The sequence below is a fragment of the Bifidobacterium commune genome, from assembly GCF_900094885.1.
Lineage (GTDB): Bacteria > Actinomycetota > Actinomycetes > Actinomycetales > Bifidobacteriaceae > Bifidobacterium > Bifidobacterium commune.
The window spans coordinates 132,697-190,367 of sequence record NZ_FMBL01000002.1 but is presented as its reverse complement, the minus strand read 5'-3'; the positions used below and the strand labels follow the sequence as shown (position 1 = coordinate 190,367).

45 protein-coding genes, 1 tRNA gene and 4 pseudogenes are annotated in these 57,671 nt (G+C 54.8%); 39 read left to right on the top strand and 11 right to left on the bottom strand.

Going from position 1 to position 57,671, the window contains the following annotated elements; translation table 11 throughout:
- Nucleotides 1-111 precede the first annotated feature (111 nt).
- Together rplU and rpmA are read left to right on the top strand one after the other, a co-directional pair.
- The gene (gene rplU / locus GA0061077_RS04675; protein ID WP_091847789.1) at nt 112-420 is read left to right on the top strand and encodes a 50S ribosomal protein L21; all 309 of its coding nucleotides are present in this window, start codon (nt 112-114) and stop codon (nt 418-420) included.
- A gap of 37 nt (nt 421-457) precedes the next feature.
- A complete protein-coding gene (rpmA, locus tag GA0061077_RS04670) occupies nt 458-709 on the top strand; it encodes a 50S ribosomal protein L27 (protein WP_091847788.1) in 252 nt (83 codons plus the stop codon).
- Between the two features lie 875 nt (nt 710-1,584).
- On the opposite strand, the gene GA0061077_RS04665 is transcribed toward rpmA, so the two are convergent.
- Both GA0061077_RS04665 and GA0061077_RS07245 read right to left on the bottom strand, forming a co-directional pair.
- On the bottom strand, nt 1,585-1,914 hold the full coding sequence (locus GA0061077_RS04665; protein WP_091847787.1) for a hypothetical protein: 330 nt from the start codon (nt 1,912-1,914) through the stop codon (nt 1,585-1,587).
- Nucleotides 1,915-1,925: 11 nt separating this feature from the next.
- A pseudogene (locus tag GA0061077_RS07245) lies at nt 1,926-2,063 on the bottom strand (BspA family leucine-rich repeat surface protein); the annotation flags it as partial.
- Between the two features lie 242 nt (nt 2,064-2,305).
- Here GA0061077_RS07245 and obgE point away from each other — a divergent pair.
- The 9 genes from obgE to GA0061077_RS04615 all read left to right on the top strand — a co-directional run bounded on the left by obgE (nt 2,306) and on the right by GA0061077_RS04615 (nt 10,757).
- Entirely contained in the window at nt 2,306-4,000 is a 1,695-nt protein-coding gene (gene obgE, locus GA0061077_RS04655) for a GTPase ObgE (protein WP_091847785.1), read from the top strand.
- Between the two features lie 118 nt (nt 4,001-4,118).
- Nucleotides 4,119-5,261 carry a glutamate 5-kinase gene (gene proB, locus GA0061077_RS04650; RefSeq protein ID WP_234696530.1) on the top strand — a complete coding sequence of 381 codons (1,143 nt, stop codon included), beginning with the start codon at nt 4,119-4,121 and terminating at the stop codon, nt 5,259-5,261.
- Nucleotides 5,262-5,360: 99 nt separating this feature from the next.
- Entirely contained in the window at nt 5,361-6,566 is a 1,206-nt protein-coding gene (locus tag GA0061077_RS04645; protein ID WP_091847930.1) for a pyridoxal phosphate-dependent aminotransferase, read from the top strand.
- 283 nt (nt 6,567-6,849) lie between these two features.
- Nucleotides 6,850-6,925, top strand: a tRNA-Trp gene (locus GA0061077_RS04640).
- 29 nt (nt 6,926-6,954) lie between these two features.
- The gene (secE, locus tag GA0061077_RS04635; protein WP_091847784.1) at nt 6,955-7,182 is read left to right on the top strand and encodes a preprotein translocase subunit SecE; all 228 of its coding nucleotides are present in this window, start codon (nt 6,955-6,957) and stop codon (nt 7,180-7,182) included.
- A 31-nt stretch (nt 7,183-7,213) separates the two neighbouring features.
- On the top strand, nt 7,214-8,098 hold the full coding sequence (nusG, locus tag GA0061077_RS04630) for a transcription termination/antitermination protein NusG (protein ID WP_091847783.1): 885 nt from the start codon (nt 7,214-7,216) through the stop codon (nt 8,096-8,098).
- A gap of 359 nt (nt 8,099-8,457) precedes the next feature.
- Nucleotides 8,458-8,886: a 50S ribosomal protein L11 gene (gene rplK, locus GA0061077_RS04625; RefSeq protein WP_091847782.1), complete on the top strand. Its 429-nt coding sequence runs from the start codon at nt 8,458-8,460 to the stop codon at nt 8,884-8,886.
- Between the two features lie 13 nt (nt 8,887-8,899).
- Nucleotides 8,900-9,595 carry a 50S ribosomal protein L1 gene (gene rplA, locus GA0061077_RS04620; protein WP_091847781.1) on the top strand — a complete coding sequence of 232 codons (696 nt, stop codon included), beginning with the start codon at nt 8,900-8,902 and terminating at the stop codon, nt 9,593-9,595.
- A gap of 343 nt (nt 9,596-9,938) precedes the next feature.
- Nucleotides 9,939-10,757: an HNH endonuclease family protein gene (locus GA0061077_RS04615; protein WP_375773991.1), complete on the top strand. Its 819-nt coding sequence runs from the start codon at nt 9,939-9,941 to the stop codon at nt 10,755-10,757.
- A gap of 179 nt (nt 10,758-10,936) precedes the next feature.
- Here GA0061077_RS04615 and GA0061077_RS04610 read toward each other — a convergent pair whose 3' ends face one another.
- A complete protein-coding gene (locus tag GA0061077_RS04610) occupies nt 10,937-12,700 on the bottom strand; it encodes an MDR family MFS transporter (protein WP_091847780.1) in 1,764 nt (587 codons plus the stop codon).
- Nucleotides 12,701-12,890: 190 nt separating this feature from the next.
- On the opposite strand from GA0061077_RS04610, the gene GA0061077_RS07065 reads away from it, so the two are divergent.
- A complete protein-coding gene (locus GA0061077_RS07065; RefSeq protein ID WP_234696511.1) occupies nt 12,891-13,055 on the top strand; it encodes a hypothetical protein in 165 nt (54 codons plus the stop codon).
- Between the two features lie 30 nt (nt 13,056-13,085).
- Here GA0061077_RS07065 and GA0061077_RS07060 read toward each other — a convergent pair.
- Both GA0061077_RS07060 and GA0061077_RS04595 read right to left on the bottom strand, forming a co-directional pair.
- Nucleotides 13,086-13,381 (bottom strand): annotated as a pseudogene (locus GA0061077_RS07060) (sugar transferase).
- Nucleotides 13,382-13,765: 384 nt separating this feature from the next.
- Nucleotides 13,766-14,131: a hypothetical protein gene (locus GA0061077_RS04595; protein WP_091847778.1), complete on the bottom strand. Its 366-nt coding sequence runs from the start codon at nt 14,129-14,131 to the stop codon at nt 13,766-13,768.
- A 1,030-nt stretch (nt 14,132-15,161) separates the two neighbouring features.
- Here GA0061077_RS04595 and rfbB point away from each other — a divergent pair.
- From rfbB to galE, 5 genes and pseudogenes are all read left to right on the top strand, one after another.
- Entirely contained in the window at nt 15,162-16,184 is a 1,023-nt protein-coding gene (gene rfbB / locus GA0061077_RS04590; protein WP_091847777.1) for a dTDP-glucose 4,6-dehydratase, read from the top strand.
- 87 nt (nt 16,185-16,271) lie between these two features.
- Nucleotides 16,272-17,733 (top strand): annotated as a pseudogene (locus GA0061077_RS04585) (sugar nucleotide-binding protein).
- 131 nt (nt 17,734-17,864) lie between these two features.
- A pseudogene (rfbA, locus tag GA0061077_RS04580) lies at nt 17,865-18,727 on the top strand (glucose-1-phosphate thymidylyltransferase RfbA).
- 190 nt (nt 18,728-18,917) lie between these two features.
- The gene (locus GA0061077_RS04575) at nt 18,918-20,294 is read left to right on the top strand and encodes a polysaccharide deacetylase family protein (RefSeq protein ID WP_234696510.1); all 1,377 of its coding nucleotides are present in this window, start codon (nt 18,918-18,920) and stop codon (nt 20,292-20,294) included.
- 165 nt (nt 20,295-20,459) lie between these two features.
- Entirely contained in the window at nt 20,460-21,479 is a 1,020-nt protein-coding gene (gene galE / locus GA0061077_RS04570; protein WP_091847776.1) for a UDP-glucose 4-epimerase GalE, read from the top strand.
- A 331-nt stretch (nt 21,480-21,810) separates the two neighbouring features.
- On the opposite strand, the gene GA0061077_RS04565 is transcribed toward galE, so the two are convergent.
- Both GA0061077_RS04565 and trxA read right to left on the bottom strand, forming a co-directional pair.
- Complete coding sequence (locus GA0061077_RS04565) at nt 21,811-22,815, bottom strand: aggregation-promoting factor C-terminal-like domain-containing protein (RefSeq protein WP_091847775.1); 1,005 nt, start codon at nt 22,813-22,815, stop codon at nt 21,811-21,813.
- Nucleotides 22,816-23,258: 443 nt separating this feature from the next.
- Nucleotides 23,259-23,600 carry a thioredoxin gene (gene trxA, locus GA0061077_RS04560; protein WP_091847774.1) on the bottom strand — a complete coding sequence of 114 codons (342 nt, stop codon included), beginning with the start codon at nt 23,598-23,600 and terminating at the stop codon, nt 23,259-23,261.
- Nucleotides 23,601-23,762: 162 nt separating this feature from the next.
- Here trxA and GA0061077_RS04555 point away from each other — a divergent pair, with 162 nt between their 5' ends.
- The 17 genes from GA0061077_RS04555 to GA0061077_RS04475 all read left to right on the top strand — a co-directional run bounded on the left by GA0061077_RS04555 (nt 23,763) and on the right by GA0061077_RS04475 (nt 45,508).
- Nucleotides 23,763-24,395, top strand: coding sequence for a DUF4916 domain-containing protein (locus GA0061077_RS04555; protein WP_091847773.1), 633 nt, complete (start codon nt 23,763-23,765; stop codon nt 24,393-24,395).
- Between the two features lie 75 nt (nt 24,396-24,470).
- Entirely contained in the window at nt 24,471-25,328 is an 858-nt protein-coding gene (locus GA0061077_RS04550) for an alpha/beta fold hydrolase (protein WP_091847772.1), read from the top strand.
- Nucleotides 25,329-25,455: 127 nt separating this feature from the next.
- Nucleotides 25,456-26,544 carry an NAD(+) diphosphatase gene (nudC, locus tag GA0061077_RS04545; RefSeq protein ID WP_091847771.1) on the top strand — a complete coding sequence of 363 codons (1,089 nt, stop codon included), beginning with the start codon at nt 25,456-25,458 and terminating at the stop codon, nt 26,542-26,544.
- A 109-nt stretch (nt 26,545-26,653) separates the two neighbouring features.
- Nucleotides 26,654-28,198 (top strand): L,D-transpeptidase, encoded by a 1,545-nt coding sequence (locus tag GA0061077_RS04540; protein ID WP_091847770.1) that lies wholly within the window; start codon nt 26,654-26,656, stop codon nt 28,196-28,198.
- A gap of 136 nt (nt 28,199-28,334) precedes the next feature.
- Nucleotides 28,335-28,769 carry a glycine cleavage system protein GcvH gene (gene gcvH / locus GA0061077_RS04535; RefSeq protein WP_091847927.1) on the top strand — a complete coding sequence of 145 codons (435 nt, stop codon included), beginning with the start codon at nt 28,335-28,337 and terminating at the stop codon, nt 28,767-28,769.
- A gap of 128 nt (nt 28,770-28,897) precedes the next feature.
- On the top strand, nt 28,898-31,420 hold the full coding sequence (locus GA0061077_RS04530; protein WP_091847926.1) for a S9 family peptidase: 2,523 nt from the start codon (nt 28,898-28,900) through the stop codon (nt 31,418-31,420).
- A gap of 182 nt (nt 31,421-31,602) precedes the next feature.
- Nucleotides 31,603-32,640, top strand: a complete 1,038-nt coding sequence (locus GA0061077_RS04525) for a 3-isopropylmalate dehydrogenase (protein WP_091847769.1) — start codon at nt 31,603-31,605, stop codon at nt 32,638-32,640.
- 165 nt (nt 32,641-32,805) lie between these two features.
- A complete protein-coding gene (locus GA0061077_RS04520) occupies nt 32,806-33,369 on the top strand; it encodes an NINE protein (RefSeq protein WP_324609213.1) in 564 nt (187 codons plus the stop codon).
- Nucleotides 33,370-33,509: 140 nt separating this feature from the next.
- Nucleotides 33,510-34,547 (top strand): lipoyl protein ligase domain-containing protein, encoded by a 1,038-nt coding sequence (locus tag GA0061077_RS04515; RefSeq protein ID WP_143249605.1) that lies wholly within the window; start codon nt 33,510-33,512, stop codon nt 34,545-34,547.
- A gap of 82 nt (nt 34,548-34,629) precedes the next feature.
- Nucleotides 34,630-35,349, top strand: a complete 720-nt coding sequence (locus tag GA0061077_RS04510; RefSeq protein ID WP_091847767.1) for a Crp/Fnr family transcriptional regulator — start codon at nt 34,630-34,632, stop codon at nt 35,347-35,349.
- Between the two features lie 160 nt (nt 35,350-35,509).
- Entirely contained in the window at nt 35,510-37,786 is a 2,277-nt protein-coding gene (locus GA0061077_RS04505; RefSeq protein WP_091847766.1) for a transglycosylase domain-containing protein, read from the top strand.
- Between the two features lie 161 nt (nt 37,787-37,947).
- Complete coding sequence (locus GA0061077_RS04500; protein ID WP_234696508.1) at nt 37,948-38,763, top strand: DeoR/GlpR family DNA-binding transcription regulator; 816 nt, start codon at nt 37,948-37,950, stop codon at nt 38,761-38,763.
- 111 nt (nt 38,764-38,874) lie between these two features.
- Nucleotides 38,875-40,128: a galactose-1-phosphate uridylyltransferase gene (galT, locus tag GA0061077_RS04495; RefSeq protein WP_091847764.1), complete on the top strand. Its 1,254-nt coding sequence runs from the start codon at nt 38,875-38,877 to the stop codon at nt 40,126-40,128.
- Nucleotides 40,129-40,293: 165 nt separating this feature from the next.
- The gene (galK, locus tag GA0061077_RS04490) at nt 40,294-41,556 is read left to right on the top strand and encodes a galactokinase (RefSeq protein WP_091847763.1); all 1,263 of its coding nucleotides are present in this window, start codon (nt 40,294-40,296) and stop codon (nt 41,554-41,556) included.
- 276 nt (nt 41,557-41,832) lie between these two features.
- Nucleotides 41,833-43,011, top strand: a complete 1,179-nt coding sequence (locus GA0061077_RS04485; RefSeq protein WP_091847762.1) for a thiolase family protein — start codon at nt 41,833-41,835, stop codon at nt 43,009-43,011.
- Nucleotides 43,008-44,282, top strand: a complete 1,275-nt coding sequence (locus tag GA0061077_RS04480; RefSeq protein WP_091847761.1) for a hydroxymethylglutaryl-CoA reductase, degradative — start codon at nt 43,008-43,010, stop codon at nt 44,280-44,282. Before GA0061077_RS04485 ends, GA0061077_RS04480 begins: the two co-directional genes overlap by 4 nt.
- A gap of 29 nt (nt 44,283-44,311) precedes the next feature.
- The gene (locus GA0061077_RS04475) at nt 44,312-45,508 is read left to right on the top strand and encodes a hydroxymethylglutaryl-CoA synthase (protein ID WP_091847925.1); all 1,197 of its coding nucleotides are present in this window, start codon (nt 44,312-44,314) and stop codon (nt 45,506-45,508) included.
- Between the two features lie 48 nt (nt 45,509-45,556).
- On the opposite strand, the gene GA0061077_RS04470 is transcribed toward GA0061077_RS04475, so the two are convergent.
- Nucleotides 45,557-47,014, bottom strand: coding sequence for a glycoside-pentoside-hexuronide (GPH):cation symporter (locus GA0061077_RS04470; protein WP_091847760.1), 1,458 nt, complete (start codon nt 47,012-47,014; stop codon nt 45,557-45,559).
- A gap of 516 nt (nt 47,015-47,530) precedes the next feature.
- Here GA0061077_RS04470 and GA0061077_RS04465 point away from each other — a divergent pair.
- A complete protein-coding gene (locus GA0061077_RS04465) occupies nt 47,531-49,828 on the top strand; it encodes an alpha-galactosidase (RefSeq protein WP_091847759.1) in 2,298 nt (765 codons plus the stop codon).
- Between the two features lie 134 nt (nt 49,829-49,962).
- Here GA0061077_RS04465 and GA0061077_RS04460 read toward each other — a convergent pair whose 3' ends face one another.
- Nucleotides 49,963-50,874, bottom strand: coding sequence for an AraC family transcriptional regulator (locus GA0061077_RS04460; RefSeq protein ID WP_091847758.1), 912 nt, complete (start codon nt 50,872-50,874; stop codon nt 49,963-49,965).
- A 231-nt stretch (nt 50,875-51,105) separates the two neighbouring features.
- On the opposite strand from GA0061077_RS04460, the gene GA0061077_RS04455 reads away from it, so the two are divergent.
- Together GA0061077_RS04455 and GA0061077_RS04450 are read left to right on the top strand one after the other, a co-directional pair.
- The gene (locus GA0061077_RS04455; RefSeq protein ID WP_091847757.1) at nt 51,106-51,378 is read left to right on the top strand and encodes an ACT domain-containing protein; all 273 of its coding nucleotides are present in this window, start codon (nt 51,106-51,108) and stop codon (nt 51,376-51,378) included.
- Between the two features lie 15 nt (nt 51,379-51,393).
- Entirely contained in the window at nt 51,394-52,758 is a 1,365-nt protein-coding gene (locus tag GA0061077_RS04450) for a PFL family protein (RefSeq protein WP_091847756.1), read from the top strand.
- Nucleotides 52,759-52,830: 72 nt separating this feature from the next.
- Here GA0061077_RS04450 and GA0061077_RS04445 read toward each other — a convergent pair whose 3' ends face one another.
- On the bottom strand, nt 52,831-53,490 hold the full coding sequence (locus GA0061077_RS04445; RefSeq protein WP_091847755.1) for a tRNA (cytidine(34)-2'-O)-methyltransferase: 660 nt from the start codon (nt 53,488-53,490) through the stop codon (nt 52,831-52,833).
- 258 nt (nt 53,491-53,748) lie between these two features.
- On the opposite strand from GA0061077_RS04445, the gene GA0061077_RS04440 reads away from it, so the two are divergent.
- Nucleotides 53,749-54,624, top strand: a complete 876-nt coding sequence (locus GA0061077_RS04440) for an HhH-GPD family protein (protein WP_234696528.1) — start codon at nt 53,749-53,751, stop codon at nt 54,622-54,624.
- A gap of 75 nt (nt 54,625-54,699) precedes the next feature.
- A complete protein-coding gene (locus tag GA0061077_RS04435; protein ID WP_091847754.1) occupies nt 54,700-55,488 on the top strand; it encodes a hypothetical protein in 789 nt (262 codons plus the stop codon).
- 254 nt (nt 55,489-55,742) lie between these two features.
- Here GA0061077_RS04435 and GA0061077_RS06865 read toward each other — a convergent pair.
- Nucleotides 55,743-57,671 (bottom strand): BspA family leucine-rich repeat surface protein (locus GA0061077_RS06865; protein ID WP_159426913.1); only part of this gene is annotated, 1,929 nt, incomplete at its 5' end.

The window sequence follows — 57,671 nt, the reverse complement described above, 5'->3', positions numbered from 1 at the left end:
ATAGTTGACGCTAGTACGTGGGTAGGTGTAGGCTAAAAGACCGGTGTCTGGCCGTGGAAGTAAGTAGGACGCGTCGGGCAGTTTAGCTTTCGAGATAGCAAGGAACGAGATATGTACGCGATTGTGAAGGCCGGTGGCCATCAGGAAAAGGTCGAGGTCGGTGACGTCATCCTGGTCAACCGTCTCAATGCGAAGAAGGGCGAAACCGTGGAATTCCCGGTCGCGCTCGTCGTTGACGGCGCCAAAGTAATGCTCGCCGCCAAGGACCTTGCCAAGGTATCCGTCAAGGCTGAGGTCGTTGACGATGAGGCCAAGGGTCCCAAGATTAATATTCAGAAGTTCAAGAACAAGACTGGTGTCGCCCGTCGCAAGGGTCATCGTCAGCCGCTTTCCGTCGTCAAGATCACGGCCATCGCCTGATTTTGCTGCGGTAATCAAGGACTGAAAGGAACAGACAATGGCACATAAGAAGGGCGCATCCGCTTCCCGCAACGGTCGCGATTCAAACGCGCAATACCTCGGTGTGAAGAAGTTCGGTGGCGAGGCTGTCGTCGCCGGCAACATTCTCGTTCGTCAGCGTGGCACCAAGTTTCACGCCGGCCAGAACGTCGGCACTGGCAAGGATCACACCTTGTTCGCGCTTACCGATGGCAACGTGAAGTTCGACGTTCGCCGCGACCGCAAGGTTGTCGACGTCGTCTCCGAGTGAGCAATCGAGCCTGATATCTTCTAAGCAAGAGGCCACACCCACCAGGGTGCGGTCTCTTCTTGTATGTGGATGTTTCCTGAGGTCGTCAGAGTGAAGATGATGCTGCGAGTGGTGCGTTAAAAGCTGCAGGGGCTTCATCTCGCAGGCGGGGAACCTGTCTGTGCAATGTCCTCCGGCTCTGCCCAGGGCTCAGATTGGGGGAGGAACGTATTTCCCAAACCGGACTTAACAAGATCCGTATCGACTCAGATAATGGAAGTGGGGATTGTTCTACAATGTGTAATTTAAAGGAACTGTATGGGGTACAATCTGCAAGAACCCCTTGTTGCTGGTGACAAGCACCGTTTACCGCGATTGATTGCTAGCTGTGGCGTCGTTGCCCCACGCTGTTGATCTGGGAGTGTAGTGCCGAGCGTCCGCACATGGGTGCTTTGGGTGTTTGTTATGTGCGACCGTCCGGCTGTGTGATCCCGTCCGGTTCGGGGTTTGGGGCATATGAATCGGGCGGGAAGTTTAGTTGATTCAGCTGGCCACACTAATACGCCAACTCCTTCATTTAGTTATAAAGTTCTACGCTACTAGTTCGGCAATTGTTGGACGAATAAATTAATTTCGACGAAAGCTGTCTGCCGACTGCCGAACAGTCGGCAGACAGCTCTTTTGTGCTCCCGGTAATGTCTCATCGGACGTCTAACTGTTTTTCATCGTGGGTTCATCTCAGACTATTCAGATTGGCGCCCGCCGCTCAAATCACCGTCCAGAGATATGCGCCGAGCAACCTGTTTGCCCGGTGGCATGCCTTGTATTGCCGTTCGCGCAAGTGGGTGGCGACGGTGAGCGATGATGGTGGCTTTGTGGTTTTCGTTTCTTGCGGCTCAGCTGACGGTGTCGCCGTTGTTGTAGTCGACGGCACTGAGAGAAACGGAACAATATAGAGGCCTTGGGATTGAGTCAGGAGCTGAGTGAGGTTCGCGCCCGCAAATCGGGTATTCGTATGTGTGATCCGGCGGCGGCACCTCCACCCACCAGTCATAGTGTGCGCTTCTGTCGAAGGGGTTGCCGACATTCCACTGTTTGGTGAAGCCCAGGCTGTCGGTGTCGGTTCGGGCCAGGTAGATGTTGCGGCCGAGTTGCAGCTCCTTAGCATGGGTTCCGACCAGCATTCTGAACATATCGTCGTTGGCGGATGCAGCTCGGGTGTTCATTTCCAACGAGTTCAATGAAGTGCTCGGCAATCCTCAAACATTTCTCGCATGTCGCCGATGTTAAAACTATTCCAGATGTTGAGATCGGCGTTGTTCAGGCGGAAGCAATATTTGAACATTCGGCGCATGCTGGTGAGTTTGCTGGTTTCGAACCCGGTAAGCCCCGCCCAGTGAAATCGGTAAGAGCTCGATCAAAGTAGAACATGTTTTTTCCTGCTAATCCGGCGAGATGGACGATTCCATTCACCCGGACCTCTCGTAGCGCAGGCCTGTGCGATCGGCTGGTCGGTGTGGGTTCTGCCGCGTAGTCGGGTTTCGCCAAGCGACGATAATGCGGGTTTGAATTACAGAGTGTATGGGAAGATTGAGGACCATAGTAAAGTAAGGAATTATGACAGACTTTGTAGATAGAGTGACCGTCCACGTTCAGGGTGGGGACGGCGGCAACGGCTCCGCTGGCGTCAAGCGCGAGAAATATAAGCCGTTGGCCGGGCCCAATGGCGGCAATGGTGGAGATGGTGGATCGGTCATCTTTGTGGCCGATACCAGGGCCAACAATCTGCTGGATTATCGCTTCGTTCCGCATCGCAAGGCCGAAAGTGGCACGATGGGCCTTGGTGACACGAAGGATGGTTCCAAGGGTGGCGATGTGATCCTGCCCGTTCCGCCGGGAACCATGATTTTTGAGGCGAAGGGACCGCAGGGCCAGAGCAAGCATCCCGGTCGTGAGCTGGCCGACTTGCGCCATGCGGGCGATAGATATGTCGCGGCGGCCGGAGGCATGGGTGGTCTTGGCAACGCGGCTTTGGCCAACAAGACCCGCCGTGCACCGGGATTCGCTCTGCTTGGTGAGCCGGGCGAAGAGCACGATGTCATTCTTGAACTCAAGTCCATTGCGGATGTGGCGTTGGTGGGCTTCCCGTCCGCGGGCAAGTCCAGCCTGATTGCGGCCATGAGTTCAGCCAAACCCAAAATCGCCGATTACCCGTTTACCACGTTGGTGCCGAACCTCGGCGTGGTCAGCCTTGAGGAATATCGCTACACCGTCGCCGATGTGCCCGGTCTGATCCCCGGTGCTTCCGACGGCAAGGGTCTCGGGCTCGAGTTTCTGCGCCATATCGAACGCACTGAGATCATCGCCCATGTCATCGATTGCGCGACGTTGGAGCCGGGCCGCGATCCGATTTCCGACTATCACGCACTGGAAGACGAACTGGCGAAATATGCCGCACAGCTCAAGCTGCCGATTGGCGTCATTCCGATTCCCGAGCGTCCGCGCATCATCATTCTTAACAAGGCCGACGTGCCCGAGGCCAAGGAGTTGGCGGAATTCGTGCGTCCGGAGTTCCAAAAGATGGGTTTGAAAACCTTTATCATCTCCACCGCTTCGCACGAGGGACTTAAGGAACTAGGGTTCGCCCTGGGCAGGATGGTTACGGAGCTGCGCGCCAAGCTGGCCGAAGAGGAAGCTGAGCGAGAAGAGGCCCGCGTGGTCATCAAGCCGCTCGAGCAGCCGGCACGCAAGCGCCGCCGTTCGGACGATGAGCGTGGTTCGGCCGGCGATTTCCAGGTCGAGCGCGGAACCGGCGAGGGCGATGACGTGTGGTTCACCGTCACCGGCGTCAAGCCTGAACGTTGGGTGCGCCAGACCAACTTCGACAACGACGAGGCCGTGGGCTATCTTGCCGACCGTCTGGCCGCTCTTGGCGTCGAGGACGAGCTGCGCCGCAAGGGTGCCAAGCCGGGCGACGAGGTTCGCATTGGAGTTGGGCAGAACGAGGTCGCTTTCGATTGGGACCCGACCATTGCGGCAGGGGCCGAGATGCTTGACGGTGCTCAGTTGGGTACTCGAGGCGAGGATTTGCGTCTGACCGAGGGCAACGAAAAGCGTTCCCGTCGTCGAACCAATGCCGAACGTCGTCGTCAGTACCACGAGATGATGGACGCCAAGACCGCCGTGCGTGAGGCGATGCGCCAGGAACGTTCAGTTGGTCACTGGGCCGATCCGACCATCGACGACGATCGTCACGACGAGCAGGCGATTCTGGGCGGACACGAGCCGGACGAGCGCGACGGCGATCGCTAGTCCCGGCTTAAGTGTGACGTGAGCGGTCCAACACGGTTCGGTCACGCCCGGCCCATGGGCCCGGCTCGCCCGCTTAAAATCGATTTTCATCCCAAAAATATGACAAGGCATGGCTGAAATGACAGAACGACAGATGCAGACGGAGCATGAGGTGCGCAGTTGCGTGGCGAGCGCGCATACCGTCGTAGTCAAGGTTGGCTCAAGTTCGTTGACCACGCCTTCTGGCCATCTGGATGTCGACAAGGTCGGTGCGCTGGTCGAGGTGCTGGCGGAGGCTGCCAAGCGCGGGGTCCGTATGGTTCTGGTCTCTTCCGGTGCCATAGCAGCAGGTTTTGGCCCGCTCGGTTTTGACGCGCGGCCCACAGATGTGTCGACTCAGCAGGCCACCGCCTCCGTGGGCCAAGGCGTTCTCATGCAGCATTACGAGACTGGTTTTGCCAGGCATGGTGTGCGTGTGGGGCAGATTCTGCTCACCGCCGACGACACGATGCACGCCTCTCGTTACCGCAACGCGCAACGTACCTTGCAACGTCTGCTTGATCTGGGCGTGGTTCCGATCGTCAACGAAAACGACGCACTGGCCACCAACGAGATTCGTTTCGGTGACAACGACCGGCTTTCCACGTTGGTCGCGAATCTGGTGCGCGCCGATGCACTTGTTCTGCTCACGGACATCGATGGTCTGTACACCGCGCCTCCTTTCAAATCGGGAGCTAAACGTGTCGGTTTCGTCTCGGATATTGATTGGGTAATCGACCATATTTCGGTCGGCGGCACCGTCTCCGGTGTGGGTAGCGGCGGTATGGTCACCAAACTTGAGGCCGCGCGTATCGCCGTGAGTTCCGGCATTCCAGTTGTGCTGACGAGTGCCGACAACATTGCCGTCGTTTTCGAAGGGGCTTCCACAGGCACCGCTTTCGCCCCAGCTCCCCGCCGCGATTCCGCTCGCCGCCTGTGGATCGGTTTCGCTGCAGGCCCCCGCGGCACGCTGATTGCCGACAAGGGTGCGGCCGAAGCGGTTCTTGGTGGCAAAGCAAGCTTGCTGGCTGCGGGAGTAGTCGAAGTGCGTGGTGACTTTTCCGCCGGCGACCCCGTCTGGATCGACGACGAGGAAGGCAACCACATCGCCAAAGGTCTCTCGAGTTTCGACTCCGAAGAGATGCCGAACACTCTTGGCCACGACACTACTCAACTTAAGCGTTTGCTGGGTGAGGAATACGCTCATCCACTGGTTCACCGCGACAATCTCGTACTGCTCTGACCCGCCCGATTTCGCTACATGCGCGCCAACTGCGTCAGTTCGTTACCGCGGTCTAGTCTTGATAGTGGTAATGCACGCCGAGAAATGCGGGAGATTGAAATGGCGGAGTGGCAGACGTTGAGTGATCGTGTGGCTTCCGTGGCACCAAGCGCCACACTGGCCGTGGACTCGAAAGCAAAGGCGATGAAGTCTTCAGGCATCGACATCATCGGTTTCGGTGCCGGTGAACCTGATTTTCCTACTCCCGATTACATTGTTGACGCTGCAGCCGCAGCTTGCCACGACCCGAAGAACCACCGCTACACGCCCACTGCCGGCCTGCCCGCGCTTCGTGAGGCCATCGCGGAAAAGACGCTACGTGATTCAGGATATGAGATTTCGCCGGATCAAGTCGTTGTCACCAACGGCGGCAAGCAGGCTGTTTATGAGGCTTTGCAGGTTCTGATCAATCCCGGTGATGAAGTCATCATCCCCGCCCCGTACTGGACGACCTACCCGGAGGCCGTCAAGCTTGCCGGCGGCAGCCCCATCAAGGTTTTCGGCGATGCGGACCAAGGTTTCGAACCCAGCGTCGAGGCTCTTGAAGCCGTCCGCACCCCGCGCACGAAAGCCATCATGATTAACACACCTTCCAACCCCACCGGGGCTGTCTGGGGGGAAGGGACAGTACGTGCCATCGGCCAGTGGGCCTTGGAACACCAGATCTGGGTCCTTAGCGACGAAATCTACGAGCACCTAACTTACGACGGCGAAAAAACCGCATATGTCGGCGCTCTGGTTCCAGAGATTCGTGACCAGCTCATCGCTCTCAACGGTGTGGCCAAGACATACGCTATGACCGGTTGGCGAGTCGGCTGGCTTGTCGGAACTATTCCGGTGGCCAAGGCCGCCGCCAAACTCCAAGGTCACATGACTTCCAACGTGGCCGATGTCTCCCAACAGGCGGCACTCGCCGCAGTGGCGGGTTCTCTCGATGCTGTTGCGGCGATGCGCGAGGCGTTCGATAAGCGCCGCAAGGCCATCGTCGCCGGATTGAACGCCATCGACGGTGTTACCTGCCGCACCCCGAAAGGCGCGTTCTACGCTTTTGCCGACGTGAGCGGTTTGCTCAATCACCCGATTTCGGTCAGCGGCGCTGTGGCCAAGAGCTCCTCGGAACTGGCCGCACTGCTGCTTGACCAAGCTCATGTCGCCGCCGTTCCCGGCGAAGCGTTCGATGCTCCCGGATTCCTCCGGTTCTCCTACGCGCTTGCTGATGAGGATCTTGCTGAGGGTATGCGTCGATTCAAGCAGTGGGTTGGCTGAGTACGCTCGATTCCGCGGGTTCCGTTCCTTGAGTTTTACCAGATGTCTATCGAATCATCGTGATTTCCGCTCGACTTTGAGGAACTTCATCGGTGATATGTGACCGATTTACTGTCTGTTGGCGACTCGATGACCGTGCGGATTTGTGATGCAACCGCTTTACGCTGTCTGTCAACCGCGCGACACGAGGAGTGGACGTGAATAGATTTTGATATTACACTGTTTTTTTGGCGATTTATGTCAGATGGTCCCGTGCTTCGAGTACTGTTGACAGAGTTCACCTAGGGAAGTGGCGCAATTGGTAGCGCAACGGTCTCCAAAACCGTAGGTTGTGGGTTCGAGTCCCGCCTTCCCTGCCAAGTAATGACAAGCCAAACGGAGGACGGATATGGCGAAGGCAAACAAGCCTGAAAAGAATGAGAAGCCGAACATCTTCATGCGCATCGGCTTGTTCATCAAGCAGGTCATCGACGAGTTGCGCAAGGTTGTCACCCCGACTGCCAAAGGACTGCTCGGTTGGTCTGTGGCTGTGCTTGTTTTCGTATTGCTGTTGATGGTTATCGTTACGTCCATGGATTTCGGCCTCGGCAAACTGACTCTGTGGATCTTCGGCTGAGTATAGACAATTTTTAAAGGTGACTGACAGCATGGATAATGAAGTAAATCTTGAAGGTTTGGATTCGTTGCCGGACACACCGGAAAATGAACAGAATACAAGCGTTGATTTGAACGTGGATCTTGTAGCAGAAAATGTTGCCTCCGGTGTGGAATCCGAGGCGGAAGCCAGCGAAGTGACCGGCGATTCCGAGAGTGCCCTTTCCGATGATGAATCCCAGATGGATGCATCATCGGGCGTCGACGACACTGCCGATGCCGCTGCTGATGCTTCCGACAATGCCGAGGCTGAGGCCGATGATGCGGGTGCGAAGGCCGTCAAGGAATTCTCCAAGAGCCTACGCGGGCTCGATGGCAAGTGGTATGTGCTGCACACATACTCCGGCTACGAAAAGCGCGTGAAGACGAACGTTGAATCTCGTGTTCAGAGCTATGGACTTGAAGATCAGATCTTCCAGATCGAAGTTCCGATGGAAGAGGTTGAGAAGCATACCGACAAGGGCAAGAAGGTTGTCACCCGCGTACGCGTGCCTGGATATGTACTCATTCGTATGTGGCCGGACGAGAACGCGCGTCGTATCGTGCGTGAGACCGAAGGTGTCACAGGTTTCGTTGGCCCCAGCAAGGATCCTGCACCGCTGACCCGCAAAGAAGTCGTCGAGATGATGGCTCCGATGATTGCTGCGCAGGCGTTGAAGGATGCCGGAGATAAGCCGGCGGCTGCCAAGAAGCGCACCATCGAGGTTTCCTATAAGGTCGGCGATCAGGTTTCCGTTATCGACGGACCATTCGCTACGATGGCCGGTTCGGTTTCAGACGTCGAGCCGACAACCCAGAAACTTACCGTGCTGGTCTCCATCTTCGGACGAGATACACCGGTTGAGTTGGGCTTTGATCAGGTCGAGAAAATCGTCTGATTCCAGCTTATCGATTGCTTACATGTTGCCGCGGGTCGTAAGACTTGCGGCAACATTCGTGTTAAACATAGCTGTCTGCGAAGTGTGCTTGTTTGTCGTGCTTGCTTGGGATAATAAGAAGGCTTGTGTCTGGAGGGGAGACCCGCTAGCACAGCACAGCAATATCGGTTGCGGGAGGAGACCTGCAATTCCTGATATGCCGGAGTTTCGTTGATATGCCCAAGGTAGATCGACGTGCTGTTGGGGCTCTTGTTCCTTGCGTGTTGCAAGACTGCAATGGATTGAATGGCCTGCGGTGTATCGCAAGGAGTTGAAGGCGACCGTCTGTACCGCACGGACAATGAAAAGGAGCCATATTCATGGCTGGAAAAAAGGTCACTTCGCTGATCAAGCTGCAGATTGAGGCCGGCAAGGCCAACCCTGCGCCGCCGCTCGGTCCTGCACTCGGTTCGCACGGCGTCAATATCATGGACTTCTGCAAGGCCTACAACGATGCCACCAAGGACAAGATGGGACAGGTCATTCCTGTTGAGATCTCCGTCTACGAAGATCGTTCCTTCGATTTCATCCTTAAGACCCCACCGGCAGCAGCACTTTTGCTGAAGGCCGCTGGCATCAAGAAGGGCACCGACAATCCGCTGACCCACAAGGTCGGTTCCGTCACCTCGGCTCAGGTTCGCGAGATCGCTGAGACCAAGATGGCCGATCTTTCCGCTCGCGATGTCGAAGCCGGAATGAAGATTATTGCGGGCACCGCTCGCTCAATGGGCATTACGGTCGAAGGCTGAGGGGGAAAGACAGATGGCTAACAAGCATTCCAAGAAATATCGTGAAGCCGCTGAGAAAGTCGACGGCAGCAATCTGTACACCGCTTCAGAGGGCATCGCTCTGCTCAAGAGCATGCCGGAGCGTGGTTTCGATGAGACCATCGAGGCCACGTATTGCCTGAATGTTGATCCCCGTAAGGCAGATCAGCTGGTTCGTGGTGTGGTCAACCTGCCTAACGGTACCGGCAAGACCGCCAAGGTCCTCGTGTTCGCACGCGGCCCCAAGGCCACCGAAGCTACCGAAGCCGGCGCTGACTTTGTCGGCGACGACGAGCTGGTGACCAAGGTCGCTGGTGGTTTCCTTGACTTTGACGCAGTGGTGGCGACACCCGACATGATGGGCAAGGTCGGCCGTCTTGGCCGCGTGCTCGGTCCTCGTGGCCTCATGCCGAACCCCAAGACGGGAACCGTGACCATGGATGTGGCCAAGGCTGTATCGGATATCAAGGGTGGCAAAATCGAGTTCCGCGTCGACAAGAACGGCAATCTGTCGTTCATCATCGGTAAGAAGTCTTTCGATCAGAAGGCTCTGGAAGAGAACTTCCAGGCTGTCGCTGAAGAGATCAAGCGTCTGCGTCCTTCCACTGTGAAGGGCCGCTACGTCTCCAAGGCGACGCTCACTTCGACGATGGGTCCCGGCGTTCCGCTGGATCTCGCTCCGCTTGTCTGAGTGTAGTTGATTGAGCAGGTTGCCCGACACGTCACGCGACGTGCCGGGCAACTTTCATTTTTAAACTGTTTTTAGGGAACAACGGCTGTTCCCGGTATCTTTAGAGGCCGACGAACAACTTGTCGGTGTTCGGCTGATCGACTTGATGATCGGCGTTACTGAAGTTTCCATGCTTAGTAGATACTTAGGTAGGTCAAGATCAAGAAATCTTGATTTTTGACAAAAACGTCGATTTATTGTTGATTGTGCTCTTCCTTTCCTGTATTTCTTATCCGATACGGCAGCATCTGAGTCGTTGAACGTGCATAATGCCAAAGGATGAAGAGGAAGGAAGGCGGAAATTATGAAGATGCGGAATGCCATAAAGTCGGTTGCAAGCAAGGATTGTTTTGACTCGGTATTGTTCCGCGGTTTGTTTCGGAGGAGAAACGCGGCTCATTTTCGGCGCAGGCGGGTCAATCCTGACAGTCTGCTGACCAGATTTCTGATCCTGCTGGTTGCAGCGGTGTGCATTGGTATTGGCACAGGTCTTCTGCTGCCGAAGATCAGTACGCCTCTGGCACAAGTGACTGGCCAATATATCGCCACAGGACCTGTGGCGCAAGTATTGGCGGCGCTACCAGTCGATGACCATCCCAGCAAGCAGGGGTATGACAGGAAGTCATTCAGTTACAACACCATCGACGAAGACGGAAACGGGTGCACCGTACGCGACGACATTCTCAAACGTGATTTGACAGAGGTGGCATACAAAAGCCCAAGTCGATGCCAGATTAAGTCTGGGATGCTGCAGGACCCATATACAGGTAAGACCATTCGTTTTATCCGCGGTCGTCAGACAAGTTCGGCAGTGCAAATCGACCATGTGGTGGCTCTTGAAAATGCTTGGCAGTCTGGTGCCAAACAGTGGGATGTGCAGACCAAGCAACGTTACGGTAACGATACCTATAACCTGCTGGCCGTCGATGGGCCGTCCAATCAGGAAAAAGGGTCAGCCTCAGCTGCGTACTGGCTGCCGCCGAGTCGTCAATATCGTTGCGCTTATGTCGCCCGCCAAGTCGGAGTCAAGCAAAAATACGCACTGACTGTAACCACCACGGAAAAGCAGGCCATTTCAACGGTGTTGCGCACCTGTCCAACTCAGCAAATTCCTGATCATTGATGCAAACCATTGAACGGTTACTGCTGTTTTATCTTGTGGACACCCCTTGCGGAACGATTTGACATCTTGACGTTGGATGCCCACCGCGGTTTCAACCGAATGGACACCTTGGTGGGGAATATGGGGCATCTCTCGCTGATATATTACCGGCGGTTATAGTGGCAAACTCGAATGACGGTTCATTGATGCGAATGGGTATGGAAATAAGGAACACGGACATGTCGCAATGTGCGGTTCGCCAGGTCACGGGCAGAGCCTGCACCTTGGCCGCGCACGCCGAAAGTCACGATGAGAACCATGCCCAATGCGATAAACGAACTGAAAATGAGTGACATCCTGATGCCGAAGACATTTGCAAGTATTGCCGTGTTATGACCGCTTCCCATCGAGTGCTCTCGAATCTTGGCAAATTCCTCCATCAGAATGACCAAAACTGGCGCTCCTATGGCGCCCGATATCTGACGGATGGTATTGGTAACTGCGGAGCCTGCCGAAACATCTTCGGACCGCAGGCAGTTTAGAGACCAGGTGGTGATGGGCATAAGCACGAAACCCATACCGATTTGTCGAATGAACTGGCAGATGGATATCCAGTAGATTGGAACGTCCATGCTGATGAAACTCATGAGTAAAGTGCCTGTCAACAAGGTGACAGAGCCGATTAGTGCGACCGGTCGCGATCCGAACTTGTCAAGCAATCTGCCACCGCCGAATTGCGAGATACATTGCCCAAGTGCGCCCGGAAGCATTACCAGTCCAGAGATTGTCGCTGAGTATCCTCGATCGTTCTGGATGAACAAGGGGATGATAACCGTAATCGAACTGAATGCGAAGAAACTCATTGCGGCTATGATGGTGCCGATTCTGAAATTCTTGTTTTTCAGTACGGTGAGATCCAGCAGTGGCGGTTGCAGTTTGCCGATTTTCTTGATCTGCTCCCGCACTTCGGAAGTCTTAAAGTGCTCCTCGAGTTTTGCTGCCGATTTCGGTTCTGAATGCAACCGCCTGATAGCTGCACGCAGTTCTGTGGCATTCTTGGGCTTTCCGATTTTTTCCCGCAGTGCCTCATCGTCATTCAACCAGCTGGTGAGAGCATCGAGTTCGGCTTTGTATCGTTTGGCGCCCTTGATCTGACGAACGACAAACCAGATGATGCCGATGATGCCCACTACCATTGGAAGCAGAACGACTGGGCTCAGGAACGTGTATGTCTCGATATTCGTGAATCCGAAAAGCAGCCCGCCAAAGCCGATAACTGAAAGGCAAACCGAGAAGAAGTCCGATTCTGCGCCTTTGTCTTTTTGGCTGAAGTTGTACATAAAGAATATCGCGAGCATCAGCGCAAGGGCTCCGACGATGGTCAAGGAAACGAAGATCGAGCGCCAGCCGTTGGCATCGGTCTGCCATCCGCCGAACGTTGGTCCAATAGCCGGGGCGACACTCATTGCCACTCCGACAGTACCCATGGCCACTCCACGCTTTGACATCGGATAGACGGAGAAAACGATGATTTGCAGAACCGGCCACATCACCCCTGAACCAATCGCCTCAAGCGTACGTCCTGCTAGTACAAGAATGAAATTGGGAGCCAACCATGCCAGCACGGAGCCTAGCGTAAAAATTGTCATGGAAGTGATAACGATCTGTCTGGTGGAGAAACGACGGGTGAGATAGGCGGTGAGTGGCACCATTACGCCTTGCACCAACTGGATAATCGAGGTAAGCCATTGACCGGTCGTTACGTTGATTCCAAATTCGTGAACAATGGTCGGCAACGCTGCACTGAGCTGAAGCTGGGTGAAGTTGCCAATGAATGTAATAAATGTGAGTATGGCGATTGAGACGAAAGCCGCATGGCTCAAATGACCGTCGACATATGATTCCTCTTTGGTGAGTACTTTGGATAAGTCAGATCTAGACGACGATTTAGCCTGTGACCGCAATCCTACCGCTGCTCCTTTTTGTTATATATTAAATGTTTCCGAACTGACATCATATGGTCGCGCTATCTTTAGCGTTCACCGATGGTTTCCAGAAGAGAAAAGCGCTTATCAATTAACGCCTCGCTACTATGTCTCAGACTACACCGTAAGCAGGAACGCTATACCGATAGCAAAGTCACACCTCAGTACTATGGAAAACAGCGAGGACGGTCTCGAACAGAATAGCGATATCGCCGGTAAACGGCCAGTTTTGGATGTAAGAAACGTCGCCAAACTCGGATCATTCCTGGCTCATTTCACTGCGACCCGAAACCTGCGAAGGGCCAGTGATGCAGAGCTTCACGAGCAGCTGTAAGGAATATAGCGCGTTGTATTTGGCGAATTCTTACGCTAGTGGCGGACGAGGATCGACCAAGCTCATGTCTCCCTTGAGAACATTGAAGAATTGGGTCAACTCATCAAGAGAGGTTTCCTGATGAAATTACCAAATTTGGTAATTCTCGGGTCACCCTTCAGCTTGAAAATAAATTCATCTTGAAGTCCGTTCTCTTTTGCCGGCTGGCTTCTCAATTGTTCGGCGTCGGTGCGCATCGATCTGATTTTATACAAGGTGAACGGTGGATCGAGTATGCCGATGCGTTCTTGCGAGGAGGATACGGGCCCGTCGTCATCATGATGAATTTAAAGACGATGATCAGCATCGGAATCGCAAGAACGATGATCGCAAAGAGTGAGAGGACAATGTCCATTACGCGCTTAAACATCCGCGCTCGAGTGGTGTATTGTGGCAACTTTGCCGTCAGCGCCGGCATATTTGGGTCGTTGCGGAAGTGCAAGGAGGGGCCACCTAGGTCAGCGACCGATGTAGCAATGCCAGTTCGATTCCTATGGATTCAACGGCTAACGGAAGTGTGCGTGTCGTCTCTGAGCTCCGTGAAAGAACATCGGTTGTCAACCCCGCCGTCGCCTTAAGGTTCTTTGTGGTCTGCGCAAGATGAGAGTTCGCGGGAAGTATCTTCAGCCCTCTTTCTCCTTGCTGTCGGTTATGGATGGGGCAGGAACCAATCATTGGATGTTGTTCTTGGGAGAGGAAGACGTGTCCGATTCGTTGAGCATTACAGGGCACACCGCAATAGGTTCGTATCCGATTCCGGAATCTTCATGCAACTGCCGACATGTGGCATGGGTCGTTTCCGGGGAGCCTATGAGTATGATGTCGTAGAAGAATTCACCATTTCGTCTGTTGTGATCTAATGTGTGATGCATAATCCAGCGTTCGAACAAGGTGAGCATGCCGGTAATGAGGGGTATGAGAATGGTGATGGAACGCGGGATTTCAAGCTTCAAAATGTAGGCAAGCGTGCAAATCATAATAAAGAAAAACAATGAGGCTTTGAGGATTTTGCTGTAAAGTTCATCCCCTTCGCTCATGGTATGTCGTGAGTAGGCTTCGCGAATCAGCAGGCTGATGACCCATGCACAGGTAAAAAAATAAATTTTACTATAGTATTTCCGTTGTGTATCTAACGGGCAGTGTAAATCGGATTATTGCTATTATTCAGGCGAGTGATAGCGCAAGCTACGAGTAGCATTAAAACATCGAGGACAAGCAGTGTCGAATTATACTGGGTCAATCGTTTTTTGGATTCATAATCATCTCCTACGTCATTTGCAGTACAGCATTAAATTTCATCTTTGAATCCGTGCATGTATCTTCGCTGTTTTATATATTTCCACCATGGTGTATAAACGTCCGATTTTTGGTGTGCCGCAGAGCAGGTTTTGACCATGCAATTTCTTGAGTCCCTGTTTTGAATGTAATGTATTTCGTTCAATACTGTCGCAAGGTTCCGCGCTGGGTAGTACCTCATATTTCGGTCTTCTGGGAATGTGGCAGATTTTAAGCCCATTCGCGATAATGTGGCGGTGACTTGTGTCGGTGTAAGTTGTTTCCTTTTTTGGTGATGGTGGGTCAGTAATTTGATAAATGGCCTATCTGTAGGGTTGCCAAATCGTTGTCTAAATATCAGCATGCCATTTCTTGTTCGAACCGCGTGATTGCACGGTTTTGAATTAGTAGAGTCTCCGATGTTAAGTAAATTTGATATTTTATTTTCGTTTTTGATACATATTGTTATGATTCTTGTCTTGTGTTTCTTCATGAAATGTGCTAATGACAAAGTCATGCCTTACATAGGATCTATCTTTAAGGCTGATTAATGAGAGGGTCGAAGTTATGTATCTTGTGGTATGATGTGTTGTTGATGGAAGAAGACCTTCAGTGAGTGCCATCTTCAATTTGTTGGAATTGTAACGTCTTATCTCAACGCTAAATAAAACTGACCCCGAAAGATGAAAGACAATTGACTGAGATTGAGCTGAGTTTGAATATCACATATTAATCAAAAAGCTGGGTTTTGTCGTATTTGATAAAGCTAAGAGTTATCATAAACTGCCAACTATGTTTAAAGAAGAATTTATACCCAAGAACATCATCGTCACCGGTGGATGCGGGTTCATCGGATCGAACTTCGTGCATTATGTCGCGAACAACCATCCGGAGACGCACGTAACGGTGCTGGACGCACTGACATATGCAGGGAATATTGAGAACATCAAAGGGCTGTCTCAAGACCAGGTTGAGTTTGTGCATGGCAACATCTGTGATGCAGAACTACTTGACAAAATTGTTCCAGGGCATGATGCCATCGTGCATTATGCAGCCGAATCGCACAACGACAACTCGATCGCCGATCCGGAGCCGTTCCTCAAGACGAACGTCGAGGGCACTTTCCGCTTGCTCGAGGCTGCACGTAAATACAACGTGCGTTACCACCACATCAGCACCGACGAGGTTTATGGCGATCTCGCACTCGACGATCCAAATAAGTTTACCGAAGAGACCCCGTATCATCCGTCTTCGCCATACTCTTCCACCAAGGCGTCGAGCGATCTCTTGGTGCGCGCCTGGCATCGTACCTTCGGCGTGCGTGCCACGATTTCGAACTGCTCCAACAACTACGGTCCGTTCCAGCATGTTGAGAAGTTCATTCCGCGTCAGATTACAAATATCCTCGACGGCGAACGTCCCAAGCTTTACGGCAACGGCGAGAACGTGCGCGACTGGATTCACACCGAAGATCATTCAAGCGCTGTCTGGACGATTCTGACCAAGGGCCGCATCGGTGAAACGTATCTGATCGGCGCCAATGGCGAACGCAACAACATCAACGTGCTGCGCGATATTTTGCGTGTGATGGGCAAGGCTGAGGACGATTTCGACTGGGTGAAGGACCGTCCCGGGCACGATCGCCGCTACGCCATCGACTCCACTAAGCTGCAGACTGAGCTGGGCTGGAAGCCTGAGCACACTGACTTCGAATCCGGTCTGGAACAGACCATCAAGTGGTACACCGACAACGAGGACTGGTGGAGGCCCGCCAAGGCGGCAACCGAAGCCAAGTATAAGAAACAAGGTCAATGATGCTGCCGCGCGTCACGCACGCGGGGTGGTGCACTTTGTCGTTGACGACAATGAAGTTCTACTATCGTAGTCAGAGATGATCACGATATGTCATTTGAGTTTAAAAAGGATTCAAAGGTCGTGAAAACGAATATTCCCGGACTTTCGGTGTTCGATCTTCCGGTGCATGGTGACGATCGAGGCTGGTTCAAGGAGAACTGGCGGCGCACTAAAATGGTTGAGCTGGGCTTGCCGGACTTCGGGTCGGTACAGAACAGCATCAGCTATAACGACAAGAAAGGTGTGATCAGGAGCATTGACGCTGAGCCATGGGATATAAGTACATCTCGATTGCGGCTGGTGAGATTTCGGCGCGTGGGTGGACCTGCGCCCAAGCGAGAGTTTCGGTTAGGTGTTTCACTGTCCGTCTTGATTCGTCGCGTGCCATCTAGTACCGTGGGGAGTGGGCAACAGCTTCCAGGTGTTGCAGGACGGCACGGTGTATGCGTATCTGGTGAATGCGCATTGGTCGCTGGAGCAGAAGAAGGCGTACGTGTTCGTCAACATGGCGGATCCGGATCTCGGCATTGACTGGCTGATTCCGCCGGAGAAAAAGCGAACGCAGCGAAGCCGATCTTCATCATCCGATGCTTGAGGATGCCAAACCCATGGCTCCCAGGCGCATCTTGGTGACTGGGTGCAAGGTCGGCTTGGTCATGCAATACGCAAGTATGTTGAAGAACATGATTTGCAAGGATTCGAGTTCGCGGACAGGGATGAATCGGATTTCTCTGATCTGTCAGCTTACGAAAGTTATACTGGAGCCACTATGGTGCCATCATCAATGTCGGGGCATATGCCGCCGTCGACAAGGCTGAGACTGAGCAGGGTCGACGCGACGCGTGGATGGCCAATGGACAAACCCCGGCGCTCCTCACCAAGGTTGCGCGTGAATACAATCTGACGTTGGTTCATATCTCCAGTGATTATGTTTTTGAAGGAACACGAAAAGGGGCGCAAGGAGGCCGAGCCGTTCTCTCCGCTGGGTGTATATGGCCAGAGCAAGGCCGCTGGTGACTTGGCGGTGGCGAACCTACCCCGCTATTACGTCCTGTGCTCCAGCTGGGTGATTAGTTTGGACATAACTTCGCCAAGACCATGATGGGGATATGTGACCGCGTTCCCATCCCCAGGACAAGCTCGAGCGGGTCACCATGCTTGACGATCAACTTGGACGTCTGACCTTCACTGAGAGGATATAATGCAGGCCGTTTTTTACTCGCTTGACACGGCTGCACCCTATGGCACATACAATCTGACAGGTTCCGGTGCCGTCAAGGGCTGGGTGGGCATTGCCAAAGATGTATTCGACCAGACCAACGGCAATGCCGAAAAGGTGCTTCTCGTAACCACCGAGAGATACTACGCGAACGCTGCCGCGTCTATTTCACCTCGACCAGCCAACAGTGATTTGAGTCTCGCTAAGATTGGATCGACGGGTTATCGTCCCGTAGATCGGAAACAGACGCTCAAGGGCTATGTCCAGAAGAAAAAGCGTTCGCAGAATTAAGCAGAAATCAAATAATTGCGGGAAACCATACGGATGAATTGGTATGCCTCTTTCGCCATGTTTTGCAGCTATGAAACCATTGAAACGTTTTTTAAGTTATCGCCAGTTGAAAGTGAGTTGGGAATGAAGGCATTTTCCTTGCAGGCGGTTCGGTCGCACGGCTGTATCGGTTGACCACGGTTGCTTTGCAGCAGCTGCTTCCTGTTTATGGCAAGCCGATGATTTATTATCCGCTGAGTGTGCTGGTGATGGTCGGCATCCAGGATGTCTTGGTTATTTCCACATCAAATGATTTGCCTAATTTCGGACGACTGTTGGGCGATGGTTCCAGATGCGGAATCAAACTGTCATATAAAGTGCAGCCAAAGCCGGAAGGTTTGGCACAGGCCTTCGTCTTGGGCGAGGAATTCATCGTGGGTGAACCGTGTACGCTGATTCTGGGTGACAACATCTTTTACGGCAACGGACTTCGGTGTGTGCTCAAGAACGCTGTGGATCTTACTCGCCGGGTTAATCCACTATTTTCGGATATTATGTTGATGATCTTGAACGCTATGGCGTCGTCAAGTTTAATGAGGACAAGAAAGCTGTCAGCATCGAGGAGAAACCTGGACGCTTTGCGAGCAATTATGCTGTGACCGGCCTGTATTTTCTACGATGGGCGGGTGGTTGAATTCGTGAAAAAGGTTAAGGTCAGTGCTCGTGGCGAGCTTGAAATCACCGACTTGAATCGCATGATCTCGAAGATGCTACTCTCAATGTCCATACGCTCGGCAGGGGCTACGCATGGCTTGATGCGGGGACTATGGATCAGGGAGTTTGTGCGCGTCATAGAGAAGGCTCAGGGGTTGCCGATCGCGGTCGTTGAAGAGGCGGCATATGAGAACGGCTGGATAGCAAGGAGAAGCTGCCGGCAGCGGCGAAAAAATATAAGAAGTCGACGTATGGACAACATCTTAAGGATGTCGCTGAAGATAGAATCGTGGTGCAATAATACTTTAGACTTTTTGTTTATTCTGTCAACGTTCGTCGTGCTTCCTTTTGCGCTTGAAGGGAGGTATATGACGTTTTGCTCCGTAATGCTGTTTTCTCCTCATTTCCGATTGTATGAGTAATGTTTTGCATCGGAATACGAGTACGCTATGTTTAAGCGGATTTACGGCATTGAAAAGGTGGAGAGATCGATGAGCAGCAAGGGTGAACGCAATGAATCAGGGGGCCGGCTCGATGCTGATTCCGACATTGAAACCGCTGTTACCTCTGATGACAATTCAGCCGCTGTCGGCGGCAATTCCAAGGAGATGACCGACGGCCGGCCGCTTCGCAGAGATAAACCGTCCGCTGATTCGAAAGCCGAACTGGAGATCGATCCTGTCGTCGAAGAACTGTCGATTCAATCCTCCAATGCTCGCAGGTTGGCTCGCTGGTCCCGTGTTGCGCTGGTCGGCGCGGCGGTGCTGGTCGTTGTGGCTTTACTTGTTGTCGTGGGGGCTTGGGGGTATGGACACCTTCGTCACATTGTGGTGAGCGTCAACGGCACTGAGCGGCAAGTGAGCGCTAATGCCACGTTGGGTAAGTTGTTGGCCGATAATGGTGATTTCAAAGCTAAGAAGGGTAAGTTGCTTTCAGTTTCAGGCAAAGTCCTCAAACCAGCCGGTGGAGAGCCGATAAGCTGTACGATTGATGGGCGGAAGGTCTTGGCCGGCGATGATGCGAACGCGACCAAATTGTCTGAAGGTGCGAAAATAACTGTGCGAGACGGCAAGGACCTGATTGAAGATTACGATGTGCAAAGCACTCCGATACCGTTCAATGTGGTCATGAATGGGCATGGTGTCATTCAAAAACTCAAGCAGCACGGTATAGATGGGGTGAGCGAGGTCTGGAAAGGCAAGATTTCCGGTGAGCAGGTAAACAAAGGTGTAATCAAAAACCCTCAAGACCTTGTTGTTGACACGTTTTCTCCGAAGCCTGAAGGTCGGAACGTAATCGCCTTGACATTCGACGACGGCCCAAGCGAATACAGTGCACAAATCCTCGATATTCTCAAAGAAAAAGGCGTCAAGGCGACATTCTTCGATGTGGGGCAGCACTCAGCAGCCGAACCGCAGATGGAGCAGCGCATGGTTGCAGAAGGTCATCAGGTTGCCAGTCACAGCAACACGCATGTGGATATGTTCAAGTTGAATCCGCAGCAGCTGCAGGCGGAACTTTCCCAAAGCTTGGACAATATCGAGAAGGCTTCCGGGGTTACCACGAAAATGTTGCGAGCTCCTTATGGCAATTTTGGGGCGGAGCAGTGGCGCTACGCCGGAGATCTGATTGATTGCAACGTGATGTGGAGCATTGATACGATGGACTGGAAATTGCCTGGTGCACAGGCAATTAGTGATGCCGTGCTTTTGAAAGCGTATAACGGCGCCGTGGTGCTTATGCATGACGGCGGTGGCGACAGGACTCAAGATGTTGAAGCGTTGCCCGGCATCATCGACGGTCTGAAGGCGCAAGGGTTCGAGTTCGTCACCATTGATGAGCTTATGGCGATGGATGGCAATCAATAGAGTGTGGTTTCGGTCAACGGCCTTCTTTGGTTCTCGCAAGCATGCATCGTGCATCGATACCTCGGCCAAGTTAACTCGAAAAGTGAGATAGACTCCGATGACCTCATGTACTCAATGTGTGCTAATGTTATGTTTTGTTAGGTTATGATAGAAAAAGGAGCAACTATGACGACTGTGTTGGTTACTGGTGGTGCCGGATTCATCGCCACGCACACCGACGTGGAGCTGCTGAACAAAGGCTATGACGTCATCAGCGTCGATAATTTTGTTAATTCCGTACCGGAAGCCCTTAACAGGGTTGAGACGATTACCGGCAAAAAAGTCAAGAGCTACGCCGGCGACGTGCGTGATGCTGAGTTGATGGATCGCATCTTTACTGAGAATGACATTGATTGGGTCATTCATTTCGCAGGTCTCAAAGCGGTTGGTGAGTCTGTTGCGAAACCGATTGAATACTACGACAACAACCTTACTGGCGCGATGACGCTGTTGAAGACAATGCGCGATCACAACGTCAAGAAAATCATCTTTTCTTCATCGGCTACCGTATACGGCAAAGCCGAACATCTGCCACTTACCGAGGAGAGTCCGGTTGGAGGCACAACTAACCCGTATGGCACTTCGAAGCTCTTCCAGGAGCAGATTTTGCGTGATGTCTACGTTTCAGATGATTCCTGGACCGTCGTAATCCTGCGTTATTTCAACCCTGTTGGGGCGCACGAATCCGGATTACTTGGCGAAGACCCGAAGGGTATCCCTGCAAACCTCACCCCGTATATAGCGAAGGTTGCGCTGGGTGAGCTTGACGAGGTGCAGGTTTACGGCGATGATTATCCGACACCGGACGGCACAGGAGTACGTGACTACATCCACGTGGTTGATCTGGCCAAGGGACATGTTGCGGTTATTGACAAGATTGATGAACCGGGCGTGCGTACCTACAACTTGGGTACTGGCTGCGGTTATTCGGTGCTTGAGGTAATCAAGGCCTATGAGAAGGCTGCCGGGCATAAGATTCCATACAAAATCCAGCCGCGTCGTCCCGGTGACATCGCTGCCTGCTACGCGGACTCCTCTAAGGCTGCCCGAGAGCTTGGTTGGAAGGCGGAGCTGGGCATTGACGAGATGGCAGCATCTTCGCTCAACTGGCAGACCAAGAACCCCAAGGGTTTCCGCAAGGACTGATGAACTGATAGCGAGGAATCGCTTCTTCTTTCATTGAAAGCTGGGGCTGTCGGTATGTGCATGCATGGCAACAGCCCAAACTTTTTTGTTTCAGCTTGGGCATACCCAGTGCGGATTGTCATATGCAATCCGCGGTGCCCCTTTGGTTTGCAGCTGGGGGAGTCCAAGGGGAAACGAAGATGGTCGACTTCACTCGTTGAACATCAGCTGAGAGACATGACGCGTAATGTTCGAATTCAAGTCTCTGGCAACGATGCTGTAGATGACAAAGCAGGTGGGGCCTCCGGCATGAAACCGGAAGCCCCACCTGCTTCGTTTACTGGTTGGTAACTCAGTAGTTATGAGCGCTAAGCCAGTGCTTGTAAGCATTCTGAACGCCGCCGTAGCGTCCGTTGCAGTAGCTCCAGAACCATTTCAGCTGTGTCTGGTAGTTTGTCGCCCAGTCGGCACCGGCGCTTGACATCTTGCTGCCCGGAAGTGCCTGGGGGAGTCCGTAGGCGCCGGAAGGATTTTGCGCGTTAACCCGCCAGCCAGACTCGTGGCTGATGATGTATACGGTAGCTGTGAAGTCCGCTTCAGAACCTCCATTCGCGATCAGATAGTCGTGAGCCCACTGCTGCATTTCGCCGGCAGGAACTGTGGAACCGATATTCGCAGCTGCGCTGGAAACGGGGGCCTTGGAGCCGGTGCCGATAAGAATAACTTTATCGACCGGAGCCTGCTTGACGAATGAAGTAAAAACGTTGGAGGAAATTATTTTGTTTCCTGCCTTGGTAACCAAGCTTGTCGTTTCCATCACGCCTTCGCGGCCTTCGGACTCTACTTTCTGCTGACCCTTGGGCAAGCTTGCCGTCTCCTTGGTTACTACGTTGAAGCCGATAGGAGCGTCCGTGGTTTCAAGATCCGCGTCCGCCCGGTCAATGGTGATGGTAGTAGACTCGGTGACCTTCGTCTTAAGGTCCGGAGTAACGACATCGCCGGTATCCAGCGTGATATCACCCTGATCAAGTACTGACTTGACATCGGTGAAATGAGAACCGACCACGGTTCGGTTCTGACCGTTGATCTTGACGTTGACGTAAGAGTCGCCGGCCTGACCGCCGCGCAGATCTTCGCGGTCAGTTCCACGTGAGACATTGAGTCCGTTGGCGTCGGTGGCCGAATAAGAGGTGACGCGATTGACGGAATTCTGTCGCATATTGTGGTCCTGAACGGCAAAAAGGCTGCCGCCTACGAGCGTTACGACCGCTGCCGTCGATGCGGTAATCTTAAGCCACTGACGCTTGCTCAGTGACGACAAAGTCTTGGTCTGCTTGCGGTGATTAGCCTTGGCCATTACCTTCTGCACTCCTAAGTAGTCCTACAGTTCCAGGCACGTCACACAGCAAACGAGCCGTTCATTCTCTCTAATCTCAATCATCTCTTTGCACGCGATCCTGCATGCAATGTAACACCGCCACTTTTCGCATTCCAGCGGTTACGTCACAAAACCATCATAATTATAGCGCGTTGTTCGGAAAAGGAAACGATTGACGTGATAAGCAAGGTATATTTGTGCGCGTGGAATCTGTTCGGGGAGCCGTTAGCCCCAGCATTCTCCGGCTTTGGAAAGCGGTATGCCGATAGCCAAAACTTATTGGCTATCGGCATACCGGTAGATGTGGTCTTAAATGAACGCCTCTTCGGTCGTCGCCCAGATCTTTTTCGAAACAGTGGTCCGTGACCCATCTTTCAGGTGACGTTGTACTCGGCGCAGGTCGGGCGTGTGTGTTGTTTGGGTCAGTCCTTCTTGGCGTTGATGTCGAAGGTGCGGGCCTGCTCAATGACCTCATCCAAGTCGGAAGCGCGCAGGGCGCCCGCCTGCTTGAAGATGATCTGTCCCTTCTTGGCGATCATCAAAGTCGGAACGGCCTGAATTTCTGCCGCCGAAGCCAGCTCCTGGTTCTGATCGATGTCGACCTTGCCGAAGACGATATCGGGATTGGCTTCGCTGGCCTTTTCGTATACCGGTCCAAATGCCTTGCACGGGCCGCACCATGTCGCCCAAAAGTCCACAAGCACCAAGTCGTTGCTAGTGATGGTTTCTTCAAAGTTTGCTGCCGTCAAAGTCTGTGTTGCCATGATTACGGCTCCTTCTTCTTGTGCATTGCATCGAATCCGGAATATAAGGCCCTTGGATTCGGTGCAAGGCCAGTTTGTCAGCAAACCCCAACATCACTAAGCCTCTGACGAAAAGAGAGGTCATTTCGCGCATTCGTCACCCTTCAAGTCGATAATAGGAATATGCCAGTGTTAAATGATGAAGTACCCGATGAGGGTGACTTCGATGCAGGGCGGCGTCGTGGCGAATTTGACGGCATCACGCCCGAGGATTTCGTGCGTGGGGGCGATGACGACAACCCTCCAGGTTGGCTTTCGCCACATGACATCGATGAAGCAAGGGCCAGACTGCCCATCATCTATATCGAAGTGGTTCCCGTGCGAATTAATGACTTCGGAAGTATCTGCGAAGTCGGTTCGTTGCTGCGAGTTCGTGATGACGGGTCGGTGGAACGAACTCTGATCGCAGGTCGTGTGCTTTGCCATGAGACGATCCGTGAGACCATCGCCCGTAACATTGCCAAGGATCTTGGTAATCTTGCGCTGCCGATCATGCCTATGGGCCTTCAACCTTTTACCGTGGCCGAGTTTTTCCCGACTCCAGGCATCTCCGAGTTCTACGATCCGCGTCAGCATGCCATCGCACTGTGCTATGTCGTTCCGATTTCCGGGGATTGCAAACCGCTTGATCGTACGCTTGATGTCGAATGGTGTGATGTTGAGAGCGAACAACTTGATACGTTCCTAAACCAGATGGCCGACGGACACGGTCAGATTGTTCGTCGGGCACTGTCTTGGGGCGGAGTGGGTAATTGACGGTGGTTTCGTGTCGAACGCCGGTATGCCTCATGCCGATTCGTTTGCCTGTTTACTTTATTGAGGAAGAATGCCATGAATATTCGTGTTAGCAATAAGGTCTATCGTTCAGGTGAGGGTGTTCCGCTTATCCTTCTGCACGCTTTTCCCATCGATGCTCGGATGTGGGACGAGTGCGCGGCAAACCTGATTCGGATGAGCGATGAGCGTGGTTTGGACCCGTTCCCCATCTGGGCTCCAGATACTCCGGGTGCTGGAGATTCCGCAATTCCCGATGCAGCGGCCACTGGTGAGATTGCCCCGGACGGTGCTTATTGCGAGGCTTTGGACCGTGTTGCCGGTGCCTACGTCTCCATGTTGCACGTAGCCGGTTACTCCAAGGCGATTTGGGCGGGCCTGTCGATGGGCGGCTACATGGCCATGGATTTGCAGCGGCTATATCCGGAGGTTGTTGCTGGTCTTGCGCTGTTTGATACCACCACCGCCGCTGATAGTCCAAAGGGGCGTCGCAACCGTCTTGAAGTGGCCCGTACGTGTTTGGAAGACAATACGGTCGATCCGGTTATGCATTTCGCTTTGCCGAAGTCCGGCGATTCCACAGTCAAACGTGGCAACCAGTTCCAGGATTTGATGACGGGTTGGATCGACGACCAGCGGCCGGAGGGATTGGCTTGGCGTCAGCGCATGGCTGCGGGCAGGCTTGACACCAGCGACCAATTGGCAAAGATCCAAGTTCCGGCTTCCGTTATCAGCGGTGAGAACGATCCCTCGAGTCCGCCGGAGAAAATGCGATTGATTGCCCAAGGCATGACCTCCACGAATGCCGTTTTCACCGCCATACCGGATTGCGGTCATTTCAGCGCGGTGGAGCATCCGGACATCGTCGCTGCCGCATTGGTTGATTTGGTTGAACGTGTGGGCCGGTCTGCTTGACGGAAACGCTGGTCGTTGATCGGAAGAGTGGCTTGCGCCGTGTTACGCGTGGCGACCGACACATTTTTGGCATGACGTGTCGTGAAGAAAAAGAACGTGCTCTTGGGCGAGATTGAAAGAGGCTAATATGGCTACTTCATTTTCATCGTTGGCGTTGACGCAAACGCTGTCGTTTTTGCCCTTGGTGCAGGGAGATACGGATTATCGAGCAGAGCGCAGAGAAGAACCTGGGCTCATTGAAACAGTGCTCGCTCAACACGGAACGACCGTTATTTTTGTTCGTGATGGGATGTTGGCGGTGCCGAACGGTCAAGCAGCAAAGGTTGATTTCGAAACAGCGGCCGTGCGTTTGGCTTCGGTACCCGGTGATTACGTGTTGCGCGGTTTCGGCGGCAAGCTCGACGCGCTTGACGTCATGGGGGTAATCGCTGTTTTTCTTGGCGCCCATGGCGACGATCCTGATAATGTTCGGCAGGTGGTCGCTTTCGACGTATCTGGATTGGCTCATGATGGTGACGCTCAGATCGATCGGAAGGGCGGTAACCAGGCATATTTTGCCGCAACGGATTTGCTTGACAAGGTCATGGGACGGTTTGATTGGGTTGCCTTGCAGGATTTCGCCCCGCACAGTTCGGCTCGAGAGGTCGGCTGGGCAACCACAGCGGTGGCGTTGAGTATGTGGCATGCCGCACAGCTGTATTGCCCACGTTGCGGCTCGCCGGTTCTTCCCGCAAATGCCGGTTGGGCTCAGCGTTGCACAAACGAAGGGTGCCGGGCCAATAAATCATTGTTGTTCCCGCGTGTGGAGCCGGCGGTCATTGTTTCCATCGTTGATGGTCAGGACCGCTTGCTCTTGCAACATAACAAAGCGTGGAAGGATCCGGCCCGGTATTCTGTGTGCGCAGGGTTTGTTGAGGCCGGCGAAAATCTTGAGCATGCCTGCAGGCGCGAAGCCGAGGAAGAGACTGGGCTTAAGCTCGGAGAAGTGAAGTACCTGGGTTCGCAGCCTTGGCCGTTTCCCGCTTCGTTGATGGTTGCGTTCAAGGCACGGGCGCTCAGCGTCGATATTCAGGTTGATCGACGCGAAACAACAGAGGCCGCTTTCTTTACTCGTGACGAATTCACTGAGGCGCTGGTTTCTGGTCGTATTGTTCCGCCGGGCAAATCCACCATCGCCCGTTACATGATTGAGGAATGGTATGGGCGCAAATTGTGACGTCTGGTCTGGCCCGCACCATTTGATGCAAAAGTCGAGAATTTTCATGTTTAAGTGCTGGATGACGTCAACTAGTGGGAATAGTCTGTAGGTAGTACGCCGGTAAGGCATGTGTGAGGAAGAAGTAATGGACAACGCGATTAACGATGGCGACAGGCCTGGGACGTTGGTGACGGAAGCCACCTTGGATGATCTTGAAGCCTTGGGAGGTAATGTCGATCACGGTGGTGTCCCGCAAGACAAGCGACATGGGGCAACTATCATCATGGTGGTGGTTTTTGCTGTGATTGTTGTGGCTGCGTTGGCTGGATTCTCCGGTGCTCGTTGGTACTACCGAGACAAGGCCGCTCCCGGTGTTTATTTAGGCAATGTGTCTGTGGCGGGACAGAACGCCTCGCAACTTGAGCAGACGGTCACCCGTGAGGCGGACAACTCCAAGATCACCGTTTCAGACGAACAAGGACGAAAAGTAACGGCTGGTTTCAAGGATTTTGGTGTCAGCGTCGATGTTAAGAGGACGGTTCGGGACCTGCTTGATGCCAAGGGAGATGGCGCAGGTCGTGTGTCACCGTTCGGCAAAGCATACATTAAGTTGGACGCCAAAGTGAATGATTTGTCGGTCAATAAGTATCTGACCGACAGCTTCGTGCAAGACGGGGATAAGGCCGTTCCTTCATCCATCGCATTCAATGGAAGCAACAAGTTCGTTGTACAGGCCGGCCATGGTGGACGTGCCCCTGATATGGCCGGTGTCAAACGCACGCTTGATGATTTGATTGCGAATCCGGGGCAGACGCAAAGCGTGACAGTCTCCTACAAGGATGTTCCCGACCCTGTGTCGGAGCAGAATGCCCAAATAACTGCCGATTTGGCCAACAAGATTCTGTCCAATCCCATCGTGATCAACAATGGCGATACCGGCAAGTTCCAAATCCCTGTGGATCGAATTGCCTCGTGGATCAAGATGGAGACCGACTTGGAAAAGGGAACCATCTCGTTTGACATCGATAAGGCTGCCGTCGCCAACTATCTCAACGCTGAAGTGCCGAAGCGACTTAACCATGAGATGACGACTCAAGAGGACATCATTAATAATTCTGGTCAGGTGCTGCTGACATTGAAGAAGGGCGTTAACGGTGTCAAAGTCAAAGACTGCGGGCCTGTGATTGATCAAGTCTACGGTGCGCTGATGGATTCGCAGCCTGCCACCATTCAGGTTCCTGCTGACATCACCAAATTCGACGTCAAGCAGACCAAACCGCAGATGCGGCTGGTGGTTGACAAGTCCGCTCAGATGGTGACCGTTTACAAGGACGATCAACAGGTGCAAACCTTCCCGGTATGTACGGGCAAGGGCGGACACGAGACGACTCCCGGGACTTATGTTATTAATGTGCGCTACGACGTTCAGACCATGAGAGGTTCGGATTATGTCACTCCGAACGTGCCTTGGGTCAGCTATTTCAATGGTGGACAAGGATTCCACGGTGCGCCTTGGAATCCCACCGGCATCGGCATGGGCGATCCGGTCGGGCATGGTTCACACGGCTGCGTAAACATGAACGTTCAGGATGCCAAGTGGATTTACGACAACTGTCCTCAGGGTAGCCTCGTGCAGGTCGTCGGTAGTCAGCCCGGCGGTCCCGTGCGTTAATTGAACATCTCAACCCGTCGTCCTATCAATCAGGCAGCAGGTTTTTTATTTGGCGACGCGATATCCGTGGTTTTGCACAGAGAGCAAGGCATAGCGCGATGGAATGCTGTAGTCTAGCACTATGAGTGAAAACAATATGAATGATATCGAAACTGGAGATGTTTCTGCGGCAGGTGCTTCGAGCGCCGTTTCGTTGGATGTGCCCGATCATCTGCAGTATTCCGTTGACCATGTGTGGCTTGAAGATAATGAAGAACTGGCCGTCATCGGTTTAACCGAATACGCTGCCAATCAGATGGGCGAACTCGTCTATATCGACCTTCCCGCGCCTGGGACTTCGGTACGTGCCGGTGACGAAATCACTGAAATAGAAAGCGCCAAAACCGTGCAGAACCTCATTTCTCCGGTCGAGGGTACGGTTCGATATGTCAATCAGTCGGTAGTTGACGATCCGCAGGTCATCAACAATGATCCCTATGGTGAAGGCTGGATTCTCAAGCTGGAACTTGAAGACGACGAACCTGAGCTGATGACTGCCGACCAGTATGCGGCTATGCTTAAACGTCTGTAAATGCTGTGTTTTGCCCTCCTGTCCGCAACTTTCCAAAGCGGGAGGGCGACGAGGTCTTCTGTCGTGAATTCCCTTACGTCTTGAGAAGGTTTCCGGCGGTTCGTTTGGTGAGTATGATTTAGAGCATGATGACTGACAGATCGAACCTTGCTCCAATATCAGGCGCAGCCGACGTCGAAGCATTTCCTAAGGCCGCGCACATTCCACACGAGCGTACGGCGCATGGTGATACATTCATTGATCCCTACAACTGGGTGCGTGACAAGGAATCGGCGCAAGTGCAGCGTCTTGTTCGTGAAGAAAACGACTACTATCAGGCGCGTACCGCAGGATTTGACGGGCTGAAGCAGCAGTTGTTCAAGGAACTCAAGTCTCGCATTGATGAGACGGATATGTCCGTGCCGACGCGGATGGACGGTTACTGGTATTTTGTTCGCACACGCGAAGGCCTGCAATATGGTGTGCAATGCAGGTTGCCCATCACGGGACCTGATGATTGGGATCCTCCGCAAATCAACGTTGATGATGCGTCCGGAGCAATTCCGGGTGAACAGGTGGTTTTCGATCCCAATGTTGAAGGCAAAGGACACGACTTCTTCCGGCTAGGCGGCCTTGATTTGTCGCGCGATGGCCGATGGCTGCTTTATGGCGTCGATACTGCCGGCAGCGAGCGCTATGACTACCATATGCGTAATCTTGATGACGGTCATGAGTTGCCTGAAGTCTTTGAAGGGATTGCAGAGGCGTGCTTGACGCCTGACGGCAAGTGGGTGTTCTATACCCTGCTTGATGAATCTTGGCGACCTTTTGCGGTCAAGCGTCATCGGGTGGGTACGCCTGTGGCTGATGATGTTGAAGTCTTCCATGAGGGGGATGCTCGATTTTGGGTCGGGGTAGGACTGAGCTTTGATGAACGCAATGTGGTCATCGGAACCTCATCCAAAACTACCAGTGAAGTGCTGATGCTCCCGGTCGACGAGCCGGAGGGCGAATTCCGTGCGTTTATTGCTCGTCAGGAAGGTGTGGAATACGATGTCAGCTTTGCTTGTTTCGAAGGTGTGGGCGCAGACGGTTCCGATATTCCTCTGGCGTTGGTTTACCACAACGCGAAGAATCCGAATTTTGAAGTGGATGTGGTCGATCTGCGCTCGCATGAGCCACCATATGCGTTAGGCGAAGGTACCGTTGTTGCCGTTGGCTCACCGTATGGATGTGAGAGGGGTAACGCGGTGGAGGCCGGTGCCTCTGGCAAGAGGGTCGGAACCCCATACCGTAATGGAAGCAATCCCGAAATTATGCAGAACGCTCGTGGTTTGGGTATCGAAGGCATTTCAATGTACCGCCATTTCGTTGTGCTGAGCTATCGGTGCAACGGTTTGCCTCATGTCGCCGTGATGCCCAAACGTGATGCACAGCAGGATTTTCTGGCGCATCGTCCGTGGCGTTTCCGTGAGCTGTGCGCGGGCGAAACAGGTTTCGATGTCGATGGGCAAGTTGGTTCGTGCGAAGACGAGCATCTCTATTCCATCGCTGTCGGCGGCAATCCGTCCTATGATGTCCCTCGTCTGCGTTATTCATTCTCGAGCTATACCCGTCCCGGTGAGCTGCGCGAACTTGATGTGGACACTGGAACGAGCAGACTGCTCAAGCGTGCGAAGGTTCATGGCGGTTTTGATGCGGACGATTACCGCGAACACCGAGTGTGGGTGCGGGTCAGAGACGGCGAATTGGTTCCGGTCTCATTGGTTTGGAGATCGGATCGTTGCGAAAGTATGCAGGGGTGCACCGATGGTGTCGATGTGCTCGATTTGCAGCCTACGCAACCATCTGATGGTATTTCTGGCGCCCCGATGTTCATCACTGGTTACGGGGCTTATGAAGTCAGCAGCGATCCAGGGTTCTCGGTGGCCCGTTTGAGCATGCTCGATCGTGGTGTTCTCTATGCTGTGGTGCACGTGCGAGGTGGCGGGGAAATGGGACGTGCCTGGTATGAGCAGGGTCGTAGACTCGCCAAGCGCCACACCTTCGAGGATTTCGTCGACGTCACCATGGCATTGCAGCGGGCAGGGTTCGCCGATCCGGCTCGGACGGTCGCTAATGGTGGTTCTGCGGGTGGTCTGTTGATGGGTGCCGTCGCGAACATCGCGCCGCAATGCTATGCGGGTATAGAAGCCGATGTGCCATTCGTCGATGCGCTCACTTCGATTCTAGATCCGTCGTTGCCCTTGACGGTGACTGAATGGGATGAGTGGGGCGATCCGTTGCACAACAAGGACGTATATGACTATATGAAGTTGTATTCACCGTACGAAAATGCACCTTTCGGTCCATGGGGTGAGCCGGCTGGTCGGGATGAGAGCGGTCGGTCCGATGGAGAATGTGGCGGTGAAATTGAGGCAGTCGATATGAAAGACGGCGCCGCTGCCCGAATTTACCCGAAGATATTCGCTACTACGTCGATGAATGATACACGGGTTCTGTATGTGGAACCTCTTAAATGGATATTACGTCTGCAATCGCAAGGTGTTGATGCCATTGTTCGCATCGAAGTGGACGCCGGACACGGTGGTACTTCCGGTCGATATAAGCAGTGGAAGGAAGTCAGTGAAGAAAACGCATGGTGCCTCAACGTCATGGGCATTGATCGGTAGCGCCTGGACAGCGGGGTAATGCAACAGGTGATGTCGATTCCGGACAGAACGGATGGCTCTTGGGTGGTTCGGCATCATCGGCACCGCACATGTGCCAATGAGCGTGATTCGTCGCAAAGGGGTTGTCCATTTTTCGGACCAGATTGTGGACGTCTTCGGGACCCCGACTATCGTCGCAAAATATGAGTACTAACAAGACATATCATATTGCCGTCATCCCCGGCGATGGCATCGGTAAGGAAATCATCCCACCCGCTCAGCAGGTTATGGAGAAGGTAACGCAGGGTGTGGCAGATTTTGAATATGAAAACTTTGATCTGGGAGCCGAACGCTACCTGCGCGACGGCGTCATCCTGCCCGATGAAGAGCTTGAACGGATCAAAAAAACCGACGCCATCCTGCTTGGTGCCATTGGTGATCCGCGCGTGCACGCTGGTGTGTTGGAACGCGGGCTGCTTCTGAAGTTGCGTTTTGCGCTTGACCAGTATGTCAATCTGCGCCCTTCCAAGTTGTATCCTGGTGTTGAATCGCCGCTCAGGAATCCGGGCGATATCGATTTCGTGGTCGTGCGTGAGGGAACGGAAGGCCTGTATTGCGGCGCCGGCGGCGATATTCGCAAGGGTACCGCCCAAGAGGTGGCCACCGAGGTCAGCATCAACACCGCTTACGGCGTCGAACGCGTGGTGCGTTACGCCTTCGAACTGGCGATGAAGCGCAAGAAGCATGTCACGTTGGTTCATAAGAAGAACGTTCTGGTCAATGCAGGCGACATGTGGCAACGTATCGTCGATGAGGTCGGTGCCGAATATCCTGAAGTTTTCCATGATTACCTCCACATTGATGCGGCAACTATTTTCATGGTGACCGACCCCAGTCGCTTCGACGTGCTGCTGACGGACAATCTTTTCGGTGACATCATCACCGACGAGGCCGGAAGCGTGGTTGGCGGCATCGGTTATTCCGCGTCGGGCTGCATCAACGCAAGCAATGAATATCCTTCCATGTTCGAACCCATTCACGGTTCCGCTCCGGATATCGCCGGCAAAGGCATTGCAAATCCGACCGCAACCATCCTTTCCACGGCGATGTTGTTGCGTCATTTGGGTATGGACGAGCCCGCCGCTCAGATTGAAGCCGTTGTCGAAGCGGATATTGCGCAAAACGCTCAGACCAAGCGCACCACCGAAGAAGTTGGCAGGGATATTCTGGCACGTTTGTAGTTACGGCAGGTGGTTTGGCGCAGATAGGTGGACACTCGCAGTAAGTAAGCACCGGTGGCATTGAACGGCGATGCCACCGGTCATATGCTTCCCCATCTTCCGTGTTTACGCCGCTTTTGAACTTTCATGTGACGAGCTCACCCATGTAAGCTAAACTAGATGACTATGAACAATACTACAGATCCATTCGGTGGTCCGGCTCCTCAGCCCCAGCAGTGTGCGGGTGCTCCCCAAGGGCAATATACTGCACCCAACGGCGCATACCAGGCCGCTGGTCCGCAATATTCACAAGCTCAAAATGGCCCCCAGCCTGGCTATGGCCCTCAGCCCGTCTATGGTGCTCCTGCCGGCGGCCAGTCGTATTCTGCCTACGGAAACCAGCAGCAATATCCCCCGCAGGGTCAGCCGTACCCTCCCCAATACGGCCAGCCAACGCAGCCTCAGTTTGCACCTGCGACCATGCCCACGCCGTATTACAACCCCCGAAGCAAGATGACTGCAGGATTACTCGGCATCTTTTTGGGTGGCCTTGGCGTGCATAACTTCTACCTCGGCTTCTACACCAAAGCCATCATTCAGTTGTTGCTGAGCCTGATCGGTTGGATTTTCCTCGGGCTTGGTCCGATTGCCGCATACATTTGGGGCCTGGTTGAAGGTGTGCTGATCATTTGTTCTGATTCCACGTCCTCATGGCACGTGGACGCAAACGGCGTTCAATTACGAGACTAGTGTCGCGTGAGTCGGGTTCTGTTCAAGGCCGTATAGCCATTCCGCCTATGACAGTGATCTGGTGTTGTGGGTGCTGTTTGAGATAACGATGAAGCCTCTTCATGGTGTCTTGGCGTGCCGCAAGCTGATATGGTGATGCGATGCGTGGTGAATACAAGAAGCCCGGAGGCAAACTGGTTGGTGTCGATGTCGATGTGAATCGAGAGGGTGATCCGCTTTCTTGCAGCATAGACGGCGACTTCTTTGTGATGGGCAACGACGGGGCCGCTCGTTTGCTGCTTCGTGATCTTGAGCGGGCTTTGGTTCAGGGCAAACCGTTGGATGCCGTGGTGCATGACCATCCGTACGTGTGCTTGGTAGGCATCGATGTCGATGCGATAGAGACGGCGTATCTCAGGGCTTTGCATAGTGACGAGGGCGATATCCGTCGTGTGACGGGGCGTCCGGTCGCTGCGCAAGCCGTAGATGATGATCGGGAAGAGTTCCGACGGCGTTGGAAGGCTTTGCGTCCGAAAGTGGTTCGTGACATTGCTCGCACACCGGCGCAGCAGATGGAGCTTGATGAGCGTTGGGCTCGTGAAGTCGCCGAAGGTCAGCGCCCAGCCACATTGCGATTCTGGCGTTGGTCGGGTCCGGCAGTTGTTGTCGGCAGATTTCAGTCGGTTGACCATGAGGTTGACATTGCGGCGGCCCGCGAAAAAGGGTTTGAAGTGGTGCGACGTTGCACAGGCGGCGGTACCATGTTCGTCAAACCGTCGGATGTCATCACTTATTCGCTGTATGCGCCGCAGGATTTCGTCAAAGGGGTTGGCGTCGACGAGTCATTTCGGCTCTGCGACCAATGGTTGGTTGATGCGCTCAATGCAATCGGCGTTCCCGCTTCGTTCGGTGGCACCAACGACATCGTGTGTGCGGATGGCAAGATCGGCGGTGCGGCGCAGCGTCTTTTCCCCGGTCGCAATGTTGGTCCGGGGGCCCTTCTGCATCACACCACTTTGGCTTATGATATTGATGTGGAAAGGATGAGTGCAATCCTGAGAACCTCTCCGGAAAAAATGAGTGACAAAGCTGTTAAATCGGCACCGAGCCGCGTTTGTCCGATCAAAAAGCATACAGCGAGGGAACTTGGACAGGTTTTCTCTTATTTCGAAACATATAGCGAACATTGCTGCAATTAAGGTACGTTTTATTAGTATTTTGACTAAGATATACATATGAATGTTTCTGGTGGTGACGGCAACAAAGGTATTTGGAGGTGCGATGGTAGTGGATAGTCCCAACGGCGTCTCAGGGGTAAACAATGAACTTCTGCAGACGGCATTGTTCAAGCATGTCTCCCAGGCTGAGGCTGAGGAATTGATGCCTTACATGAAGCGTGCGGAGTTCGAAAAAGGCGATTATATTTTCCGTGAGGGGTCTACCGACCAGCGTATGTATCTGCTCGAATTCGGCAAAGTGAAGCTGATTCGGGAAGCCAGCGACAATCGCGTTCAGTTGTTGAGCATCCATACTAGGGGCGAGATATTGGGGGAGATTCCCGTTTTTGACCCCGCCGGAGGTCCGCGAACGGCCTCGGCCATCGCGATGAGCAACGGCACGCAGGTTGGTTGGCTGGAGCATGACACCCTGTTTTCCTGGCTCAACAAACATCCGCGTATAGCCGTGAATATGCTGCAGGTGATGGCGAACCGTATGCGTGCCAACAACGAACAGATTTCCGACCTGGTATTCATGGATGTGCCGGCACGACTGGCCAAGACCTTGCTTGATTTGGCGTCGCGTTTCGGTGAGCCAGTGGAATCCGGAGTGAGGGTGCCCCATGACCTGACGCAAGAGGAAATGGCCCAGCTGGTGGGTTCCTCGCGCGAAACCGTCAACAAGGCGTTGATGGATTTTGCCAATCGCGGTTGGATTGCCCGTGAGGGTCGTTCCATCATCATTTATCAGCCGGGTGCCCTGATTCGCCGTTCGCGTCATTAACCATCGGCGTTAGTGATCGTGTGTGCAGTCCCTGTCTTCAAAGCATGAACGTTTAGGCTAATTTTCCGCAAGTTCCCTGACTTCACCGAACTTGGCACATGTTGGGCGTCAAGGCCGCCAAACACATGTATCGGTAGAGGGAATACCATAGAATGACAACATGTCTCAAATGAAGAATGACCTCACTGTTCGGCGTGTTATTGCTTTGTTGCTGACCTACGTAACCCTGTGTGTAGCAGGTGGCGTGGTTGGTGGCGTGTTCTTCATACCTGCTGTGCTGGGACTCAATGAGGCGGCGCGCGTGGTCGGACCTTCGCTGAAGGTGGAGGACATAGATTTTGATGTCACCAGTCTTCCGCAGAAATCCACCATCTATGCCTCCGACAACAAGACGGTCATTGCGTCGTTCTACGCCCAGAATCGTACAGTGGTGCCGCTGCGTCAGATCTCGCAGCCAATGCAGCAGGCCGCGGTCGCTCGTGAGGACAAACGATTCTTCGAACATTCCGGTGTCGACGTGCAAGGTGTGGTGCGAGCCTTCGTGCAGACGTTCATCAAGCATGGCGACACCCAGGGCGGATCGTCGCTGACCCAGCAGTACGTCAAGAATGTGCTGCTGGTGGAAGCCAAAGAAAACAACGATCCGATCGCCGAATACCATGCCACGGAAGACACCGTCGCACGCAAGATACGAGAGATGCTTATCGCCGTGCAGATGGAGAAGCAGTATTCCAAACCTGAGATTCTTCAGGGGTATCTCAACATCGCCCAGTTCGGTCGCAACAACTTGTACGGTGTGGAAACCGCCGCGAGGCGATACTTCAATGTTTCCGCCGCTGATCTCAACATCGGCCAGGCGGCGACCATCGCTTCGATCACCAAGAACCCTTCTCGCTACGATCCCTCGGTTCCGCAGAATCAACCCGAAGCTGAGAAACAGCGTAATATCGTGCTGGATCTGATGTTTCAGCAGCATTTCATTTCTCAGGCTGATCACGACAAATTCCGTGCCGAACCGATCGCGCAGACGCTTAATCTTCAGGATAATTCGACGCAGGTGGGTTGTCAGGTGGCTGGTGACGCGGGCTTCTTCTGCGATTATGCGACCAAGCAGATCCTTAATTCCAAGGAATTCGGTAAGACGGCCAAGGATCGCAACAAGTTGCTGAATGAGGGCGGGCTGAATATTTACACCACCATGGATGTGAACGCCAACGCGAGTGCGATGCAGGCCGCGCGCGACACGATTCCTCTGAACGACCCGAGCGGTTTTGAAGTGGTTATCGCGGCTGTCAGACCCGGTACCGGCGAAGTGCTTGGTTTCGGCATCAACCGTATTTATGATCCGACTGATGCCGCCCATAGCGATCCCACGCGTACGGCGGTGAATTATGCGGTGGATCAGCAGGATGGCGGCGGCACCGGCTGGGGCGTCGGCTCCACATGGAAGCCCATCAACACGGTGGCGTGGATGCGACAAGGAAGATCTATCACTGAGACTGTTCATCCTCAGGGTCTGTATCCCCGCCACTCTTTCTCATGCTCTGGCTACAGCGGTATTGCAAACTCGTGGTCTGTACACAATTCCGAAGGTGGTACGGGTGGTGCCGAGTCAGTGCTTGACGGCTTGGTTCATTCTCACAACACTACGCAAGCGGCCATGGCGCAGCAGATTGGGATGTGTTCGATTGTCGATACTGCGAAGACATTGGGGTATCACAATGCTCCAACAAACGACAAGGTGCTGTCTTCCAAAAACTGGCCCGGTTCGCTGATTATCGGCACGGTTGCATCGTCCCCTTTGACCATGGCCAATGTGTATGCAACCATTGCCGCCAACGGTGTGCAGTGCACCCCGATTGCGTTGAAGAAGGTAGTTAACAAGCAGGGTGAATCGCTTAAGGTTCCGAGTGCCAACTGCCATCAAGCCATTGACCCGGCCATTGCGCAGACAACCGCGTATGCGATGAACCAAGGTGTTGTTCGTTCTGATGGTCAGGCTAAGGCTGCTCAGCTCGACAATGGGCGCAAGACGTTTGCGAAAACAGGCACCAACGGCGATACGCCAATGCTTACCGCAGGGTTCGTGCCGAACCAGGTGGCCGCCTTCGTCTCCGTGGGGAATGCGGAGCATGATGTTTCCTTCAAAGGCAAGACCATTAACGGACAGTCGCACGGCACTTGGTACGGGTATCAGATTGCGGCGCCCGCTTGGAAGGCGTTCATGAACAAGTATCTTGCTGATGCAAATATTCCTATTGATAATGATTACGGGAATCCTGACCCGAAGTACATGGGTGGCGGAGGTGCTTCAGGAAATGGTGCCGGCCAATCCAACGGGGACTCCAATAATAACAATCGTAATTCGCAAAACAGTCAGCAGAAACAGGGAGAAGGCCAAGAACAGTACGGGGAAGATGCCGGCGGAGAGGAATAGCGTAATCAAGAGTTAAGCAATTCGACGCTGTTTGCATCGCTTGGCTGAGCTGTTAGGATACGGGTGTATGTGAGTATCTAATGTTCGCATTTGGTAGACCTGTCCATGTGAAACGCTCATTTAATTTTGTTTTATGCTCTTATTTGTGCGATAATGTTCATATGATTTCTTCACAGAGGCAGCATCTTATTTTGAGCCGACTCCGTACGCGAGGTGCGGTGCGCATCACCGCTCTGTCCAAAGAGCTCGGCGTTTCCGCCATGACCATACGACGTGATATTGCTGATTTGGCGGATAAAGGTCTTCTGAAACGAGTTCACGGCGGTGCGGTAACAACCAGTACCCTTCTGAGTGAGCCGCTTTTTTCGGTTAAATCTCAGATGGACATCGGGCTCAAGGATGCCATCGCACAGGAAGCGGTCAAATACGTTTCGCCCGGTGATGTAATCGCCATTGGCGGCGGCACCACGGCATATATCTTCGCCCAGCATCTTCTGGAAAGCCAGCGAGCCAGCAATATCACCATCCTCACGAACTCGATTCCGGTGGCGGAACTCGTGCAGGCGCTTGAATCAAAGGATGTCGAAGTCATTGTTACCGGCGGTGTGATCACGCGTTCCAATTCGTTGGTGGGTCCCATTTCAGATAAGGTCATCGAGTCACTGCGCGTCAATACCGTGTTCCTCGGCACGCATTCCGTTTCTGTGCCCCGTGGTTTTCTGATGCCGAACTCATTGGAGGCGGCGACGGATATGGCCATGATGAGCATCGCCGACAGAACGATTATTCTTACCGACCATACGAAGTGGAGCTGTACCTCGCTTTCCCTGTTCGCCCGCTTCGATCAGGTCGACACTTTGATAACCGATGATGGGCTGAATCTGACATCAGCCGAAGAAACACGCCAATTGGTCAATAATTTGGTAATGACCAAAGGGCCGGTATGGCCGGAAGAACAAGGATCTTGCAAGACATGAGCCTTTTGATGAAGTGCGTCCGTGGGACACCCGCGATATGTTCGCAGGCTGTTGTCACAGCGAGTTGACTCGACGGCTCGACCAAAGATAAACCAAGATAAAGGAACGGCAATGAAGCAACTGGAATTCAGCCATTACCAGTCCGGTGAGTATGCCGCGCAACATATTCGCATCACTCCAACGAGGCTGGCGGACGGACGAGACTTTTTCTATCTCGACGATAGCCCGGAGTATGTAAGCGGGGCGAAAACCCGTGAATTGCGCGATCCCCGCCCGCTTGTTGACAGATTTGCACCTCACCGCGACGCTGACGGGAACGAGGTGCCGTACGCAGAGCCGATTATGCGCCGCGACTTGTTGACCGGCGAATGGATCCCCATGGCGGCCGCTCGCATGAACCGACCAATTACCGCGGGGCCTGGAGCTACGGCGACAGGCAACCCGCTTGCGGCTCGTAGGCTCGGAGACCCCTATCAGGACGGCGAGGTTCCGGACACCGATTACGACGTCGTGGTGTTCGAAAACCGTTTTCCTTCGATGGTGCAGGTGCCCGGTGTGCCCAATGACATCACCCATGTCGACGGAAACGGGTTGTGGGAACAGAAGCCAGCTGCTGGTCGTTGCGAGGTAATTTGCTTCGATCCCAACGAAAACGGCCTGCCTGCCGACCTGCCGGTTTCACGCCTGCGCACCGTCGTGGAGGCATGGGCCTTCCGTACTGCCGAAATCTCACACATCGATGGAATCGAGCAGATTTTTCCGTTCGAAAACCATGGTGCCGAAATAGGTGTCTCGCTGGCGCATCCGCACGGCCAGGTCTACTGCTATCCCTTCATTCCCCCGAAGATGAAAACCGAGCTACAACATACTCAGGCTTATCAAGAACGCACTGGCGGCAACCTGTTGCGCGACATCATGGATGCGGAAATTGATGCCGGCACTCGAGTGGTGATGCGCAATTCCAGCTGGGTGGGCTACGTACCTGCAGCGGCGCGGTGGCCTTTGGAGGTGCATGTCGCCCCGCTGCGCGACGTCAAAACGCTTGACGAACTCAACGACCAGGAACGCTGGGATCTGGCCTCGATGTATTCGCATCTGTTGCGCCGCGGCAATGCCTTCTTCGACACCGGTGACGGCAAGGGCATGGATTTGCCGTACATCGCGGCATGGCATCAGGCGCCAGTACGCGATTCCCGTCGTGAGAGCTACCGGCTCAATCTGCAGTTCTTCTCGTTCCGGCGAGCGGCCAACAAGATCAAGTATCTTGCAGGTTCCGAATCGGGGATGGGTGCATGGGTCTCCGATACCACGCCCGAGCGCATCGCCGCTCGATTCCACGAGCTTGGTCCGGTTGACATCGGCTGACGACGTCTGCGTGTCATCGTGCGTTGTGCTAGCAATACGGCAGGTTAGTACATCTGCCGTCTTGCAGGTATGACACCGAAAGATACAAATTTCATAATTCAAGTCAGACATTTGGATTCGTGTAAACCGCACTATCAAGGCAATATTTCAAAGAAGGGATTGACCATGACGAGTGATAACAGAACCGTTCAGTATCTTGAGCCAATGGAGTCCAAGGAAGCTGTAGGGAGAGCCGCCGAGCTGTTTGTGGATACTTTCCGGACTGCGCCTGCAGGCGTGTGGAGTGCTCCTGGACGTGTGAATCTTATTGGAGAACATACCGACTACAACGCTGGTCTGTGTTTGCCCATCGCATTGCCGCATCGCACATACATCGCGCTTTCTCCCCGCAAGGATAGGTTAGTGCGCTTGGTGTCGGATATGGGAAACAGAGAAATGACGACCGTCGACCTTGAAGGTCTGGAAGCGTTGGGTGTTGAAGGCTGGGCTGCGTATCCTGCCGGAGTGGCTTGGGCTCTGCGGGAAGACGGATTCGCCGGCGTTCAAGGTTTTGATGCCGCTTTCGTCTCATGTGTGCCGGTCGGCGGTGGGTTGAGCTCATCCGCAGCGATGACTTGCTCGACAGCCCTTGCTCTGGATGACGTCTACGATTTGGGCTTTGGTGGTACGGATGCTGGTCGAGTCAAGCTCATCGATGCAGCCAAGCGTGCCGAAAACGAAATGGCGGGAGCCTCCACGGGCGGGCTGGATCAGAACGCTTCCATGCGGTGCAAAGCCAACCGTGCACTGCTTCTTGACTGTCGTCCGGAGCTTGATGCCGTGCAGAGTGCGCAGCAAGAGCCGTTCAATCTCGGCGCTTTGGGATTGGAACTGCTGGTGGTGGATACACAGGCCACTCACCAGCTCAACGATGGTCAGTATGCCCAGCGGCGCAGTACATGTGAAGAGGCGGCACGCATTCTTCATGTCGATAATCTCCGCGTCACGGCCGATCAGATTGCGGCCTCGGCTGATCCATTCCAAGCACTCAAGGAAACGCTGGACGCCTTGCCTGATCCGACGATGAAAAAACGGGTACGTCACGTGGTTACCGAGATTTTCCGCGTGCGTTCGTTCGTCAGGGCATTCGCTTCCGGCGATACCGTCGAAGCGGGGCGTTTGTTCAACGCTTCGCATGATTCGCTGGCTGCTGATTATGAAGTCACTGTTCCTGAGCTCGATGTCGCCGTTGATGTGGCACGGCATCATGGTGTGTACGGTGCGCGTATGACCGGCGGTGGCTTCGGAGGTTCCATCATCGCGCTTGTGGAACAGGGGAGTGGACGCACCATTGCGCAGGCAATTGCCGACGAATTTGCGCATCGGGGCTTTGCCGCACCTCGCGCCTTGCCTGTCGCGGCTTCAGATTCGGCGCGTAGAGAGGCATGAATCACACGATAAGACGCGAAGATGTGGGGATGTTGCAAGAATGATTCGCGAATGTTGTGTAAAGCCATGATGGTTTCGACAAAGTTGTGATGAAGCTGTGACATCCGTAAAGGGGCTGTGAACGCTGGTGGAGATAGCGTCACAGCTCCTTTTCTCTCTTTAGGGTCTTCGCATAGTCTGGCAGGCGCTAGGAGGAATTGTGCTTATGGGATTAAGGGGTGAGGGCTTGGCTCGGACCATCTATCTGAGCCGTTTTGGTTGTGAAGGGGGAGTTCGATGAGCGGGACTCGAATTGAGGATGGCGACGTCGTCATCGCCGCTTCGTGGCGTACAGGTACCGGTAAATTCCGTGGGGCATTGAGTGGTTTGAGCCCGGTCGAATTGGCGACCGATCTGGTTGTGCGCGGACTGGAACGTTCGGGTATGCAGGCAGATATGTTCGATCAGGTGGTTCTCGGCAGTGTGATCGGCACCGGGGCAAAACAGAACGTGGCACGACAGGTGCAGATTGCTGCAGGCATGCCGGTTGAGGGCACAGCGATGACCGTCAACCAGGTTTGCGGATCTGGTCTTAAGGCCGTTCGCTCGGCTCAAAGCGCCATTATGATGGGTGATGCGCAAGTGACGCTCGCGGGCGGTGTTGAAAGCATGTCGAACGCACCGGCCTTCGCCGCACGCGTCGGTAAGAATGAATTCGATACCGGCAGTTGGCATGATACGTTATATAATGACGCACTCAATGACGCTTTTAATGGCTGTGCGATGGGCGTGACCGCCGAGAATCTTGCACGTCGGTTCAGCGTGGGCCGTGCCGAATTGGATCGTTATGCAGCTGATTCCCAGCGTAAGGCCAATGAGGCTTGGAGTGCCGGCTGGTTTGACGATGAAGTGGTGCCGGTCGCCGGGCTTGATCGTGATGAGACGGTGCGGCCGGGAACTACCGCCGAAGGTTTGTCGGCTCTCAAGCCTGTTTTTGAAGTCGATGGTGTGGTGACTGCCGGCAACGCTTCACCGTTGAGTGACGGTGCAGCTATGACGGTTCTTACCACGATGGGCAACGCCCGGGCACTTGGGCTGGAACCGCAGGCCGTGATTCGCGGATATGCTGAGGTCGGTTATCGACCCGACCAGATGGGTTACGCCACGATTCCTGCCATTCAAAAGCTTTTGGAACGTTGCGGCGGACAGCAGGTCGGAGACATCGACCTGTACGAAGTCAACGAAGCGTTCGCCACCCAGGCTTGGCTGACGCGCGAACAGTTGGGGATTGATCCCGAGCGATACAACGTTTCCGGCGGGGCAATCGCCTTGGGGCACGCACTTGGCGCTTCCGGCGCGAGGATATTGACCACGCTCGTGCATAACCTGCGGCGAACGGAGAAGGCGTTGGGTGTTGCGGCGTTGTGCGTCGGCGGCGGGCAGGGCGTGGCTATGGAAGTGGAGAACATACGATGACGAAATTCTACGAGCTTTCTACGGTGGAGCGTATCGATCAACTTCGCAGCGAAGGTGCCATCGATGAGGACGATGCGCGTCTGTGCTGCGACGAGCCTGCGTTGCCTACTCCCATTGCCGCCAATATGGTGGAGAACCAAATCGGCAATTTTCCGGTTCCTCTCGGACTTGCCGACCATTTCGTCATAGACGACGAGGCGTTACGTGTGCCAATGGCCGTTGAGGAGCCGTCGGTGATTGCGGCAGCCGGCAACGCGGCTCAGCGTATTGCGCTCAGCGGTGGTTTCCGTACCTCGGTACGACGTGATGGCGTTCCGGCGCAAATCGTATTCAGTGCATGCAATCGTGCCGATTTTAACAGGCTGAGCAATTTCGTATCTGAACGCCAGGACGATATTCGGCAGGTTGCGCATGACTCACATCCCAGTCTGGAAACGCATGGCGGTGGTCTGCGCAAGTCAGGCGTCTCCTGGAATGAGGAAGGTTTCGCGCAAATCGATTTGCTTATCGACCCGGGCGATGCCATGGGTGCGAATGTGGTCAATACCATCTCGGAGGCCGTCGCCGAGTATTGTGTCGCGCAGCTTGAGGGGCTTGACCTTCTCATGGCCATACTTTCCAACGAGGCTGGTAGCCAGCGTGCGCGATCTGAGGCACGTATCAATTTCGATAATCTGCTCGCTCGCGATATGGACGGCCAGACGGTGGCACGCCGAATAGCAGCTGCCGCTCGGTTCGCTGAGGTTTCGTCCCAGCGTGCCGCCACGCACAACAAAGGCATCATGAACGGTATCAATGCGGTGGTTCTCGCCACCGGCAACGATACCAGGAACATGAATGCCGCCGCGTACGCCGATCTAAGTGCCGAGCGCAGAACGTGGACCACGTGGAGCATCGACGAAGAGCGTCGTCAGCTGATTGGTTCCATCGATCTGCCTTTGCCGTTGGGCAGCGTCGGCGGTGCGATGTCGACGTTGCCGATGGCCAAGCTCAGCCTCAAACTGCTGCATCATCCCGATGCCGCACGTCTTATGGGTATCGTGGCGAGTGCCGGCCTTGCCTCCAACCTTTCAGCGATGCGCGCATTGGTGACCAAAGGCATACAAGCGGGCCACATGAACCTGCAATTCAAGAGCTTGGCGATGTCGGCCGGAGCTGAGCCCGATGAGCTAGATCCAGTGGTCGCCAAGCTCCGCACCGATCCGGCGCGCGCCAACCTGTCAATCGCGCAACGCTGCTTGAGGCAGCTGCGCGAAAACGCGAAACAATAGACGTCAACCAGTAGCGAGGAATGGGAATCATGTACGGGAACAGCGCAATTACCGACGTTCAGGTCGGCATTGACAAAATCGATTTCTATACGCCGAACCATTATCTTGATCTGGTCGATCTGGCTCAGGCCCGCGGCGTGGATCCGAACAAGTACCTCATAGGCATCGGGCAGAGCAAGATGTCGGTTGCGGCGCTGGATCAAGACATCGTGGCCATGGGCGCCAACGCCGCGGAACCGATGTTGACCGAAGCGGACCGGCAGGAAATCGGTCTGCTGGTTGTCGCCACGGAAAGCGGCATCGACCAGTCAAAGGCTGCGGCTTTGTTCGTCCAGGACCTGTTGGGGCTTACCAACAACCTGCGCGCCATCGAAATCAAGGAAGCCTGTTACGGAGCCACCGCAGGTCTTCAATTGGCTTGTGATTATGTGCGCAGCCATCCGGGTCGCAAGGCTTTGGTTATCGCTTCGGATATCGCGAGGTACGGTCTGGATACGCCCGGCGAAGTGACGCAAGGTGCCGGTTCTGTGGCAATGCTTGTGGCTTGTGATCCGGGTATTATCGCCATCGAACCCGAATCGCTCTACGAAAGCCGGAGCACTGGTGATTTCTGGCGTCCCAACTATTCGGCCGAAGCCTTCGCTCGGGGCAAATTCTCTGAAGAAGTCTACGTCGGCATGTTCGAAGGTCTCTGGAACAAGGCTCGGAAGCAGGGTATGGCCCGTCCTGAAAGCCTGCAGGCGTTGCTGTTCCATATTCCGTTCTCGAAAATGGGAAGGAAGGGGTTGCGGACGTTGGGCGACGGGACCATTACGGAAGCCGATTACGAGCGTCTGACCGAGCGATTCGAACGCAGTATCGTTTATGGCCGTGAAGTCGGCAACATTTATACCGGATCGGTCTATCTTGCGTTGATCTCGTTGCTGGAGAACGATGAGAGCCTCAATCCCGGCGACCGCATTGGTTTGTTCTCCTACGGTTCCGGCTCCGTTGCGGAGCTCTATTTCGCGACGCTCATGCCCGGCTATCGTGCTCGCCTCGAACCGCAACGGCATCAGGCACTGCTTGAAAGCCGCGAACGTCTGTCGTTGACCGAATATGAGGCGATGTTCAGCGCCAAGTTGGTGACGGATGGGTCGGAGCAAGAGATCAAGCACAGTGATTGTCGCGATGATGCCCCGCATTATTTGGCTGGCATGAAGGGCCATGAGCGCCAATATCGTTGATTGATTCGGCATTCATGACCCTTCTGCGCAGGTAGTTGATCGCCTTCTTTATGCCTGCGGTGTTGGTGCAGCTGTTGCGGCAATCTGTTCAGAGTCGGAATCGAATTTGTCCGTCAACTCCTTGACTATCTGATTGTGCTTGTCTTCGGTCAGCGTGACTTTTACGGCGAAAATCACTGCTGAAATGGCGATCAGCACCAGCGGCATGTAGAGCATGAAGCCTTTGAACTGAGCTACGCCGCTGCCGGAAATATCAGCGGCGGTGGCTGACCCTGTCATGCCTGCCGTCACGGCTGCAAAGCTGACGATGGCTGTCGAGAACGAGCCGGCAAGCTTGTCGATCAGCGGTCGGACGGTAAGTGTGACCGACTCGTTGCGTGTTCCCATCTTGAGCTGTCCGTATTCGACGCAATCGGAAATGGTGTTGAGCACCACGAGGAATACGAGTGGCTGCGCCACATAGCACAAGGCTGTTGCAACCAAGGTCATGACGACGTTGTGCCCGGCGAAAATGAAAAGGACGTAGCCGACGAGTTCAACGATTACTGAATACAGATAGACGCGCTTACGGCTCACCAACCGCTGCAAAGCCGGGAAGCAGATTACCGCGATGATGCCCAGAACGGCTTCTACCGCACCCACCAGCGAGTACGATTCCGGCTTGCCTAGCACGTATCGGAAGTAGTAAATGATCATGGAGTTGGTGGTGGAGAATCCGAAGGCGAAAAGCAGATAGGCCAACGCCGTCCACATCAACTGGTCGTTCTTGCCGATAATGCTGAAGATATCTCGGAATGAAGTTTTCTGAGTATTGTCGCGAATGGCATCCTCGCCTTCTTGGGTGCCCCAGCAGGTCAGCAGCGCGCCGATCAGTGAAAGTGCTGCGATAACCGCGGCGAATCCGAGCCAGCCGGCACGAGTCTGCTCGGTACCTTGGGTGTGAGCGAATGTGTGCGAGAACCAGATGTTGAGTGGAACCAGAATGACCGCGACACCGGTGCCGCCTAATGTGGAACCGAAACGGGCGATGGAGCTGATGCTGGCACGGGAATCAGAATCCAAACTCAGCGAAGGCAGCAGACCCCAGAACGCGACATCGAGGACGGAATAGGAGAAATCGGCGATGACGAACACAATAACGAAGAGCACTAGATAAATCATGGGGTGACTTACGGTGAGTCCGAAGAAATTGGAGAAGATCAGCACCAATGAAATCGAGCTGACGATGGCCCCTCCCATAATCCATGGTTTGAATTTGCCCCATTTAGTGTGAGTGTTGTCAACGAGGGCCCCGAGGAACGGATCGAAAAATATCTCGACAATCCTGATGGTCACCACGAGCGTTGTCACCATACCAATCAACCATGTGTTGACCTGGCTGCCATCGGGCGTTTCCAAAAGTTGGCTGGTGACGAAAGTGATGAAATATGTCGTCAACGCAGCATAAAAGGCATCATGTCCGAATGCGCCGAAGGCATAAGTAACGGATTGTTTCAGTTTGCTCATTCTTTTCTCCTACTTCATTGTTCTGGAAAGACTGGCTGCGATGTTTCTGGCGCCGTGCGTGGGACCTGCATTCGCTGCCCCATGGTCGAACCCGATTGCCGTGCCGCGTCGACTGTGCACGGGACACATTTTGAAGCAATCATGGGTTGTGTTGGCTAAACGGTGCTTCTCTTCATTGCGGTGTCCTTTTCAATCGGCATTGACTGCTGCACATGCAACGTTACAACAGCTTTTTAAATGGTATGTACGCAAAATCGCAGGAGTGCGGAATATTCGTGTTCGCATTCCTTGTTTTTGTGGTTCATTGGGTGCTCAAAAATCCTGTGGATCGATGGTTTACGACGTTGCTGAGCCGTCGATATGTTGCCTGATGGTCACAAAATCACCGGAAAAAATCACCGATGTGACTTTTGCTTCCATACGAAGGATGCGACGATGCACAGTAGAACATGTTCCATGTAGTCGCACGCAAATTGTCGCGGGCGAGGAACGGCAGCCTATCAAAGGAGACAAAGCATGCGATCAGCAAATGCCGAGGCACGGGTATTCGTTCACGCCGAAAACAATGAGTTTCATCTCACCAACGGACAGGTGAGTTATATTCTCCGAATCAACGATCAAGGCAAAGCGTTGCAACTGTATTACGGTGCCGCCGTTGAGGACAGGGATGATTTCGGCTACCTGGTCGAAATGCAGCGTAGGTCCACCGCCTCATGCCCAATTGAAGGGAATCTGTTCTATTCCTTGGAACATTTGCGTCAGGAATTCCCCGAATACGGGACAACCGACTACCGCATGCCTGCCATCAGCGTGGTGCAGGCAAATGGGTCGCGCATCACCGATTTTCGCTTTGCTGGCTACCGTGTCGATAACGGCAAGCCAAAACTCGGGGGATTGCCGTCGGCGTATGTCGACGAAGACCGCGAAGCGGTGACGCTCAGCATTGAACTCGTGGATGCCCCCACGGGCGTGGCGGTAACTTTGATGTACACGCTATTTGCTGATATGCCGGTGATGACGCGTTCCGCGGCGGTTCGCAATAATGGTAATGCGGCAGTAGATATTGAACGTCTTATGAGCCTGAGCCTTGATCTTCCCGATGACGATTACGTCTTCACCCAGCTCACCGGTTCGTGGGCTCGCGAGCGAAGTGTGGTGCGTGACCATCTGCACCCGGGCATCCAGCAGATCGGTTCACTGCGAGGTTCGGCATCCAGTCATATTCATAACCCGGCTGTTGCTCTCGCGCGCCCTGATGCCACGGAATCCTGCGGTGAGGTCATCGGTGCGGCGCTGGTTTATTCCGGCAACTTCGAAGCGCATGTCGAGGTCGATCCTTTTGCCGTAGCGCGGCTGCAGATGGGCATCGCTGATTTCGGCTTCACCTGGCATCTGGAGCCCGGTGCCGATTTCCAGAGCCCGGAGGCGGCGTTCGCATACAGCTCGCAGGGTTACAACGGCATGAGTCACGCCTTCCACGACCTGGTGCACCGTCATATTGTGCGCAAGCAGTGGCGCGAAAAGGAACGCCCGGTTCTTATCAACAACTGGGAGGCGACCTATTTCGATTTCGACGAGGACAAGTTGGTTGCCATCGCAAGTAAGGCTCAGAAGCTGGGTGTGGAATTGTTCGTCCTGGACGACGGCTGGTTCGGCGAGCGCAGTGATGATAAGGCAGGGCTCGGCGATTGGTCCGCCAATCTCAAACGTCTGCCTCATGGTCTCAAGGGCCTCGCTCAGCGCGTTAACGACTTGGGGATGATGTTTGGACTGTGGTTCGAACCGGAGATGGTCAACAAGAACTCCGACCTTTATCGTGCCCATCCCGATTGGATGCTTTCGACTCCGGGCCGCAACGCCAGCCACGGGCGCAACGAGTATGTGCTCAATTTCGCCAATTCGCAGGTGGTCGACAACATCTATGAGCAGATGCATGCGGTGCTTTCGACTGCGAACATCGGTTATGTCAAGTGGGATATGAACCGTTATATCACTGAAGCGTTCGATATCACGCGCGGCGCCGAACATCAAGGCGAGGTTTTCCACCGCTATATTCTCGGTGTCTATGCATTGCATGAACGATTGCTTGAAGCCTTCCCAGATCTGATCATCGAGGGTTGCGCATCTGGCGGCGGCCGTTTCGATTTGGGCATGCTTTGTTACTCGCCGCAAATCTGGGCGAGTGATGACACCGACGCTGTGGAGCGCATGTCCATTCAATACGGCACGAGCATGTTCTATCCTCTAAGCTCCATAGGCTCGCATGTTTCGATCGTTCCCAACCATCAGACCGGCCGTGAGGTTTCGCTCAACACCCGTACTAATGTCGCCGTGTTTGGCACCTTCGGTTACGAGCTCGATCCGGCGGCGCTCAGTGAGCAGGAGCTTGCGCAGGTGTCGAAGGATGTCGCTTTCTTCAAGAAACATCGTGAGATGATCCATAAGGGCGATTTTTACCGATTAATTTCGCCGTTCAACAAGAATCCGCGCCACAACGATTCAATGGCATGGATGGTGGTTTCCAAAGATCGTCGGTCGGCTATCGTCGGGGACTATCGAATGCTTGAACACCCGATGTCACCGTTCACCCGTCTGTACTTGCAGGGGCTTGATCCGACCACCCGTTACCGAGTCACGGTCAGAGGAGGTGCGAGCACCATTGACGGCATGGTCTTCAGTGGCGAGGAATTAATGAGGGTCGGCATGCTGTCGACGGACGCCTCGGCATCGTCGTCCGCTGAGGCCGGTGGTGTCAACAATCTTGGCGATCCTCACGATTTCGATTCCAGGTTGTTCGTTCTTGAAGCCTGCTGAACGCTGAAGGGCGCTGTCTATTGTTCGCCGATAAGCTCGGTCGCATGCAATGTGTGCGGGGTTTGTCGGCGAACTGGTTATCCCGTGAAATGTCGGCCGTTCGACACGATTTCGCACTCGGTTACGATTCCGTTTCATGCCTCGGTGTCATCAACGCTGTGTGCGTCAAAGGCCGCGCGCAGGAAGTCGATGCCAAGGCCGAGGTTGTTGACGATTCCATTGTGCGAACGCCTGAATTCGGTGGGAGTGGATCCTTGGGTGTCGCGGAAGCTGCGGGTAAGTGCGTCTTCGTTATTGAACCCGCATTCCGTGGCGATTTCCGCAACACTCAGATCGGTCATGCCCAACAGGTCACGAGCGTGCGAGAGGCGAATCCGGTCGATGTAGTTTTTGAGGGTGATGCCGGTTTCCTTGTGGAAGAGTCGCGAGAGGTAGCTTCGGTCCACGTTGATTCGTTGCGAGACCCATACCGCGGTGATGCCGGGATGCCATTCGTCGCGGATGACAGCAATCGCCCTTCTGATGATTTCGCTCAATTGGTTGGGGAAACCACTCTGGCCCACTGAATTGAGATGGCGGCTGAGCGTGGCCAGAAAATGGTTGGCCAGCGCATCGAGTTCAAGCTCGTTGCAGATGTCATCTGAAGTGTGGTAAAGAGCCGAGGAAAGAATGCGCAGGAACGGCGTGCTTTGGTTCACCGAGAAGGCCACGGTGTCGGAGCGGAATCCCATTTCGTTGAGATATCGCGGTATCGAATCGCCTTTCACGGCGAACCAGACATAAGCCCATGGTGTATCCTGCGAGGCTTGGTAACGAGTGATGTCGTTGGGGCGGATCAGGAACCCGTCGTTTGAACCCAGCCGGTAAGTCTCCGTCGAAGTGTGCACTTCTCCGGTGCCGCTGAGAACGACGTGAAACACCCAGCTGTCGGTCAATGAAGGTCCATAGGCATGCCCGGCCTCGGTCTGTGATATGCCACAGTATGAAAATGCCAGAGAATGCTGGTCTTGATCGGTTTTCGCTCCCAGAAACAGCGAATGCTCCATACCTCTCCCTCAAACGTTGTGCATTTCTTACCTTAGCATCAGGGAGCGTTTTGGGATCAGTGGATTTTATTGTGAGTGTTCTTCTCCGCGATGTCATTCGATGTGTCCGGCTGCGCGATTCTCTCCTAATGCACAGGCGTCGTGTTTGCAACGGTGCGTCCTCTATACTGGGTCAGGTATGGCCTTTCCGGCCGTACGCAATCTGCACTCATCGGCCTTAAGGGGGGCTTCATGAACAAGGCGATTATCACGGTGGTTGGCCAGGACACTGTCGGCATTATTGCGCAGGTGTGCACCTATCTTTCGCGACATCATGTCAATGTCCTCGATATCTCGCAGACGATTATCGAAGGGTTCTTCAACATGATGATGATTGTCGATTACTCGAACGCCGATGTGCAATTCGACCAGTTGGTCAGCGATCTTGAGGCATTGGGTGATGGAATCGGCGTGCGCATCCGTTGCCAGCGCGAGGAAATCTTCACCAAAATGCACCGGGTCTGAGCGCGGGGGGTTGACATGCTGAATATTTTCGAGGTCAATGAGACCAATCAGATGATCGAGCAGGAAAAGCTCGATGTACGCACCATCACCATGGGTATTTCGCTGCTAGACTGCGCGGCGGCGGACGTGGATACGGTCTGCGACAACATCTACAACACAATCACCGACAAGGCCCGCGATCTGGTGAGTGTAGGCAAGAGTATCGAGCGTGACTTTGGCATCCCCATTGTCAACAAGCGCATCACTGTCACCCCAATCGCGTTGGTGGGCGCCAGTTCGTGCAAGTCGCCGGCCGACTTCGTCAAGATCGCCCACGCTCTCGATCGAGCCGCCAAAGAAGTGGGTGTCGATCTGATCGGCGGCTACTCGGCCCTCGTGTCCAAGTCGATGACTCCAGCTGAGCGCATGCTCATCGAATCGATTCCGCAGGCGCTTTCGCAAACCGATATCGTATGTTCATCGGTCAACGTCGGCTCCACTAAAACCGGCATCGACATGGATGCCGTCGAACTGCTCGGCCACGTCATCAAAGACACCGCTGTCGCCACGCGTGACAACGACAGCTTCGGCTGCGTTAAGTTCGTCGCCTTCTGCAATGCGCCTGATGACAACCCGTTCATGGCAGGAGGCTTCCACGGGGTCACCGAAGGTGATGTGGTCGTCAACGTAGGTGTCTCCGGCCCGGGCGTGGTCTCGCGTGCGCTCGATGCCGCTAAGGGCAAGGATTTCGAGTTCCTGTGCGAAACCATCAAGCGCACCGCTTTCAAGATCACTCGTGTCGGTCAGCTCGTGGACCAGGAAGCTTCGAAGCGTCTCGGCGTTCCCTTCGGCATCATCGATCTGTCGCTGGCGCCCACTGCTGTTGCCGGCGATTCGGTAGGCGAGGTTCTGGAGAAAATCGGGCTTGACCAGGTCGGTGCTCCAGGCACGACCGCGGCGCTCGCAATGCTTAACGATCAGGTGAAGAAGGGCGGCATCATGGCGTCCTCATACGTCGGTGGCCTTTCCGGCGCGTTCATCCCCGTTTCCGAAGACAAGAACATGATAGAGGCAGCTTCGAACGGATGCCTGACTATCGAAAAGCTTGAGGCGATGACCTGCGTGTGCTCGGTTGGCCTTGACATGATCGCCATCCCAGGCAAAACTACGGCCTCCACGATTTCCGGCATCATCGCCGACGAGGCGGCCATCGGCATGGTCAACCAAAAGACCACGGCCGTGCGCATCATCCCCGTTGAAGGCAAAGACGTGGGCGAGGTGGCCAATTTCGGCGGGCTGATGGGCTACGCGCCGATCATCCCGGTCAACCAGACCTCCTGCGAGGCCTTCGTGACCCGCGGCGGCCGAATCCCCGCCCCGATTCACAGTTTCAAAAACTAAGGGTTGCGCTCCGGATAAGGAGTCACAACCCTGAAAGTCAAAAGCCGTCGGAACCAACCGGCGGTTTTTCGTTTATTCCCCGCCGCTGAAACCGAGTTGTCGCCAAGCTTCGTAGATGGCGATGGAAGCGCAGTTCGTCAGGTTGAGCGAGCGCAGGCTCGGACGCATCGGCAAGCGCACCTGCTCAGTCACATGCGGCCCGGACATGATGTCCATCGGATCGGGGATATCGCCCGGTTCGGGGCCGAACAGCAGGATGTCGTCGGGACGGTATTCCACCTCGGTGTACAGCTTGGTGGCGTGGGCGGTGAAGGCGATGATGCGGGAGTTGGGCATGGAATTGACTAGGTCGTCAAAGTCCGGATGCAGTACAACATGGGCCATATCGTGGTAATCGAGCCCGGCCCGGCGCAGCTTCGTGTCCTTGAGGTTGAAGCCAAGCGGCTCGACCAGGTGCAGAATCGTGCCGGTCACTGCGCACAGGCGAATGGCAGAACCGGTGTTGCCCGGAATGCGAGGGGAGTAGTAGCACAGGTGGGGTGTAACGGTTTTTGCCTCGCTGGCATCCTTGGCACTCATCATCGCGTCGACCACGCTGATGGGGTTGCCGTGCGAATCGGTGACCAGCTCGTCCGGCCCGTAATTGGACTTGCGGTAGCCGTACTCGTACATTTCGGTGACTTTGTTCTCGGGTGCTTCGGCGTTTTTCGCCGCCTTCTCTGCGTCTGTCATACCCCAACGCTATCGCCGCGAAGCGACACTGCGGCGCCCGAAAGACGCACCGACGTCGCGGTCAGTGCATTGCAAACTGAATTGTCATGTTGCCTGAGAGAACAGATGCCGCAGCGGCTGGCAACGTTCATCCGATGGTTGCAGTCTGTAGCGGTCTTGGAGCACAATGGTCGAGAGGTTCAGGAGGATACGGATATGGCACCAGTGAAACGATTGCGCGAAGCCGTCGACGGGTTCAATGCCGACGAACTGGAGACGATGAAGTGCGAGCTGTTCTCTTGGTGGGATACCAACGCGCGGGATCTGCCGTGGCGGTTCGGCCGCACAACGCCGTGGGGCATCCTCATCTCCGAGGTGATGAGCCAGCAGACGCAAATGAGCCGGGTGGTTGACTACTGGACCAGTTGGATGGGCGCATGGCCCGACGCCGCAAGCCTCGCCGAAGCAAGCACCGCCGAAGTCATTACCGCATGGGGCAGGCTCGGCTACCCGCGGCGTGCGCTGAGGCTTCAAGAATGCGCTACAGTGGTCGCCGAGCAGTACGGCAACGAACTTCCGCGCACATACGACGAGTTGGTGGCACTGCCCGGCATTGGCGATTACACGGCCAGCGCCGTGATGAGCTTCGCGTTCGGTGAGCGCATCGCCGTCATCGACACCAACGTTCGCCGGGTGCTCTGGCGCACCTTCAAAGGCAAGGAATCGTTCGGCGGTGCCACAAAACCGGAGGAGCGCAAACTCGCTCAAGCGCTCCTGCCGCAGGATGCCAAGGAAAGTGTGACCTGGAACGAGGCGCTTATCGAGCTTGGCGCGCTCGTGTGCACCGCCAAGAACCCAAAGATCGACAAGGACCCATGGGCGTCATACAGCCGCTTCTATGCCAACGGCTGCCCGAATATGGGGCAGAGGCGCACCCGTCCGCGCCAGAGTTTTAAAGGAACGAACCGACATGTGCGCGGCATCGTCCTCAACGCCTTGCGCTCGCTCGCGGACCGCGAACAACCCACATTGCCGCGAGCCGAGGTCGAACAGCTGTGGAACGACCATGTTCAACTAGACGCCTGCATCGCCAGTCTGGACGAGGACGGCCTCATCGAAATCGGTCCAAACGGCTCGGTGCGTCTTCCGGTCTGAAATGTTCGCTGGAATGCGACATCGCGCTGGTTGTTGAACAGCGCCTAATTCAGCAACGTCGTTTACACTGGAACCATGAGTTCCGAGCAGCCGAAAAAGCGCCAATCATCAAGCAATGCCAAGCGCAAACCCAGCAAAGAAATGCAGAGGGTTTACCGCCGTCGCCGCATCGTCGTCGGTGCGATTGCGCTGGTGATACTCGCGGCACTCGGATTCGGCGCCTATGCGCTCGTCATCAATGTCATCGCGCCGCAGGGAGGCTCTGCCGATTCGAGTTCCTCCACTTCCGACAGCGGCAAACAGGGCCGGTTGTCAAAGAGGCCAAAGGGTTCCGCCAACAAACAATCGGGTGATGCCAAGTCCGACAAAAACCAGGATGGCAAGGGCGATGAAGGCGGCGTCAGAAAATGTGGAGCCAACGACGTTGATCTTGAACTGACGCCTGCTTCGCAAAAAGTGGATGTCGGCGGCTCGCTGGATTTCAAGGTCACAATCCGCTACAAAGGCTCCGACCCGTGTGTGATCGATGCTTCGAACTCCTCCCGCATACTTACCATCTCGGCTGTGGCCGGCGCAGATTCCGACTCGGATTCGGGTTCCGGCTCCTCTTCGGATACAAAGAAGACTTCCAGCGAGCAAATTATCTGGACTTCAGGTGTGTGCCCCGCCAAACCGCGCAACCTGCTGCTGGCCAAGGGTGACACGGACGAACAGCAAATCACATGGCCGACCGACAAAACCGGCAACACCTGCGTACCCGACGACCAACTCCCAAAGGTCCGCCGCGGCACCTACATGGCTCAACTCAGCCTCAAAGACCACTCGAAACTCAAAAGCGAAAAGGTCCCCGTCGTCGTGCAATAACGCCAGGTCTCAACTTTGAGGCCGACTGTCCACTGGGCAGATGATTTGTCTGCTGATCGTTGTGAATGCCGGGCTTCTGCACGTGGGCGTTTTGGGCATGTCCGCGTGCAGAAGCCCGGCTGTGTTCCCGTCCGGTCCGGGGTTTTGGTCATATGAACCGGGCGGGAAGTCTTGTGTGTGCCCGGCCGCTGGCCGGGTCTATTCAGTTTGGGCAGGTTATTGATCCTGTCGGGTTGGTTGTGTTCCGGTTTTCGTCACTGTCCAGCGGCCTGTGTGCGACGTGTTGTGTGGCGCGCCCTGCGGCTTCTGCGGTTGCGCAGTGCGTTGGCTGCGGCGAGCAGGAGCATGACGGCGGCCAGTGTTCCGGCGAGTGTGAGCAGTGCCGGTCGGTTGTTTTCTCCGGTGAGGGGCAGTGTGCTGATGTAGGGGGTGGGGATGTGGATGTTGGTGTGGGTGGTGGGGCTGTCGACCTGTTGGTTTCCTGCGGGATAGGCGGTGTCTTTGGTGGTGAGTGTGGTGTCGACGGTCCAGTCGCCGTCGGGTGTGCCGGCGGGCAGGGTGATCTTCCATGGGTGTTCGGTGGTCCCGTCGTAGGGTAGCCGGTTGCCTTGCGTGTCGGTGGCGTCGGTGGTGACGACGTGGCATTGGGTGCCGCCGGCGGCTGGGTGGCAGACGCGCACGGTGTCGGTGTCGATGTTGGCCTTGGCGGTGCCGCTGATGATGACCTGATTGGTGGCGGGGTCACGGGTGGCACTGACTCCTGCGGGTCCGGTCAGGAGGGTCCATTGGGCGGTGAGGGTGACGGTGGTGCGTCCCTGCGTGTCGGTGGTGCCGGTGGCGGTGGCGACGGTGGCCGGACCGGGCCGTATGTTGCCGGGCTGCCAGGTGTCGAACAGGCTGTTGGCGGGCCGGTTGATGGGGCTGGGTCCGGCGATGGTGAGGCGTGCGGTGCTGCTGGCCGTGTCGGTCAGGGCCCTGTCGCCGGCCGGCGCGGTGCCGGTGCCGGCGCCGGCCCGGTAGCCGATGGTGGTGTAGGGCAGGATGCCCTCCTTGTCGGCCGTCGGTCCGGTCACCGGGATGTTGGTGTCGGTGGTGTCGTTGATGGCGCGCCGGTCCATGGCGGTGACGGCGGCCCTGACGTGGTAGGAGGCGTCGTAGTCGGACGCGTCGCGCAGCTGGGCGATGGAGGCGCGCATGGCGCAGGTGTTGGTTCCTGCGGCGGGGGTGCAGTCGGCGGTGCGTCCGGTGCCGTTGAGGGATTCGATCCTGACGGTGTCGTCGGCGGCACTTCCCGCGGGCAGGGTGGCGGTCACTTCGGCCCATGGTCCGATGCCGCCATCGGGGTTGGGGGAGCCGTCGGCGTGGACGTTGATGCTCAGGGCGGGTTGACCGACGGTGCGCCATCTGGCGGTGAGGGTGGCGGTTGTGGTGGCGTGGACGGTGAGGCCCGCGGTCCACGCCAGGGTGTTTCCGGTGAGGGTGACGTGGTCGGGATCGCTGGTGGTGAAGTCCCACCCGTCGAACACCTTGCCCGCCGGCGCCGGCCGCAGCGTTCCCTGCTGGTCGGTCCATGTGATTTTCTTTCTTTCGGGGACGGTTGGGTCGAAGCTGAGGTTCTGGGTGTGGTTGGCTTGGCCGTTGTTGTAGTCGACGCTGACGACGAGCAGTACATGCACGTAGTGGCCCTGCGGATTGCGACCCGAACCGTACTCGGTGCGATTGTACATGTCGGGGACGGGTGTCGGCCCGCCTGGGGCGGTCAACTCCACCCAATTCCTGGGGTCGAGGTCCGCTGAGGTGTCTGAATGGGACATGGCGAGGTAGGTGTTGGGGCCGAGCCACAACTCCCGCAGCTTCGGGGAATCTTTGAACATTTCCTCGTGGTGGGCCTTGGAAGTGTCGAATCCGCTGATGTTGAGTGACTCCAGTGACTCGCAGTTGCTGAACATGCTGCTAAGGCCGCTGTAGCTGGTTGAGCCGTCGACGTTGGTGGTGTTGAAGTTGCTGAGGTCGAGTGTCGTCAGTGCGTTGCAGCCGTAGAACATGCATCTCATGTCGGTGACGTTGGAGGTGTCGAAGTGGGTGAGGTCCAGCGACGTCAGCTTCTCGCAGAGCGCGAACATGCTGCCCGTGTTGGTGACTTTGGAGGTGTCGAAGTGGGTGAGGTCCAGCGACGTCAGTGC

What these genes read in the sequence shown, in the direction of transcription:
- galT (WP_091847764.1), top strand. Translation starts at nt 38,875, where the DNA reads ATGAAGCAACTGGAATTCAGCCATTACCAGTCCGGTGAGTATGCCGCG.
- GA0061077_RS04485 (WP_091847762.1), top strand. Translation starts at nt 41,833, where the DNA reads ATGAGCGGGACTCGAATTGAGGATGGCGACGTCGTCATCGCCGCTTCG.
- GA0061077_RS04555 (WP_091847773.1), top strand. Translation starts at nt 23,763, where the DNA reads ATGCCAGTGTTAAATGATGAAGTACCCGATGAGGGTGACTTCGATGCA.
- GA0061077_RS04480 (WP_091847761.1), top strand. Translation starts at nt 43,008, where the DNA reads ATGACGAAATTCTACGAGCTTTCTACGGTGGAGCGTATCGATCAACTT.
- secE (WP_091847784.1), top strand. Translation starts at nt 6,955, where the DNA reads ATGGCGAAGGCAAACAAGCCTGAAAAGAATGAGAAGCCGAACATCTTC.
- GA0061077_RS04435 (WP_091847754.1), top strand. Translation starts at nt 54,700, where the DNA reads ATGAGTTCCGAGCAGCCGAAAAAGCGCCAATCATCAAGCAATGCCAAG.
- GA0061077_RS04445 (WP_091847755.1), bottom strand. Translation starts at nt 53,490, where the DNA reads ATGACAGACGCAGAGAAGGCGGCGAAAAACGCCGAAGCACCCGAGAAC.
- galE (WP_091847776.1), top strand. Translation starts at nt 20,460, where the DNA reads ATGACGACTGTGTTGGTTACTGGTGGTGCCGGATTCATCGCCACGCAC.
- GA0061077_RS04525 (WP_091847769.1), top strand. Translation starts at nt 31,603, where the DNA reads ATGAGTACTAACAAGACATATCATATTGCCGTCATCCCCGGCGATGGC.
- nusG (WP_091847783.1), top strand. Translation starts at nt 7,214, where the DNA reads ATGGATAATGAAGTAAATCTTGAAGGTTTGGATTCGTTGCCGGACACA.
- GA0061077_RS04505 (WP_091847766.1), top strand. Translation starts at nt 35,510, where the DNA reads ATGTCTCAAATGAAGAATGACCTCACTGTTCGGCGTGTTATTGCTTTG.
- GA0061077_RS04475 (WP_091847925.1), top strand. Translation starts at nt 44,312, where the DNA reads ATGTACGGGAACAGCGCAATTACCGACGTTCAGGTCGGCATTGACAAA.
- GA0061077_RS04500 (WP_234696508.1), top strand. Translation starts at nt 37,948, where the DNA reads ATGATTTCTTCACAGAGGCAGCATCTTATTTTGAGCCGACTCCGTACG.
- GA0061077_RS04460 (WP_091847758.1), bottom strand. Translation starts at nt 50,874, where the DNA reads ATGGAGCATTCGCTGTTTCTGGGAGCGAAAACCGATCAAGACCAGCAT.
- GA0061077_RS07065 (WP_234696511.1), top strand. Translation starts at nt 12,891, where the DNA reads ATGGAAAACAGCGAGGACGGTCTCGAACAGAATAGCGATATCGCCGGT.
- nudC (WP_091847771.1), top strand. Translation starts at nt 25,456, where the DNA reads ATGGCTACTTCATTTTCATCGTTGGCGTTGACGCAAACGCTGTCGTTT.
- GA0061077_RS04645 (WP_091847930.1), top strand. Translation starts at nt 5,361, where the DNA reads ATGGCGGAGTGGCAGACGTTGAGTGATCGTGTGGCTTCCGTGGCACCA.
- rplA (WP_091847781.1), top strand. Translation starts at nt 8,900, where the DNA reads ATGGCTAACAAGCATTCCAAGAAATATCGTGAAGCCGCTGAGAAAGTC.
- GA0061077_RS04565 (WP_091847775.1), bottom strand. Translation starts at nt 22,815, where the DNA reads ATGGCCAAGGCTAATCACCGCAAGCAGACCAAGACTTTGTCGTCACTG.
- GA0061077_RS04440 (WP_234696528.1), top strand. Translation starts at nt 53,749, where the DNA reads ATGAAGTGCGAGCTGTTCTCTTGGTGGGATACCAACGCGCGGGATCTG.
- GA0061077_RS04530 (WP_091847926.1), top strand. Translation starts at nt 28,898, where the DNA reads ATGACTGACAGATCGAACCTTGCTCCAATATCAGGCGCAGCCGACGTC.
- GA0061077_RS04520 (WP_324609213.1), top strand. Translation starts at nt 32,806, where the DNA reads ATGAACAATACTACAGATCCATTCGGTGGTCCGGCTCCTCAGCCCCAG.
- GA0061077_RS04615 (WP_375773991.1), top strand. Translation starts at nt 9,939, where the DNA reads ATGAAGATGCGGAATGCCATAAAGTCGGTTGCAAGCAAGGATTGTTTT.
- gcvH (WP_091847927.1), top strand. Translation starts at nt 28,335, where the DNA reads ATGAATGATATCGAAACTGGAGATGTTTCTGCGGCAGGTGCTTCGAGC.
- galK (WP_091847763.1), top strand. Translation starts at nt 40,294, where the DNA reads ATGACGAGTGATAACAGAACCGTTCAGTATCTTGAGCCAATGGAGTCC.
- GA0061077_RS04665 (WP_091847787.1), bottom strand. Translation starts at nt 1,914, where the DNA reads ATGAACACCCGAGCTGCATCCGCCAACGACGATATGTTCAGAATGCTG.
- GA0061077_RS04575 (WP_234696510.1), top strand. Translation starts at nt 18,918, where the DNA reads ATGAGCAGCAAGGGTGAACGCAATGAATCAGGGGGCCGGCTCGATGCT.
- GA0061077_RS04455 (WP_091847757.1), top strand. Translation starts at nt 51,106, where the DNA reads ATGAACAAGGCGATTATCACGGTGGTTGGCCAGGACACTGTCGGCATT.
- obgE (WP_091847785.1), top strand. Translation starts at nt 2,306, where the DNA reads ATGACAGACTTTGTAGATAGAGTGACCGTCCACGTTCAGGGTGGGGAC.
- GA0061077_RS04510 (WP_091847767.1), top strand. Translation starts at nt 34,630, where the DNA reads ATGGTAGTGGATAGTCCCAACGGCGTCTCAGGGGTAAACAATGAACTT.
- GA0061077_RS04550 (WP_091847772.1), top strand. Translation starts at nt 24,471, where the DNA reads ATGAATATTCGTGTTAGCAATAAGGTCTATCGTTCAGGTGAGGGTGTT.
- rfbB (WP_091847777.1), top strand. Translation starts at nt 15,162, where the DNA reads ATGTTTAAAGAAGAATTTATACCCAAGAACATCATCGTCACCGGTGGA.
- GA0061077_RS04540 (WP_091847770.1), top strand. Translation starts at nt 26,654, where the DNA reads ATGTGTGAGGAAGAAGTAATGGACAACGCGATTAACGATGGCGACAGG.
- rplK (WP_091847782.1), top strand. Translation starts at nt 8,458, where the DNA reads ATGGCTGGAAAAAAGGTCACTTCGCTGATCAAGCTGCAGATTGAGGCC.
- rpmA (WP_091847788.1), top strand. Translation starts at nt 458, where the DNA reads ATGGCACATAAGAAGGGCGCATCCGCTTCCCGCAACGGTCGCGATTCA.
- trxA (WP_091847774.1), bottom strand. Translation starts at nt 23,600, where the DNA reads ATGGCAACACAGACTTTGACGGCAGCAAACTTTGAAGAAACCATCACT.
- GA0061077_RS04595 (WP_091847778.1), bottom strand. Translation starts at nt 14,131, where the DNA reads ATGAGCGAAGGGGATGAACTTTACAGCAAAATCCTCAAAGCCTCATTG.
- GA0061077_RS04470 (WP_091847760.1), bottom strand. Translation starts at nt 47,014, where the DNA reads ATGAGCAAACTGAAACAATCCGTTACTTATGCCTTCGGCGCATTCGGA.
- rplU (WP_091847789.1), top strand. Translation starts at nt 112, where the DNA reads ATGTACGCGATTGTGAAGGCCGGTGGCCATCAGGAAAAGGTCGAGGTC.
- proB (WP_234696530.1), top strand. Translation starts at nt 4,119, where the DNA reads ATGACAGAACGACAGATGCAGACGGAGCATGAGGTGCGCAGTTGCGTG.
- GA0061077_RS04450 (WP_091847756.1), top strand. Translation starts at nt 51,394, where the DNA reads ATGCTGAATATTTTCGAGGTCAATGAGACCAATCAGATGATCGAGCAG.
- GA0061077_RS04465 (WP_091847759.1), top strand. Translation starts at nt 47,531, where the DNA reads ATGCGATCAGCAAATGCCGAGGCACGGGTATTCGTTCACGCCGAAAAC.
- GA0061077_RS04515 (WP_143249605.1), top strand. Translation starts at nt 33,510, where the DNA reads ATGCGTGGTGAATACAAGAAGCCCGGAGGCAAACTGGTTGGTGTCGAT.